The sequence below is a fragment of the Cupriavidus respiraculi genome, from assembly GCF_914271545.1.
GTDB lineage: Bacteria > Pseudomonadota > Gammaproteobacteria > Burkholderiales > Burkholderiaceae > Cupriavidus > Cupriavidus respiraculi.
Map to the genome: position 1 here is coordinate 170,997 of NZ_CAJZAH010000006.1, position 50,137 is coordinate 221,133.

Annotated in this window: 37 protein-coding genes, 5 tRNA genes and 1 other RNA gene (1 of these 43 running past the window's edge); 28 read left to right on the forward strand and 15 right to left on the reverse strand. The window is 67.3% G+C overall.

Going from position 1 to position 50,137, the window contains the following annotated elements; translation table 11 throughout:
• Positions 1-439, reverse strand: partial view of a YhbY family RNA-binding protein gene (locus LDO27_RS21875; RefSeq protein ID WP_222203769.1) — the 5' portion only. The gene continues 59 nt to the left of window position 1, outside the view; only the first 439 of its 498 coding nucleotides appear in the window; its start codon is at positions 437-439; its stop codon lies beyond the left edge, outside the window.
• Positions 440-687: 248 nt separating this feature from the next.
• Here LDO27_RS21875 and LDO27_RS21880 point away from each other — a divergent pair, with 248 nt between their 5' ends.
• From LDO27_RS21880 to phoR, 11 genes are all read left to right on the forward strand, one after another.
• Positions 688-1,353 (forward strand): RlmE family RNA methyltransferase, encoded by a 666-nt coding sequence (locus LDO27_RS21880; RefSeq protein WP_222203768.1) that lies wholly within the window; start codon positions 688-690, stop codon positions 1,351-1,353.
• A gap of 121 nt (positions 1,354-1,474) precedes the next feature.
• Positions 1,475-3,358 (forward strand): ATP-dependent zinc metalloprotease FtsH, encoded by a 1,884-nt coding sequence (gene ftsH / locus LDO27_RS21885; RefSeq protein WP_222203766.1) that lies wholly within the window; start codon positions 1,475-1,477, stop codon positions 3,356-3,358.
• Between the two features lie 150 nt (positions 3,359-3,508).
• On the forward strand, positions 3,509-4,366 hold the full coding sequence (gene folP / locus LDO27_RS21890; protein ID WP_224043971.1) for a dihydropteroate synthase: 858 nt from the start codon (positions 3,509-3,511) through the stop codon (positions 4,364-4,366).
• A 122-nt stretch (positions 4,367-4,488) separates the two neighbouring features.
• On the forward strand, positions 4,489-5,835 hold the full coding sequence (gene glmM, locus LDO27_RS21895) for a phosphoglucosamine mutase (protein WP_222203763.1): 1,347 nt from the start codon (positions 4,489-4,491) through the stop codon (positions 5,833-5,835).
• 198 nt (positions 5,836-6,033) lie between these two features.
• Positions 6,034-7,068 carry a phosphate ABC transporter substrate-binding protein PstS gene (gene pstS, locus LDO27_RS21900; protein WP_222203762.1) on the forward strand — a complete coding sequence of 345 codons (1,035 nt, stop codon included), beginning with the start codon at positions 6,034-6,036 and terminating at the stop codon, positions 7,066-7,068.
• A gap of 119 nt (positions 7,069-7,187) precedes the next feature.
• Complete coding sequence (gene pstC, locus LDO27_RS21905) at positions 7,188-8,153, forward strand: phosphate ABC transporter permease PstC (RefSeq protein WP_222203761.1); 966 nt, start codon at positions 7,188-7,190, stop codon at positions 8,151-8,153.
• Positions 8,150-9,061 (forward strand): phosphate ABC transporter permease PstA, encoded by a 912-nt coding sequence (gene pstA, locus LDO27_RS21910; RefSeq protein WP_224043974.1) that lies wholly within the window; start codon positions 8,150-8,152, stop codon positions 9,059-9,061. Before pstC ends, pstA begins: the two co-directional genes overlap by 4 nt.
• A 79-nt stretch (positions 9,062-9,140) precedes the next feature.
• Positions 9,141-9,929, forward strand: coding sequence for a phosphate ABC transporter ATP-binding protein PstB (gene pstB / locus LDO27_RS21915; protein ID WP_222203757.1), 789 nt, complete (start codon positions 9,141-9,143; stop codon positions 9,927-9,929).
• A gap of 54 nt (positions 9,930-9,983) precedes the next feature.
• Complete coding sequence (gene phoU, locus LDO27_RS21920; RefSeq protein ID WP_222203755.1) at positions 9,984-10,688, forward strand: phosphate signaling complex protein PhoU; 705 nt, start codon at positions 9,984-9,986, stop codon at positions 10,686-10,688.
• Between the two features lie 28 nt (positions 10,689-10,716).
• Positions 10,717-11,424, forward strand: a complete 708-nt coding sequence (gene phoB, locus LDO27_RS21925; RefSeq protein ID WP_222203753.1) for a phosphate regulon transcriptional regulator PhoB — start codon at positions 10,717-10,719, stop codon at positions 11,422-11,424.
• A gap of 175 nt (positions 11,425-11,599) precedes the next feature.
• Positions 11,600-12,946: a phosphate regulon sensor histidine kinase PhoR gene (gene phoR, locus LDO27_RS21930; protein WP_222203751.1), complete on the forward strand. Its 1,347-nt coding sequence runs from the start codon at positions 11,600-11,602 to the stop codon at positions 12,944-12,946.
• 103 nt (positions 12,947-13,049) lie between these two features.
• On the opposite strand, the gene ppk1 is transcribed toward phoR, so the two are convergent.
• Positions 13,050-15,134, reverse strand: a complete 2,085-nt coding sequence (ppk1, locus tag LDO27_RS21935) for a polyphosphate kinase 1 (protein WP_224043976.1) — start codon at positions 15,132-15,134, stop codon at positions 13,050-13,052.
• Positions 15,135-15,329: 195 nt separating this feature from the next.
• On the opposite strand from ppk1, the gene ppx reads away from it, so the two are divergent.
• A complete protein-coding gene (gene ppx / locus LDO27_RS21940; RefSeq protein ID WP_222203747.1) occupies positions 15,330-16,862 on the forward strand; it encodes an exopolyphosphatase in 1,533 nt (510 codons plus the stop codon).
• An 81-nt stretch (positions 16,863-16,943) separates the two neighbouring features.
• Here the strand turns inward: ppx and LDO27_RS21945 are convergent, their stop codons facing one another.
• The 3 genes from LDO27_RS21945 to infA form a co-directional block, all read right to left on the reverse strand.
• Positions 16,944-17,783 (reverse strand): GNAT family N-acetyltransferase, encoded by an 840-nt coding sequence (locus LDO27_RS21945; protein ID WP_222203745.1) that lies wholly within the window; start codon positions 17,781-17,783, stop codon positions 16,944-16,946.
• 126 nt (positions 17,784-17,909) lie between these two features.
• The gene (locus LDO27_RS21950; RefSeq protein WP_222203743.1) at positions 17,910-18,386 is read right to left on the reverse strand and encodes a SixA phosphatase family protein; all 477 of its coding nucleotides are present in this window, start codon (positions 18,384-18,386) and stop codon (positions 17,910-17,912) included.
• 247 nt (positions 18,387-18,633) lie between these two features.
• Positions 18,634-18,855, reverse strand: a complete 222-nt coding sequence (gene infA, locus LDO27_RS21955; protein ID WP_222204243.1) for a translation initiation factor IF-1 — start codon at positions 18,853-18,855, stop codon at positions 18,634-18,636.
• 567 nt (positions 18,856-19,422) lie between these two features.
• On the opposite strand from infA, the gene LDO27_RS21960 reads away from it, so the two are divergent.
• On the forward strand, positions 19,423-19,929 hold the full coding sequence (locus LDO27_RS21960) for a host attachment protein (RefSeq protein ID WP_222203741.1): 507 nt from the start codon (positions 19,423-19,425) through the stop codon (positions 19,927-19,929).
• A 228-nt stretch (positions 19,930-20,157) separates the two neighbouring features.
• Here LDO27_RS21960 and LDO27_RS21965 read toward each other — a convergent pair.
• A tRNA-Pro gene (locus tag LDO27_RS21965) sits at positions 20,158-20,234 on the reverse strand.
• Positions 20,235-20,413: 179 nt separating this feature from the next.
• Between LDO27_RS21965 and LDO27_RS21970 the strand changes: the two genes are divergently transcribed.
• Positions 20,414-20,490: transfer RNA gene (locus LDO27_RS21970), tRNA-Arg, on the forward strand.
• A gap of 30 nt (positions 20,491-20,520) precedes the next feature.
• On the opposite strand, the gene fabI is transcribed toward LDO27_RS21970, so the two are convergent.
• Positions 20,521-21,309 (reverse strand): enoyl-ACP reductase FabI, encoded by a 789-nt coding sequence (gene fabI, locus LDO27_RS21975; protein WP_222203738.1) that lies wholly within the window; start codon positions 21,307-21,309, stop codon positions 20,521-20,523.
• Positions 21,310-21,527: 218 nt separating this feature from the next.
• Here fabI and LDO27_RS21980 point away from each other — a divergent pair, with 218 nt between their 5' ends.
• The 5 genes from LDO27_RS21980 (at position 21,528) to LDO27_RS22000 (ending at position 28,338) form a co-directional block, all read left to right on the forward strand.
• Complete coding sequence (locus LDO27_RS21980; RefSeq protein ID WP_224043978.1) at positions 21,528-23,438, forward strand: extracellular solute-binding protein; 1,911 nt, start codon at positions 21,528-21,530, stop codon at positions 23,436-23,438.
• A gap of 58 nt (positions 23,439-23,496) precedes the next feature.
• Positions 23,497-24,546, forward strand: coding sequence for a microcin C ABC transporter permease YejB (locus tag LDO27_RS21985; protein WP_222203732.1), 1,050 nt, complete (start codon positions 23,497-23,499; stop codon positions 24,544-24,546).
• On the forward strand, positions 24,543-25,667 hold the full coding sequence (locus LDO27_RS21990; protein WP_222203730.1) for an ABC transporter permease: 1,125 nt from the start codon (positions 24,543-24,545) through the stop codon (positions 25,665-25,667). The genes LDO27_RS21985 and LDO27_RS21990 overlap by 4 nt, the downstream gene beginning before the upstream one ends.
• A gap of 74 nt (positions 25,668-25,741) precedes the next feature.
• On the forward strand, positions 25,742-27,361 hold the full coding sequence (locus tag LDO27_RS21995; RefSeq protein WP_377747763.1) for an ABC transporter ATP-binding protein: 1,620 nt from the start codon (positions 25,742-25,744) through the stop codon (positions 27,359-27,361).
• 293 nt (positions 27,362-27,654) lie between these two features.
• Positions 27,655-28,338: a C40 family peptidase gene (locus LDO27_RS22000; protein WP_224043980.1), complete on the forward strand. Its 684-nt coding sequence runs from the start codon at positions 27,655-27,657 to the stop codon at positions 28,336-28,338.
• 68 nt (positions 28,339-28,406) lie between these two features.
• Here the strand turns inward: LDO27_RS22000 and LDO27_RS22005 are convergent, their stop codons facing one another.
• Positions 28,407-29,339, reverse strand: coding sequence for a patatin-like phospholipase family protein (locus tag LDO27_RS22005; RefSeq protein WP_224043981.1), 933 nt, complete (start codon positions 29,337-29,339; stop codon positions 28,407-28,409).
• Between the two features lie 195 nt (positions 29,340-29,534).
• Here LDO27_RS22005 and gltX point away from each other — a divergent pair, with 195 nt between their 5' ends.
• From gltX to LDO27_RS22025, 4 genes are all read left to right on the forward strand, one after another.
• Positions 29,535-30,941, forward strand: a complete 1,407-nt coding sequence (gene gltX, locus LDO27_RS22010; RefSeq protein WP_224043983.1) for a glutamate--tRNA ligase — start codon at positions 29,535-29,537, stop codon at positions 30,939-30,941.
• Positions 30,942-31,210: 269 nt separating this feature from the next.
• A tRNA-Ala gene (locus LDO27_RS22015) sits at positions 31,211-31,286 on the forward strand.
• A 69-nt stretch (positions 31,287-31,355) separates the two neighbouring features.
• Positions 31,356-31,431: transfer RNA gene (locus LDO27_RS22020), tRNA-Glu, on the forward strand.
• A 65-nt stretch (positions 31,432-31,496) separates the two neighbouring features.
• A tRNA-Asp gene (locus LDO27_RS22025) sits at positions 31,497-31,573 on the forward strand.
• A gap of 132 nt (positions 31,574-31,705) precedes the next feature.
• On the opposite strand, the gene LDO27_RS22030 is transcribed toward LDO27_RS22025, so the two are convergent.
• The 6 genes from LDO27_RS22030 to trxA form a co-directional block, all read right to left on the reverse strand.
• Positions 31,706-33,058, reverse strand: coding sequence for an MATE family efflux transporter (locus LDO27_RS22030; RefSeq protein ID WP_224043985.1), 1,353 nt, complete (start codon positions 33,056-33,058; stop codon positions 31,706-31,708).
• Positions 33,059-33,122: 64 nt separating this feature from the next.
• Entirely contained in the window at positions 33,123-34,910 is a 1,788-nt protein-coding gene (locus LDO27_RS22035; RefSeq protein ID WP_222203719.1) for an ArnT family glycosyltransferase, read from the reverse strand.
• Positions 34,911-35,113: 203 nt separating this feature from the next.
• Positions 35,114-35,377 carry a type B 50S ribosomal protein L31 gene (locus tag LDO27_RS22040; protein ID WP_222203716.1) on the reverse strand — a complete coding sequence of 88 codons (264 nt, stop codon included), beginning with the start codon at positions 35,375-35,377 and terminating at the stop codon, positions 35,114-35,116.
• 228 nt (positions 35,378-35,605) lie between these two features.
• Positions 35,606-36,481 carry a M90 family metallopeptidase gene (locus LDO27_RS22045; protein WP_224043986.1) on the reverse strand — a complete coding sequence of 292 codons (876 nt, stop codon included), beginning with the start codon at positions 36,479-36,481 and terminating at the stop codon, positions 35,606-35,608.
• A 91-nt stretch (positions 36,482-36,572) separates the two neighbouring features.
• Complete coding sequence (gene rho / locus LDO27_RS22050) at positions 36,573-37,835, reverse strand: transcription termination factor Rho (RefSeq protein WP_222203712.1); 1,263 nt, start codon at positions 37,833-37,835, stop codon at positions 36,573-36,575.
• 199 nt (positions 37,836-38,034) lie between these two features.
• Positions 38,035-38,361, reverse strand: a complete 327-nt coding sequence (gene trxA / locus LDO27_RS22055; RefSeq protein WP_010814265.1) for a thioredoxin TrxA — start codon at positions 38,359-38,361, stop codon at positions 38,035-38,037.
• Positions 38,362-38,856: 495 nt separating this feature from the next.
• On the opposite strand from trxA, the gene LDO27_RS22060 reads away from it, so the two are divergent.
• From LDO27_RS22060 to LDO27_RS22070, 3 genes are all read left to right on the forward strand, one after another.
• Positions 38,857-39,120: a hypothetical protein gene (locus LDO27_RS22060; RefSeq protein ID WP_222204240.1), complete on the forward strand. Its 264-nt coding sequence runs from the start codon at positions 38,857-38,859 to the stop codon at positions 39,118-39,120.
• A 210-nt stretch (positions 39,121-39,330) separates the two neighbouring features.
• A complete protein-coding gene (locus LDO27_RS22065) occupies positions 39,331-42,225 on the forward strand; it encodes a PD-(D/E)XK nuclease family protein (RefSeq protein ID WP_224043987.1) in 2,895 nt (964 codons plus the stop codon).
• Positions 42,222-45,857, forward strand: a complete 3,636-nt coding sequence (locus tag LDO27_RS22070; protein WP_224043989.1) for a UvrD-helicase domain-containing protein — start codon at positions 42,222-42,224, stop codon at positions 45,855-45,857. The genes LDO27_RS22065 and LDO27_RS22070 overlap by 4 nt, the downstream gene beginning before the upstream one ends.
• Before the next feature lie 169 nt (positions 45,858-46,026).
• On the opposite strand, the gene ffs is transcribed toward LDO27_RS22070, so the two are convergent.
• Positions 46,027-46,125: signal recognition particle sRNA small type (gene ffs, locus LDO27_RS22075), an RNA gene on the reverse strand.
• Between the two features lie 184 nt (positions 46,126-46,309).
• Between ffs and LDO27_RS22080 the strand changes: the two genes are divergently transcribed.
• Both LDO27_RS22080 and LDO27_RS22085 read left to right on the forward strand, forming a co-directional pair.
• Complete coding sequence (locus LDO27_RS22080) at positions 46,310-48,814, forward strand: adenosylcobalamin-dependent ribonucleoside-diphosphate reductase (RefSeq protein WP_224043991.1); 2,505 nt, start codon at positions 46,310-46,312, stop codon at positions 48,812-48,814.
• Between the two features lie 84 nt (positions 48,815-48,898).
• The coding region (locus tag LDO27_RS22085; protein ID WP_224043993.1) for a DNA polymerase III subunit gamma/tau at positions 48,899-50,137 on the forward strand (1,239 nt) is incomplete at its 3' end.

The following is a 50,137-nucleotide window of genomic DNA, read 5'->3' on the forward strand; positions in this document are numbered from 1 at the left end:
CGCCGGCGGTGACGCGCTCGTTGCCGAGGACGGTGACCGTGGAGCGGGTAGGGCGGCGATTCGGCGCGGCGCTGGGTTTGCGCACGGTGACCGTGCGCGGGGCGGCGCCACCGCGGGGGGCCATCCGGCCCAGGTCCTGCGGCTTGTTCTCCTTCAGGCGGGCCGGCCCGGGGCGCCAGACCACCAGCAGCTTGCCGATATGCTGGATCGGGGCGGCGTCCAGGCGGTCGCAGATTTCTTCATACATCGCGATGCGCGTCTCGCGCTCGTCGCCGAACACGCGGATCTTGATCAGGTCGTGCGAGGCGAGGCTGCGGTCGATCTCGGCCAGGACGGCCGGGGTCAGGCCCTCGGCACCGATCATCACGACGGGGTTCAGGCCATGGGCGCGCGAGCGAAGCTCGGAGCGCTGGGCGGGAATCAATTGAATGGCAGGCATAGTAGGGTAACGGGGCGCGTGAGGCGCGCTGAATATGGGGCTGACCGGCAGGCGCATCCAAACGGGGCGAGCGGGCAGCCAGGCGGCTGGTAAGGCGCAGGGTTTGCGCAACGGCGCGTATTATCCGTCAAACCGGCGCGGCCGGGCGGCAAAATCGGCAGGACAGGGAAAAAGGCGGGGAAAAAATCGCACGGCGCCGCACGGCACGGGCGGGATGGGTACCGCGGATCCCAAGCAGGCATTCTGGAATGGCCAAAAACAAGTTCAATCAGTCGTGGCTGCACGACCATATCAACGACCCCTACGTCAAAATGGCGCAGCGCGAGGGCTATCGCGCCCGCGCCGCCTACAAGCTCAAGGAGATCGACGAGGTCGACAAGCTGATCCAGCCGGGGCAGGTCATCGTGGACCTGGGCGCCGCGCCCGGTAGCTGGAGCCAATATGTGCGCAACAAGCTGGCGGCGTCGTCCCGCGCCCGGGATGGACATATCGACGGGGCGGTGATCGCCATCGACATGCTGCCGATGGAGCCGGTGGCCGACGTGTCCTTCATCCAGGGCGATTTCCGCGAGGAAGAGGTGTTCCGCCAGTTGGAGGCCATCGTGCTGGAGGCCTCGGGCGGCCGCAAGATCGACCTTGTTTTATCCGATATGGCCCCCAACCTATCGGGCGTGGCCTCGGCGGACGCGGCGCGCATGGAATATCTGTGCGACCTGGCGCTCGAATTTGCCCAGGCCCACCTGAAGCCCGACGGAGCATTGCTGGTAAAGTGCTTCCACGGCAGCGGCTACAGCCAGATCGTGGAGAAGTTCAAGCGCCAGTTCAAGACGGTAGCCAAGCGTAAGCCCAAGGCGTCGCGCGACAAGTCGTCCGAAACCTTCATTCTGGGTCGTCAATTGAAGACCGTGGGTTGAACCCGGCACTATCGGGCCGCCTATCGGTCCGATAAAAACGCTATTCGCCCTTCGGGGCGGGCGCTGCATTACAATGCAATGCAGCTATCCGTTGGCAAGGCATTTGCAAAGGAGTTCGGCCTTGAATAACAACCTGTTTCAAAAGGCGGCAATCTGGCTCGTGATCGCGCTGGTGTTGTTTACCGTCTTCAAGCAGTTCGACAAGCCCCGTGCGCAGGAAGGCGTCACCTACTCGCAGTTCATGGAGGACGCCAAGAACGGCAAGGTGAGCCGGGTCGACGTGCAGGGCCGGAATCTGGTGGTCTCCCCGAAGGAAGGGCAGAAGTACACCATCATCTCGCCGGGCGACATCTGGATGGTCGGCGACCTGATGAAGTACGGCGTCCAGGTGACCGGCAAGGCCGATGACGAACCCAATATGCTGGTGCAGGCCCTGTATTACCTCGGGCCGACCCTGCTGATCATCGTCTTCTGGTTCTACATGATGCGGCAGATGCAGGGCGGCGGGAAAGGCGGTGCCTTCTCGTTCGGCAAGTCCCGCGCGCGCCTGATCGACGAGAACCAGAACGCGGTCACCTTCCAGGACGTCGCCGGTTGCGACGAATCCAAGGAAGAAGTGGTCGAACTGGTCGACTTCCTGAAGGACCCTCAGAAATTCCAGAAGCTGGGCGGCCGCATCCCCCGCGGCGTGCTGCTGGTCGGCCCCCCGGGCACCGGCAAGACGCTGCTGGCGCGCGCCATCGCCGGCGAGGCCAAGGTGCCGTTCTTCAGCATCTCGGGTTCGGACTTCGTGGAAATGTTCGTCGGCGTGGGCGCGGCCCGTGTCCGCGACATGTTCGAGAACGCCAAGAAGCAGGCTCCCTGCATCGTGTTCATCGATGAAATCGACGCGGTCGGCCGCCATCGCGGCGCCGGCATGGGCGGCGGCAACGACGAGCGCGAGCAGACCCTGAACCAGATGCTGGTCGAGATGGACGGCTTCGAGGCCAACTCGGGGGTCATCGTGATCGCCGCGACCAACCGCGCCGACGTGCTGGACAAGGCGCTGCTGCGTCCGGGTCGCTTCGACCGCCAGGTCTACGTCGGCCTGCCGGATATCCGCGGCCGCGAACAGATCCTGAAGGTGCATATGCGCAAGGTGCCCATCGGCAACGATGTGGACGCCTCCGTGATCGCCCGCGGTACCCCCGGCTTCTCGGGCGCCGACCTGGCCAACCTGGTCAACGAGGCCGCGCTGTTCGCCGCCCGCCGCAACAAGCGCGTGGTCGACATGCAGGACTTCGAGGACGCAAAGGACAAGATCTACATGGGTCCGGAGCGCAAGTCCACGGTCATGCGCGAAGAGGAACGCAAGGCGACCGCGTACCACGAGTCGGGCCATGCGGTGGTAGCCAAGCTGCTGCCCAAGGCCGACCCGGTGCACAAGGTCACCATCATGCCGCGCGGCTGGGCGCTTGGCGTGACCTGGCAGCTGCCGGAGCACGACAAGTACTCGAAGTACAAGGACAACATGCTGGACGAGATCGCCATCCTGTTCGGCGGCCGGGCAGCCGAGGAAGTCTTCCTCAACGCCATGAGCACCGGCGCGTCCAACGACTTCGAGCGCGCCACCAAGACGGCGCGCGACATGGTGACCCGCTTCGGCATGAGCGATTCGCTGGGCACCATGGTGTACGTGGATACGGAGCAGGACGGCATGTTCGGCAAGATGTCCTCCAAGACCGTGTCCGAGGCGACGCAGCAGAAGGTCGATGCGGAAATTCGCCGGATCGTCGACGAGCAGTACGCGCTGGCCAAGCGCCTGCTCGAGGAAAACCGCGACAAGGTCGAGGCCATGACGGCCGCGCTGATGGAGTGGGAAACGATCGACGCCGAGCAGGTCAACGACATCATGGCCGGCAAGCCGCCGCGTCCCCCGCGCGGAGTGTCGGGTCCGAGCGGTGGCGGCAATACGCCCCCGGGCGGATCGCCGGTCACGCCGTCGAACGCGCCGGCCGCCGCCTGACCGCAATACCGGCAAGCCAGCGCTGATTGCGCCGGCTGCCGACAAGCCGGTGCCTTGCGCACCGGCTTTTTTCGTTCAGCGGCCGCTGATTCGCCTTGCCCGACGGTGGCCCGCCACACGGGCCGCCGTCCCGCCATCACGGGTTCCATCTTGCCGACTTCCTTCTTCCAGTGCGGGCGCTACCGCTTCGCACTCGACCGCCGCCCCCTGGTGATGGGCATCCTGAACGTCACGCCGGACTCCTTTTCGGACGGCGGGCAGCATGCCACGCGCGACACCGCGCTGCGCCATGCCGAGGCGATGATCGCTGAGGGCGTGGACGTCATCGACATCGGTGGCGAGTCCAGCCGGCCCGGCTCCGTGTCCCTGCCGCTCGACGAAGAACTGGCGCGCGTGATACCTGTCGTGGAGGCGCTGCGCGATTGCGGCAAGCCGCTCTCGGTCGACACCTACAAGCCCGAGGTCATGCGCGCCGCGCTGGCTGCGGGGGCAGACCTGATCAACGATATCTGGGGCTTCCGGATGCCGGGCGCCATCGAGGCGGTGGCGGCGGGCGACGCTGGGCTGTGCGTGATGCATATGCAGCGCGATCCCGCCACGATGCAGGAAGACCCCCATTACGACGACGTGGTCGGCGAGGTACAAGCCTTTCTGGCCGAACGGGTCGCCGCGCTGCGGGCTGCCGGCGTGGCCGACGAACGCATCACGCTGGACCCGGGCTTCGGTTTCGGCAAGACGCCGGATCACAACCTGCGCCTGCTCGGACAGTTGCCCCGCCTGGGCGTGGACGGTCTGCCACTGCTGGTGGGGCTGTCGCGCAAGTCCACGCTGGGCCGGATCCTGGGAGGCCGCCCGCCGCAGGGCCGCGTCGCGGCCAGCGTGGCGGCGGCGGTGTGCGCGGCGGAGCGCGGGGCCTATATCGTGCGGGTGCATGACGTACAGCCCACCGTGGACGCGATCCGGACATGGTGGGCGGTGCGCCAGGAAGCCGTGCCGGCCGTGGAGTGACCGCCCTCGAGGCGACGAGAATCGATAACGCAAACGACCCACAACCAAAATCACAGCGGGATCGCGGAAGCCGGGCTGGTCCGGCGCGCGTGACCCGCGCAGAACAATACGGAGAGGAACGTATGACTCGCAAATATTTCGGGACTGATGGCGTGCGGGGCAGGGTAGGCGAGGCGCCGATCACGCCGGACTTCGTGATGCGCCTGGGCTACGCCGCCGGCAAGGTGCTGGCGCTGGGCGCGAAGCAGCAGTCTCAGGGCCGCCCCACCGTGCTGATCGGCAAGGACACGCGCATTTCCGGCTATATGCTCGAAGCGGCGCTGGAGGCCGGCTTCACGTCGGCCGGCGTGCACGTGCTGCTGACCGGGCCGTTGCCCACGCCAGGCGTGGCGTATCTGACCCGGGCGCTGCGCCTGGCGGCCGGCGTGGTGATATCCGCCAGCCACAATCCCTACTACGACAACGGCATCAAGTTCTTCTCGTCCGGCGGCGACAAGCTGCCCGACGAGGTGGAACTGGCGATCGAGGCGGAACTGGAGAAGCCGATGATCTGCGTGCGCTCGGACGACCTGGGCCGGGCGCGGCGCATCGAGGATGCGGCGGGCCGCTATATCGAGTTCTGCAAGAGCACTTTCCCCTACGATCTGGACCTGCATCAGCTCAAGCTGGTGGTGGACTGCGCCCATGGCGCGGCGTACCACATCGCACCGCACGTCTTCCATGAACTGGGCGCGGAGGTCATCACGATCGGCAACCAGCCCGACGGCCGCAATATCAACGCCGGCTACGGCGCGACGGCGCCGGAAAAGCTGATCGAGGCGGTCAAGACCCATGGCGCGGCGTTGGGTCTCGCCTTCGACGGCGATGCCGACCGGCTGCAGATGGTGGACGCGAGCGGGCGCCTGTTCAACGGCGACGAACTGCTCTACGCCATCGTCCAGGACCGTCTTGCGGCCGGCCAGCCCGTGCAGGGCGTGGTGGGCACGCTGATGACCAATATGGCCATCGAACTGGCGCTGCAACGCCAGGGTGTGGAGCTGGTGCGCGCCAAGGTGGGCGACCGCTACGTGCTGGAGGAACTGAACAAGCGCGGCTGGGTGGTGGGGGGCGAGGGCTCGGGCCATCTGCTGTGCCTGGACCGGCATAGCACGGGCGACGGCATCGTGTCCGCGCTGCAGGTGCTGGCGGCGCTGCGGCGCAGCGGCAAGACGCTGGCGCAGATGCTGGAGGGCGTGTCGCTGTTCCCCCAGACGCTGATCAACGTGCGCGTGGAAAAGGGCTTCGACTGGCAGACGCACGCCGGCCTGAGCGCCGCCCGCGCGGCGGTGGAGCCGGAACTGGCCGGCAAGGGCCGCGTCCTGATCCGGGCCTCCGGCACGGAGCCCGTGGTTCGGGTGATGGTGGAAGCCGAGCAGGTAGAGACTGCCGAACGCGCGGCGCAGACGCTCGCGGATGCGTTGCGTGCCTGAAAGAGCACATATTGGTGACAAAAACGCCGGCCGAGCCGGCGTTTTTTTATGGCGCTTTCATAACACCGAAACAGAAAACAAAAATTAAGGCCAGGCTTCAAGAACATTTCGCGATGTCATGGAACTGTCACAGTCAGAGCCTAAAGTTCGGGATGTCAAAAATCTGTCATTCCCCAACCAATGTTCTCTGGAGGACATATGAAGCTGGTCAAGACTGCCGTAGCGGGCATCGTTTCGTTGATGACGGTGGGTTCCGCGTTTGCGGCAGAAATCACCGGTGCAGGCGCGTCTTTCCCCGCGCCCGTCTATTCCAAGTGGGCCGACGCCTACCAAAAGGCAACGGGTAACAAGGTCAACTATCAATCCATCGGTTCGTCGGGCGGCATCAAGCAGATCAATGCCAAGACGGTCGATTTCGGCGCCTCGGACGCTCCCCTGAAGGACGAGCAACTGGCCAAGGACGGTCTGGTCCAGTTCCCGACGGTCATCGGCGGCGTGGTCCCCGTGGTCAACCTGCAAGGCTTCAAGCCGGGCGACCTGACCATCAACGGCGAAGTGCTCGCCAACATCTACCTCGGCAAGATCAAGAAGTGGGACGATCCCGCGATCAAGGCGCTGAACCCCAACGCCAAGCTGCCGAGCCAGGACATCCTGCCGGTGCGCCGCGCCGACGGTTCGGGCACCACCTTCATCTTCACCAACTACCTGTCCAAGGTCAGCGCGGACTGGAAGAACTCGGTGGGCGAAGGCACCACGGTGAACTGGCCGGGTGGCGGCACGGGCGGCAAGGGCAATGAAGGCGTGGCCGCCTTCGTGCAGCGCCTGAACGGTGCGATCGGCTACGTCGAGTACGCCTACGCCAAGCAGAACAAGATGACCCACCTGAACATGAAGAATGCTTCGGGCGCGGTGGTTCAGCCGAGCGACGACTCCTTCAAGGCCGCCGCCGCCGGTGCGGACTGGAGCAAGACGTACTACCAGATCCTGACCGAGCAGCCCGGCAAGGACGCCTGGCCGATCGCGGGCGCCACCTTCGTCCTGGTCCACAAGAGCCAGGCGAAGCCGGAGCAGGGCACCGAAGTGCTGAAGTTCTTCGACTGGGCCTACAAGAACGGCGGCACGATGGCGTCGGACCTGGACTACGTGCCGATGCCCGAGGCCGTGGTCAAGCAGATCCGCGCCACCTGGTCGAACAGCGTCAAGGACGCGTCCGGCAAGGCCGTGTTCAACTAAGCGGCGCCCGAGCCCTGCCTGCCCGTGCGTGTTCCGGGCGGCAGGGCCCACCGTCCCGCCTTATCGCACCATCGCTCGCCCGCTAGGGCGCTTCTCCGAACCGAACGTTCTCGATCACCATGGCGACTCCGACCGATTTTCCAGCCGTGCGCGCACCCAGCCGTACCGGCGACCTGCTGTTCGGTGGCCTGACGCGCGGCGCCGCGATCGTGACGCTGCTCCTGCTCGGGGGCATCATCATTTCTCTGGCCGTCAGCGCCTGGCCCTCGATCCAGGCGTTCGGCATCAGTTTCCTGTGGTCGTCGGAGTGGGATCCGCCGGCCGACGTCTACGGTGCGCTGGTACCCATCTACGGCACCATCGTCACCAGCCTGATCGCGCTGATCATCGCCGTGCCGGTGAGCTTCGGCATCGCGCTGTTCCTCACCGAGCTGTCGCCCGCGTGGCTGCGCCGCCCGCTGGGCACGGCGATCGAACTGCTGGCCGCGGTGCCTTCCATCGTCTACGGCATGTGGGGCCTGCTGGTGTTCGCGCCGCTGTTCGGGGAGTACTTCCAGAAGCCGCTCGCCAACACCGTCGGCCAGCTGCCGCTGATCGGCAAGCTGTTCCAGGGGGCGCCGCTGGGCATCGGCCTGCTGTGCGCGGGCGTGATCCTGGCGATCATGATCATTCCCTACATCGCCGCGGTGATGCGCGACGTGTTCGAGGTCACGCCGGTGCTGCTGAAGGAATCGGCCTACGGCGTGGGCTGCACGACGTGGGAAGTCATGTGGAACGTGGTGCTGCCCTACACGCGCGCCGGTGTGATCGGCGGCATCATGCTCGGCCTGGGCCGGGCGCTGGGCGAGACCATGGCCGTGACCTTCGTGATCGGCAACACCAATCTGCTGGACAACGTCTCGCTGTTTTCCCCCGGCAATAGCATCACCTCGGCGCTCGCCAACGAATTCGCCGAGGCCGGCGCGGGCCTGCATACCGCCGCGCTGATGGAGCTGGGCCTGATCCTGTTCTTCATCACCTTCGTGGTGCTGGCGCTGTCGAAGGTCCTGCTGATGCGCCTTGCCAAGAATGAGGGCACGAAATGAACCAAGCCACCGCTACCGCGTCGCCGGCAACGGCCTCGTCCATTCCCGCCGTGCGGGCCGATGCGGACGCCGTGCGCACCCGCCTGCAGGCGCGCCGCCGCCGCATCAATGTCTACGCGCTGACCGCTTCGCTGGCCGCGATGGCCTTCGGCCTGTTCTGGCTGGCGTGGATCCTGTGGACCACGGTGAGCCTGGGCATCGGCGGCCTGTCGTGGGAGCTGTTCACCGAGATGACGCCGGCGCCGAATACCGCCGGCGGTGGCCTGGCCAACGCCATCTACGGCAGCTTCGTGATGGTCGGCATGGCCACGCTGCTGGGCACGCCGCTGGGCATCCTGGCCGGCATCTACCTGGCCGAATACGGCCAGAAGTCGGCGCTCGCCAGCCTGATCCGCTTCATCAACGACATCCTGCTGTCGGCGCCGTCCATCGTGATCGGCCTGTTCGTGTACGCGCTGGTGGTGACCCGCATGGGCCATTTCTCGGCGTGGGCGGGCATCTGCGCGCTGGCGCTGCTGCAGATTCCGATCGTGGTGCGCACCACCGAAAACATGCTGAACCTGGTGCCCAACGCGCTGCGCGAGGCCGCCTTCGCGCTGGGCACGCCGAAGTGGAAGATGGTCCTGTCGATCACGGTGAAGTCGTCCTACGCGGGCATCATCACCGGCGTGCTGCTGGCGGTGGCGCGCATCGCCGGCGAAACGGCGCCGCTGCTGTTCACCGCGCTGTCGAACCAGTTCTGGACGACGGACCTGAACAAGCCGATGGCCAACCTGCCGGTGACGATCTTCCGCTTCGCCATGAGTCCCTTCACCGAATGGCAGCAGCTTGCCTGGGCGGGGGTGTTCCTGATTACCCTGGGCGTGCTGGCCCTGAACATCCTGGCACGCGTGCTGTTCAAGAAGTAAGACGGGAAGCGCCGGGCGCCACCATGCGGCGGCGTCCGCCACCGGTCCGACTCCAACAGATTCCAAGCGAGACACAAGCATGACCTCCACCGTCATCGATATTCCCGACAGCGTCCGCGCCAAGATCGACGTGCGCAACCTGAACTTCTACTACGGCCAGTTCCATGCGCTGAAGAACATCAACATGTCGATCCCCGACCGCAAGGTGACGGCCTTCATCGGCCCGTCCGGTTGCGGCAAATCGACCCTGCTGCGCACGCTGAACAAGATGTACGCGCTCTATCCGGAGCAGCGCGCCGAGGGCGAGATCAACATGGATGGCGAGAACCTGCTGACCTCGCGCCAGGACATCGCGCTGCTGCGCGCCAAGGTGGGCATGGTGTTCCAGAAGCCGACGCCGTTCCCGATGTCCATCTACGACAACATCGCCTTCGGCGTGCGCCTGTTCGAGAAGCTGTCGCGCTCCGAGATGGACGACCGCGTGGAATGGGCGCTGACCAAGGCGGCGCTGTGGAACGAGGCCAAGGACAAGCTGCACCAGTCGGGCTATGGCCTCTCCGGCGGCCAGCAGCAGCGCCTGTGCATCGCGCGCGGCATCGCCATCCGCCCCGAAGTGCTGCTGCTGGACGAGCCGTGCTCCGCGCTGGACCCGATCTCGACGGGCCGCATCGAGGAACTGATCGCGGAACTGAAGGACGAGTACACCGTGGTGATCGTCACTCATAATATGCAACAGGCGGCGCGCTGCTCGGACTTCACCGCCTACATGTATCTGGGCGAGATGATCGAGTTCGGCGAGACGGAAAAGATCTTCATCAAGCCGCACCGCAAGGAAACGGAAGACTACATCACCGGCCGTTTCGGCTGATCGCAAGCGACAGGCCAAGGCATCGATCCAACCCTTGGCGGCCAGGAGAACATCATGACGGACAAGCATTTGTCGACCCAGTTCGACGCCGACCTCAACGCCATCAGCACCAAGCTGTTGCAGATGGGCGGTCTGGTGGAATCGCAGATCGAGGTCGCCATGAAGGCGCTCGCCGACTTCGACGGCGCGCTGGCCGACCAGGTGATCGCGCGCGAGCACAGCCTCAATGCGCTGGAGCTGGAGATCGACGCGGACTGCGGCAATATCATCGCGCGGCGCCAGCCCACCGCGCGCGACCTGCGCCTGGTGATGGCGATCTCCAAGACCATCACCAACCTGGAGCGCGCCGGCGACGAGGCCGAGAAGGTGGCCAAGCGCACCAAGCACATGATGGAAGATCCGGCCGCGCACGCCATCAACTACTCCGAGGTCAAGGTCTCGGGCGCGATGGCGGTGGCGCTGCTGCGTCAGGCGCTGGACGCGTTCGCCCGCCTGGATACCGTGGCCGCGGCCCGCATCGTGCAGGAAGACAAGGCCATCGACGAGGAATTCCGTGCCTTCGTGCGCAAGCTGATCACGTACATGATGGAAGACCCGCGCACCATCTCCGTGGCGCTGGATTTTCTCTTCATCGCCAAGGCGATCGAGCGCATTGGCGACCATGCCAAGAACATCGCCGAATTCATCATCTACATCGTCAAGGGCACCGATGTCCGCCATTCCTCGCGCGAGGACATGGAGCGGGAAGCGTTGAGCTGACCGGCGCCCATCGCGGAGAAACATGCACATGCCAAGCAGCATCCTGGTAGTCGAAGACGAACCGGCCATCGCGGAACTGATCGCGGTGAACCTGCAGCACGCGGGCCATTATCCGATCCGTGCCTACAACGCCGAGCAGGCACTGTCGCTGATGAGCGATGTGCTGCCCGACCTCGTATTGCTGGACTGGATGCTGCCCGGCAAGTCGGGCGCCGTCTTCGCGAAGGAATTGCGCAACAACGAGCGCACGCGGCAGATTCCCATCATCATGCTGACCGCCCGCAGCGAGGAGCAGGACAAGGTGATGGGTCTGGAGGCTGGCGCCGACGACTACGTGACCAAGCCGTTCTCGCCCAAGGAACTGCTGGCGCGCATCAAGGCGGTGCTGCGCCGCCGCGCGCCCCAGCTCACCGACGACGTGGTCGCCATCAACGGCCTGCGGCTGGACCCGGCCACGCACCGCGTGACCGGCCAGGACGAAAGCGGTCCGATCAAGCTGGATCTCGGCCCGACCGAATTCCGCCTGCTGCATTTCCTGATGACGCATCCCGAGCGCGTGCACAGCCGCTCGCAGCTGCTCGACCAGGTCTGGGGCGACCATGTGTTCGTCGAAGAGCGTACCGTCGACGTGCATATCAAGCGGCTGCGCGCGGCGCTCACGCCCGGGGGCTACAGCAACATGATCGAGACGGTGCGCGGCAGCGGCTACCGGCTGGCGAAGGCGCCCAACCACTGAGGCAGCCGTCCGGCTTCATCCCGAAGTCATCTGGACGTCTCCAGCACGGGCCCCGCCGCGAGCGGGGCAACGCGGCGGCGGACGCGGCGGCCCCGGCCGTCGCGCTCCGCCGGTTTCGTGGCACACTGCTGCGCATCGCGCGCCGCGGTGCGGCCTGCCAGCCATCCCTGTCTTCATGAACGTCATCTGGGCCCGGTCCGCGGCCATTCTCGTCATCCTCACCGTCGTCACCGCCGGTCTCTACCTGTGGGTCGGGCCGGTGCCGGCGCTGGCCTTGCTCGGCGCCGTGCTGATCGCGCTGCTGGTCTACTACCTGTACCAGATCAACCGGCTGTGGAAGGTGCTCGACGCCCCGGCCTACGGCGAGATCCCCAGCGCGCTGGGCATCTGGGGCGAGGTCTACTACCGGCTGCACCGGCTGGTCAAACGCTGGCGCACGCAGGTACTCCAGGTGGAACAGCAACACACCCGCTTCATCCAGGCCATCCAGGCCTCGCCCAACGGCGTGCTGATGCTCGACGACGCCGACCAGATCGAATGGTGCAACGAGGTCGCGGAGCTGCATTTCGGGCTGAATGCGCGGCGCGACGTGCGCCAGCGCATCACGCACCTGATCCGCCGCCCCGAGTTCGTGCAGTACCTGATGCTGGAGCACTTCGACGAACCGCTGACCATGCGCGACATGGGCGAGCACAAGCAGAGCGTGCTGTCGGTGCAGATCCTGCCCTATGGCGACAACCGCAAGCTGGTGCTGACGCAGGACATCACCAAGCTGGAGAACACGGAATCGATGCGCCGCGACTTCGTCGCCAACGTCTCGCACGAGCTGAAGACGCCGCTGACGGTGCTCGCCGGCTTCCTGGAGACGGTGCGCGACCTGCCGGTCAGCGACGAGGACCGCCGGCGCTACGTCGACATGATGCTGGTGCAGTCGATGCGCATGCAGCATATCGTCGAGGACCTGCTGGCCCTGGCCAAGCTCGAGAGCGACATGCAGCCGCCGCACAGGGAGCCGGTCAACGTGGGCGCCATCGTCGCGCACCTGCGCCACGATGCCGAGGGCCTGTCGCAGGGCCGGCACGAGATCGCCATCGAGGTCGATCCGACGGTGGGCATCCGCGGCGCCGAGACCGAACTGCTGTCGGCCTTCGGCAATCTGGTCTCCAACGCCGTGCGCTATACGCCCGAGGGCGGGCGCATCGGCATCAATCTCGCCTGGCAAAGCGGCCACGCGGTGTTCTCGGTCAGCGACACCGGCCTGGGCATCGCCTCCGAACACATTCCGCGGCTGACCGAGCGCTTCTACCGCGTGGACCGCAGCCGTTCGCGCGATACCGGCGGCACGGGCCTGGGGCTTGCCATCGTCAAGCACGTGCTGTCGCGCCACCATGCGGACCTGCGCGTCAGCAGCGAGGTCGGCAAGGGCAGCGTGTTCCGCGTGGTGTTTCCGGAGGAGCGCAGCTACCGCGCCGCGGCGGCGCCGCAGTCGGCCGGCGGCAATGGCGGGCAGCGCGCGGCATGAGCGAAAGAGCGGGCGGGGAAAGCGGGCAGCGAAATGCGCGGCGAGATAGGGCAGCGAAATAGGGCCGGGCAGGGCACGCCGCCGTGCCCGCCGGCCGCTGCGCTCAGGCGCCGCCGAAGCGCTTGAGCAGGTCCTGCTGGCTGATGTGCGGGTGCTTGGACTTGCTGCGCCGCTGCACATAGGTGCCGTCCGCCTGCATTTCCCACGCGGAGGCGTTGTCCCGCAGATGGACCATCAGGCTTTCCTTGATCACGCGCGCCTTCAGCGCCTTGTCCAGCACGGGGAAGGCCACTTCCACGCGGCGGAAGAGATTGCGGTCCATCCAGTCGGCGCTCGACAGGTAGATCAGCTCGGCGCCGTCGGCGTAGAAGTAGTTGACGCGGTGATGCTCCAGGAAGCGCCCGACGATCGATCGCACCGTGATGTTCTCGGACAGGCCGGGCACTCCGGGCTTGAGCGCGCAGACGCCGCGCACGATCAGGTCGATCTTCACCCCGGCGCGCGAGGCCTTGTACAGCTCGTCGATGATCGACGGCTCCAGCAGCGCGTTCATCTTCGCCATGATGCGTGCCGGCTTGCCCGCCCGCGCATTGCGCGCCTCGGCGCGGATATGCTCGACCAGGTTGTTGTGCATGGTGAAGGGCGACTGCCACAGATGCTGCAGGCGGATCGACCCCGCGGTGCCGGTCAGCAGCTGGAAGACCCGATGCACGTCCTCGCAGATCTGCTCGTTGGTGGTCAGCAGGCCGAAGTCCGTGTACAGGCGCGCCGTGCGAGGATGGTAGTTGCCCGTGCCCAGATGCACGTAGCGGCGCAGCTTGAAATGCTTGTTCTTCGGCCCCGCCAGTTCGCGCCGCACGATCAGCAGCATCTTGGCGTGGCACTTGTGGCCCACTACGCCGTACACCACGTGCGCGCCGGCCGATTCCAGCCGCTCCGCCCAGTTGATATTGGTTTCCTCGTCGAAGCGCGCCAGCAGCTCCACCACCACCGTCACTTCCTTGCCGTTGCGCGCCGCCGTCATCAGCGCTTCCATCACTAGCGAATCGTTGCCGGTGCGGTAGACGGTCTGCTTGATCGCCACCACGTTCGGATCGGTGGCCGCCGTCTGCAGCAGATCGAGCACCGACGTGAAGCTCTCGTATGGATGGTGCAGCAGCACGTCGCGCTGGCGCAGCACGTCGAAGATCGGCATGCCGGCGACGAACTCCTTGACTGGCGCGGGCACATGCGGCGGGTACTTCAGCGCGGGGCGGTCGATCATGTCGCCGATGGACAGCAGGCGCACCAGGTTCACCGGCCCGCTGACGCGGTACACATCCTGCTCGGCCAGGCCGAATTCCAGCAGCAGCCGGCGCGTCAGCGGCGCCGGCGTTTCGGACGCGACCTCCAGCCGCACCGTATCGCCGAAATGCCGCGTCGACAGCTCGCCCTGCAGCGCCTCGCGCAGGTCGGTGATGTCGTCCTCCGACACGAACAGGTCGGAGTTGCGCGTGACCCGGAACTGGTAGCAGCCGCGCACATCGATCGAGGGAAACAGCTCGTGCACGAAGCCCTGCATGAACGAGGACAGCAGCACGAAGCCGTACGGGTAGCCCGACAGTTCCTCCGGCATGCGCACCACGCGGGGCAGGGCCCGCGGCGCCTGCACGATGGCCAGGTCCGCGTCGCGGCCGAAGGCGTCCTTGCCGGACAGCTCCACCACGAAGTTCAGGCTCTTGTTGAGCACGCGCGGGAAGGGATGGGCGGGATCGAGCGCGATCGGCGTCAGCACCGGCCCCAGCTCGCGCACGAAGAAGTCCCGCGCCCAGGCGCGCTGGGCCTCGTTCCAGTTGGTGGTCAGGTGGAAGAAGACCCCTTCCTTTTCGAGCAGGGGGAAAATGACGTTCTGCAGCATGTCATACTGCGCGGCAACGAGCTGCTGCGTGCGCTCGCTGGCCAGCTGATACGTCTGCTGGTAGGAAAGGCCGTCGGGCGTGAGCCCGGACGGATTGTCGCGCATCGTTTCCTTCAGGCCCGCCATGCGGATTTCGAAGAATTCGTCCAGGTTGCTGGACACGATGCAGATGAATTTGAGGCGCTCCAGCAGCGGGACTTTCGGGTCCGCCGCCTGGGCCAGGACGCGGGAGTTGAATTCCAGAATGCCGAGTTCGCGGTTCAACAGCGTACCGGGCGGGGTCGTCGTCATGGGCATGACCTTCTTTGGGTAATGCGGCGACTTTTTCATAATTCCGTGTCAACTTGATGACACATCGATTTTGTCATGACACCGACATGACCAAGTCATATTTTTAGTGGCTCGATACAGGTTCCAGACGCGCCCGGCGCGCGTCCGACCCATGACCCATCGGCCGCGGTCGCAATTTCCTTTTTCACTACTGCGATGAACGACAATCCACGCCTGCTCGCTGCCGTCGATATGGGCTCCAACAGTTTCCGGCTGATGATCGGCCGGGTCGACGAAGCCAATACGGCCAGCGGGCCGGCCAGCCAGATCTTCCAGGTCGATGCGCTGCGCGAGCCGGTGCGGCTCGCCGCGGGGCTGACGGCGGACAAGTACCTCGACCAGCCGGCGCGCCGGCGCGGCATCGACGCGCTGCGCCGCTTCGGCGACCGGCTGCGCGAGTTCTCGCCGGACCATGTGCGCGCCGTCGCCACCAACACCCTGCGGGTAGCCAAGAATGCCGCCGAATTCCTGATCGAGGCCGAGCACGCGCTCGGGTTTCCGATCGAGATCATCGCCGGGCGCGAAGAGGCGCGACTGATCTATCTCGGCGCCTCGCACGATGCGCCGCCGTGCGCCGGCAACCGGCTGGTGGTGGATATCGGCGGCGGCTCGACCGAATTCATCATCGGCAGCGGCTACGGCGCCAAGCTGATGGAGAGTCTGTATATCGGCTGCGTGTCGCACAGCCGGCAGTTCTTTCCCAGCGGCAATGTCGACGAATACGCGATGAAGCAGGCCGAGCTGGCCGCGCGGCGCGAGATCCAGGTGCTGGTGCGGCAGTATCGCGCCGCCGGGTGGCAGCAGGCGGTGGGCTCCTCAGGCACGGCACGCGCACTGGCCGAGCTGATCGAGCTGAACGGCATGAACGACAGCCCGCACGAGCATGGCATTTCGCGTGAAGGGCTGGAGCGGCTCAAGCGTGCGCTGATCAAGGCGGAGAACACCAACCGCGTGAAGCTGATCGGCCTGAAGCCGGACCGCATCCCGGTGCTGCCGGGCGGGCTGTCCATCATGCTGGGCGTGTTCGCGGAGCTCGATGTCGACCGCATGGACGTGACCGACGGCGCCCTGCGCCTGGGCGTGCTGTACGACCTGCTGGGGCGCTCCCACCACGAGGACATGCGCACCGTGACGGTCGACCAGTTCATGCGCCGCTACGCGGTGGACCGGGCCCAGGCCACGCGCGTGCGGCTGACCGCGCAGGCGCTGCTGGCGCAGTTTCCGGAGCCGGTGCACGAGCGGCGCGAGGACAATCTGGCGCTGCTCGGCTGGGCGGCCAGCCTGCACGAGATCGGCATGACCATCTCCCACAGTGGCTATCACAAGCACTCGGCGTATATCGCGACGCATGCCGACATGCCGGGCTTCTCCAAGACGGATCAGGCGCGGCTCGCCACGCTGCTGCTCGGCCATGCCGGCAAGCTGGGCAAGCTCTCGGGCAGCGGCAAGTTTCTCGACTGGCGCATGCTGTTCAGCCTGCGCCTGGCCTTCGTGCTGTGCCGGCGCCGTTCTGACGAGCCGCTGCCGGAGATCACCGTGCGGGAGCGCACCGAGGCGCTGGACGAGGGCTTCGAGGTGTCGCTGCCCAAGCGCTGGGTCGAGACCAATCCCCTGGTGGAGTACAGCCTGGCCAAGGAAGCCGACGAGTGGGAGCGCATCGGCAAGCGGTACAAGGTGGTGTACGTCTGAGGGGCCGGCGCAACGCCCGGTCGCCACGAAGAAAAAAGCGGCCTTGATGGCCGCTTTGCCGTCGTTCGGCGCCGAAGCCGTTCAGCCCCGGTTCAAGCCGAGGAAGTGGCGCGCGTAGCGGGGGTTCATGTCGTTCACGCGCAGCAGGGTCAGGAAGTCCGCCACGTTGAAGTCAGGATCCCATGCCGGCATGCCGCAGATGCGCGCGCCCAGGCGCAGATAGCCCTTGATCAGCGCCGGGGGCTCGACCTCGAGCGTCTGGTTCAGCTCGTGCACCGGCAGCGGCAGCCGCGGGAAGGCGTGGTACTCGATGGGCGCCAGCGCGGTCTCCGAGAACAGCCGGCTCAGGCTGGCCGCCATATGGCCGCCGTCGCTCATCGGCACGCTGGCGCAGCCGAGCATGGTCTCGATGCCCCAGCGCTGCAGGTACTCGCCCAGGCCGCCCCACAGCGCCATGATGACGCTGCCGGAGCGGTAGTCGCGATGCACGCAGGAGCGGCCCAGCTCGATCATCTTCGGCTTCAGATGCGCGAGGCGCACCAGATCGAATTCGGACTCCGCGTACAGGCAGCCGATGCGCTTGGCCTGGTGCGGCGGCAGCACGCGGTAGGTGCCCACGACCTTTAGCGTCGTCATGTCGCGCACGATCAGGTGATCGCAGTAGGCGTCGAACATGTCGACGTCCAGCTCGGGCGTGGCGGGATTCAGGCGGGCGCCCATCTCCTCGGCGAAGACCTTGTAGCGCAGGCGCTGCGCCTCGATTACTTCGTCCTGGTGGCGCGCCCACGCCACGCTGAGAGCAGGCGGTTCATTTGCCTGTGTATCCGGTTGGCGATGAAGACGCCTCCGCGCCGAATGGCCGGCCAGGCCATTGGGCAAGGAATCGAAGAGCGGCTGGGTCGGCGTGGGGAGGTCTCGCATCAGCATGTCCTTTTGGTGACGAAACTGCTGCGAAACAATGTAGAGAGGGCGGATGACAGCGCCGTGAAGCGACCATGACGGTTGCGTGAAGTGCAACGGCGGCAGCGAGCCCGGCGGGAAAGCGGCTTACAGGAAGTCCGGGTTGACCACGGCGCGCAGCACGACCTGTGCTTCGCTTTCGCGCGTGCGGCTGGACAACCACCAGATGCCGGCCTTGCGCATGCTCCAGTTCATCTCGTTGCCGGCCAGCAACAGGCTGGCGACACGCCCGATCCACGGCTGATGTCCGACCACGACGGTGGTCTGCTCGCCCTGCGGCCAGTCGATCGCGGCGAGCACCGCGGTGACATCGGCGTCCGGGGCCAGCGCATCGGCGATCTCGGGCGTTGGCGTCAGCATGGCCGCGGTCTCGCGCGCCCGGACCGCCGGGCTCGAAACGATGCGCGCATCCTCGGGCAGATGCTCGCGCAGCCAGGCCGCGGCGGCCTCGGCCTGCTTGCGGCCGCGCTTGGTCAGCGCGCGCTTCATGTCCGCATTGCGGCTTGCACTGAGCGTCTCGGGCAATTCCTCGGCTTCGGCGTGGCGCCACAGGATCAGGTTCATGGCTGACGGCTTGGTGAAATCGAAGGTGGGGAAGTGGTCATCGCTGACCCGCCGAGTATGGCCGAGCGCCCAGGACGGTGCAAGGCACCTGCCACCGCGAGGTGGGGGCCGGCTCGGAACAGCATGATACGGAGCGAAGGATGCGGCAGTGTGGCCGACGGGGATGTCAGCCATATGACCGCCTGCCGGCGACGAACGTCGCCAGCGGGATGCGCCAGAGGTGCCGCGTGGTCGCGGCCGTCAGGCGTTAGTTCTTGTGGCGGAAATTGATGCGACCCTTGGTCAGGTCGTAGGGCGACATTTCCAGGGTGACGCGGTCACCGGCCAGAATACGGATGCGGTGCTTCTGCATCTTGCCCGAGGCGTATGCCCAGATTTCCACGCCGTTTTCCAGCAGTACCCGATAGCGGTTGTCGGGCAGGGCTTCCGAAACGACGCCGCCAAATTCAATCAGTTCTTCCTTAGCCAATCTTTCTTCCTTTGTAGCAGCCGGGTTTGGCTGCATGCGTTGATACGGGTCCGCGGTCGCGGTCACGGCGAGCGCCACGGGGGCGCATCGCAAAAAAGCACGTCGATGGAGGGATCCAGGACCGCGACCACGGAGTCCACACGTGAGTCGCGAAGCCAACCCGGTGGGCGCAGGAGCGGCCAATTGGCGCCGGAGTCCTCGCTGGTAGCGGATTGCGATGCTGCCGTGATGCGCGGTTGGTTGCGGATGGATCGCGGAAACTGCCGCGGTACCGCAGCGCAATGGACTGCGCGTTGTTCCTGAATCTGCTGCGTCGGGGCGGGGCGGGCGTCAAACGGCGGGCACGCTGCGCCTTCGGCGGATGCGCGATTGTAGCACGATCGCACTTGCAACATTTGACGCAAAAATGCAAGTGGCCACTGCCTCATCGCCGAGATTACTGAGCTCCGGGCGAGCCATCAGGCACATATGGGTGGCTCCGGGCAGGCGGTCCACACTTGCCGCCGCGGCATGCCGGTGGCACGCGCTTTGCTGCTAGGTGGCGACCAACCGTAACCGGAGCATCCTATGAAAACGACCTGGGTGGTCGTGGCCGACGAGGCCATTGCCCGTATCCTGCAGTGGAACAAGGATGACAAGGAACTGGAACCGGTCGAGGAACTGACCGACCCCGCGGCCCACGCGGACGGTGCCGACCTGCGGCGCGACGCCTATGGGCGGCGTTCCGGGGCAAGCCTGCAGGCCGCCAACAGCAATACGTCGAGCCGGCAGAGCAGCCCGGCCAACGTCACCTCGTCGGCGGGACAGGCGGAGCAGCACCAGGAGGCGGAGGAATTCGCCCGCCGTGTGGCCGCGCGCCTGGGCGAGGCCTTCCAGCAGAACCGCTTCGAGGAACTGCGCATCGTCGCGGCGCCGCGTTTCCTGGGTCTGCTGCGCAAGTCGCTTGGCACGCAGGTCACCAACGTCGTCACGGACGAACTGAACAAGGACCTCATCCACATGGACAACCGCGATATCTCGCAGCGGCTGTTTCCGGAGCGCATGGCCGGCCGCAACAACGGCGCGGGGCAGTGAGGCGCGCATCGGACCCGGCGGACGTCAGGAAAAGAATGCAAACTGACACGATTTTTCCGGCCGGCGTCGTCCGCGCGCCCGGGGTGCGCCGGACGTCATTCCATCAGCGGACGGCATAAGCAAACGGCATAAGCAAAAACGGCCCGGACATCGCTGTCCAGGCCGTTTCCCGCTGAAGCTCTCGAAGCCTGCGCAAGGCAGGACTTCGGGGTAAAACCAAACCAAAACTGGTCGGAGCGATAGGATTCGAACCTACGACCCTCTGATCCCAAATCAGATGCGCTACCAGGCTGCGCTACGCTCCGAAGCCGCGCATTGTAGCCGGGGCAGGGGATGGGGTCAAACAACTTCCCGATCTTTCTACCTGCGCCGGTAGCCGGCATAACGCCGCGTACGGTGGCTTCAGCAATTCCAAACAGCGGTGAAGCGGGACGTCGCGAAGCGCGTAGAGCGGCATCGCGGCTGAGGTAGAATGCTGCCCTTCGCGTCCTTAGCTCAGTTGGATAGAGCACTCGCCTTCTAAGCGAGCGGTCAGAGGTTCGAATCCTCTAGGACGCGCCAGCCTCCCACCCTTCGCTTCTCCCCCGCTCCTTACTCCTCCGCCGGCAGGCTCGCGCCCACGATATTGAAGCCGGCATCGACGTAGGTGATCTCGCCGGTCACGCCGCTTGCCAGATCCGACAGCAGGAACGCGGCCACATTGCCCACTTCGTCGATGGTGACGTTGCGGCGCAGCGGTGCGGCTTCCTCGAAGTGTCCCAGCAGCTTGCCGAAGCCCTTGATGCCCGATGCCGCGAGCGTCTTGATCGGGCCAGCCGAAATGCCGTTGGCGCGGATGCCGCGCGGCCCCACCGAGGTGGCCAGATAGCGCACGCTCGCTTCGAGCGACGCCTTGGCCAGGCCCATGGTGTTGTAGTTCGGAATCACGCGCTCGGCGCCCAGATAGGTCAGCGTCAGCAGCGAGGCCTTGTCGGACAGCATCGGCAGCGCGGCCTTGGCCAGCGCCGGGAAGCTGTAGGCGGAGATATCGTGCGCGACGCGGAAAGCTTCGCGCGACAGGCCGTCGAGAAAGTCGCCGGCGATGGCTTCGCGCGGCGCAAAACCGATCGAATGCACCAGCCCGTCGAATTTTTCCCAGCGCTGGCCCAAGGCGGCGAAAGTCGCCTCGATCTGTTCGTCGCTGGAAACGTCGCAGTCGAAAATCAGGTCGCTGCCGAATTCCTTGGCGAAGTCCTGGATGCGGTCCTTGAAACGTTCGCCGACATAGGTGAACGCCAGTTCGGCGCCTTCGCGCTTGCAGGCCGAGGCAATGCCGTAGGCGATCGAGCGGTTCGAAAGCAAGCCGGTGATCAGGATCCGCTTACCTGCCAGAAATCCCATAAATTCTCCATCGTGGTCTTGTGAGGCTCGGGCACAATTCGTGCTCTGCCGATCGGCGGCGGCGCGGGCGCGGCGGCGAGGCCGGCACGGCGTGCCGTGTACTGGAATGTCCGGATGGCTGGAGAGCCGCCGAACGAATGTAAAATTGTCTCACAACTTGGCGGCCGCTCGAGCGGCCTGGGCGCCATTCCGGAATCAGTTGGAGGACTTCGACCCCGATGTATATTCGCGCACGTGGGCCGCTTCTGGCGGCATGGTACCGCTTCCGCTCGCAAGCGGTGCTACGGTGCGGGGCAGTGCTCTTGCTGGCGGCGGCGCTACCGTCCGCGGCATTCGCCGCGCATGGATTCGCGCTGCATGGCGACCTGAAATACCCTCCCGATTTTCCTCATTTCGAATACGTTAATCCGAATGCCCCGCGAGGTGGCACATTGACGCTGGCCAATCCGGACCGGCGCACCAGTTTCGATAAATTCAATCCTTTTACCCTGAAGGGCACGGCCGCGCCGGGCCTGAACGCGCTCATGTTCGAGTCGCTGCTGATCGGCAGCGCCGACGAGACCGCCAGCGCCTATGGCCTGCTGGCCGAGGATGTGACCGTCGCCCCGGACGAGTTGTCGGTGACCTTCCGGATCCGCCCGCAGGCGCGCTTCTACAACGGCGACCCGGTACTGGCGACCGACGTCAAGTATTCCTACGACATGCTGATGAGCAAGGCGTCCAGCCCCGGCTATCGCAGCATGTGCGCGGATGTGAAGACGGTGGTGGTGGTGGACGCGCGCACCGTGCGGTTCGACTTCAAGCAGCGCAACGGGGAGCTGCCGCTGATCGTCGGCTCGCTGCCGGTGTTCTCGAAGAAATGGACCGAGAAGGTGCCGTTCGAGAAGCTGACCTTCGAGCATCCGATCACCAGCGGCCCCTACCTGATCGAGCGCTACGACGCCGGCCGCGGCATCGTGTTCAAGCGCGACCCGAAGTACTGGGGCAAGGACCTCGCGGTGCGGCGCGGCACCTTCAATTTCGACCGCGTGGCGTACCGGCTGTACAAGGACGACACCGCCAAGCTCGAAGCCTTCAAGGCCGGCGAGTTCGATGCCATCGTCGAGTACAAGGCCAAGAGCTGGGCCAAGAGCTATGTAGGCAAGCGCTTTGCCAACGGCGAACTGCTCAAGAGCGATTTCCCCCATCGCAACGGCGCCGGCATGCAGGGCTTCGTGATGAACATGCGCAAGCCGCTGTTCAGCGACGTGCGCGTGCGCCAGGCGCTGATCCTCGCGCTCGACTTCGAATGGCTCAATCGCCAGCTGTTCTACGGTGCCTACAAGCGGCTGGACAGCTGGTTCTCCAACAGCGAGCTGGCCGCCAGCGGCACCTTCGACGGCCGGCCCGGACCCGGGGAACTCGCGCTGCTGGAGCCGCTGCGCGAGCAGCTGGCGCCGGAGGTGTTCGGCCCCATCGTGACGCAGCCCAACACCAACCCGCCGCGCTCGCTGCGCGACAATCTGCGCGCCGCGCGCCGGCTGCTGGCGCAGGCGGGATGGACCTACACGGATGGCGCGCTGCGCAACGCCAAGGGCGAGGCCTTCCAGTTCGAATTCCTCGACGATGGCGGCGCGATGAGCCGCGTGATCACCACCTATGTGCGCAACCTGGAGAAGCTCGGCATCCAGGTGCACCAGCGCACCACGGACTTCGCGCTGTACCAGAAGCGGCTGGAAGACTTCGACTTCGACATGGTGTCGATCCGCTTCCCCGATTCGCAGAGCCCGGGCAACGAGTTGCGCGACCGCTTCACCGCCGAGGCCGCGGCCATGCCGGGCTCCGACAATCTGTTCGGCCTGAAGTCGCCGGCCATCGACAAGCTGGTGGACAACGTGCTGCGCGCGCAGACGCGGCCCGAACTGGTCAACGCGGGCAGGGCGCTGGACCGGGTGCTGATGCACGGCTACTACATCGTGCCGAACTGGTACAGCGCATCCCACCGGATCGCCTACCGGCGGGAGCTGGTCTATCCGGAGCGGCTGCCGATGTACTACACGGCGGAGGGCTGGGTGCTGAGCGGCTGGTGGCGCAGCGATGCGAAGCCCGCCGTGGCGGCGGCGCCGGCCACGCAGGCCAAGGCGCCATGACGGGCACCACCATGCGCGCGACCATGCGCACCACCGCGCCGCGCCACAAGGAACGGGCATGCTGACTTATCTGCTGAAACGCATCCTGCTGATGATCCCGACGCTGATCGGCGTCATCACGCTGACCTTCGTCGTGATCCAGTTCGTGCCGGGCGGCCCGGTCGAGCAGATGATGATGGAGCTCAAGGGCCGGGGCGGGGCCGGCGAGGCCAGCGGCGGCGGCGCCGAGTACCGCGGCCGGCGCGGCGTCGATCCGGAGAAGATCAAGGAGATCCAGGCGCTCTACGGCTTCGACAAGCCGCCGCTGGAGCGCTACCTGATGATGCTGGAGCGCTTCGCCCGCTTCGACCTGGGGCAGAGCTACTTCCAGCATCGCAGCGTGTGGGAACTGGTCAAGTCCAAGCTGCCGGTCTCGGTCAGCCTCGGGCTGTGGACGTTTTTCCTGACCTACCTGATATCGGTCCCGCTCGGCATCGCCAAGGCGATCCGGGCGGGCAGCCGCTTCGATGTGGTGACCAGCATGATCGTGCTGGTCGGCTACGCCATTCCCGGTTTCGTGCTGGGCGTGCTGCTGCTGGTGCTGTTCGGCGGGGGCACCTTCGTGCAATGGTTCCCGCTGCGCGGCCTGACCTCGGACGACTGGGACCAGTTGTCGCTGATGGGCAAGATCATGGATTACCTGTGGCATCTGGTGCTGCCGATCACTGCCTCGGTGGTGGGCAGCTTCGCCGTGGTGACCATGCTCACCAAGAACGCGTTCCTGGAAGAGATCCGCAAGCAGTATGTGCTGACCGCCCGCGCCAAGGGCCTGGCGGAGCGGCGCGTGCTGTGGAAGCACGTGTTCCGCAACGCGCTGATCCCGCTGGTCACGGGCTTTCCTGCCGCCTTCATCGGCGCCTTCTTCACCGGCTCGCTGCTGATCGAGACGCTGTTCTCGCTGGACGGCCTCGGCCTGCTGTCCTACGAGGCCGTGCTGCGGCGCGACTATCCCGTGGTGCTCGGCACGCTCTACCTGTTCACGCTGATCGGTCTGGTGACGCGCCTGATCTCGGACGTCTGCTACGTGCTGGTCGACCCCCGCATCCATTTCGAGGCGATGCATCGATGAAATTCTTCCCGCGTCCCGTGCCCAACGGCCTGCCGCATTCCCTGTCGCCGCGGCAGCGCGCGTGGCAGCGTTTCCGCCGCAACCGGCTCGGCTACTGGAGCCTGATCCTCTTCGTCGCCATCTTTGTCCTCAGCATGTTCGCCGAGGTGCTGTCGAGCGACCGGCCGCTGGTGGTCAAGTACAAGGGCGAATGGTATTTCCCCATCGTCAAGACCTATGCGGAGACAACCTTCGACGGCGACTTTCCGACCAAGGCGGACTACCTGGACCCGTTCATCCACGATCGCATCACCCGCAATGGCAACTTCGCGATCTATCCGCCCAACCGCTATTCCTACGACACCCTGAACTACTTCTCGCGCGAGCCGAACCCCGCGCCGCCGTCCTCGGAAAACCTGCTGGGCACCGACGACCGCGGGCGCGACGTGCTGGCGCGCCTGCTCTACGGCTTCCGCGTCTCCGTGCTGTTCAGCCTCGCGCTCACGGTGATCGGCGTGCTGATCGGCACGCTGACCGGCGCGCTGATGGGCTTTTTCGGCGGCCGCTTCGACCTGGTGTCGCAGCGCGCGATCGAGATCTGGAGCTCGATGCCGGAGCTGTACCTGCTGATCATCTTCGCCTCCATCTTCGAGCCGAGCCTGGCGCTGCTGATCATCCTGCTGTCGCTGTTCGGCTGGATGGGTTTGTCCGACTACGTGCGCGCCGAGTTCTACCGCAACCGCTCGCTGGACTACGTCAAGGCGGCACGCGCTCTCGGCCTGTCCAACCTGCAGATCATGTGGCGCCATATCCTGCCCAACAGCCTGACCCCCGTGATTACCTTCCTGCCGTTCCGCATGAGCGCGGCCATCCTGGCGCTGACCAGTCTCGACTTCCTTGGCCTGGGGGTGCCGCCGACCACGCCGAGCCTGGGCGAACTGCTGGCGCAGGGCAAGGCCAATCTCGATGCGTGGTGGATCTCGCTGTCCACCTTCGCGGTGCTGGTGATGACCTTGCTGCTGCTCACGTTCATGGGGGACGCGCTGCGCGATGCCTTCGACACGCGCCTCGGGCTGGCCGCGCTGCGCGGCCGGGTCGAACCGAAGGCGCCCGCCGATGTGCCGGCAGGGGTGACGCCATGACCATGCCCGCACAGATGCCGCTCGAGCGGCCGCAGACGCCCGCCGCGCCGCGACCCGAGGCGGGCTCCACGCTGATGTGCGTGGACCGGCTGTCGGTCACCTTCGGCCACGGCGAGCAGGCCACGCGGGCGGTGTGCGACGTCAGCTTCGACCTGCGCGCGGGCGAGCGCTTCGCGCTGGTCGGCGAGTCCGGCTCCGGCAAGACCGTGACCGCGCTGGCCATGCTGCGGCTGGTGGAGGACGCGCAGTACCGCGGCTCGGTGCGCTTCGAAGGGCGCGACCTGATGCAGGCCTCCGACCGCGAGATCCGTGCGATCCGCGGCAGCGAGATCGCGATGATCTTCCAGGAGCCGATGACCGCGCTCAATCCGCTCTACACGATCGGCAACCAGATCGTCGAGACGCTGACGCTGCACGAAGGGCTGGACCGGCGCAGCGCCCGCGAGCGCGCCATCGCGCTGCTCGCGCGCACCGGCATCAGCGATGCCGCCCATCGCTTCGACAGCTTCCCGCACCAGCTCTCCGGCGGCCAACGCCAGCGCGCCATGATCGCCATGGCGCTGGCCTGCCGCCCCAAGCTGCTGCTCGCCGACGAGCCGACCACGGCGCTGGACGTCACCATCCGCGTGCAGATCCTCGAGCTGCTGCGCGACCTGCAGGCCGAGTTCGGCATGGCGGTGATGCTGATCACCCACGACCTGAACATGGTGCGCGCCTTCGCCGAACGCGTGGGCGTGATGGAAAAGGGCGTGCTGGTGGAGACAGGCGAGACCGCGGAGGTATTCGCGGCGCCCAAGCATCCCTATACGCAGCGGCTGATCGACAGCCACCCGCGCCGCGCGGTGCTGCCCCTGGTGCCGCTGGCGCCGGTGCTGCTGCAGGTGCGCGCGCTGGGTGTGACCTACAGCCGCAAGCGCAAGGGCATGGCCTCGTGGTTCGGCCGCGACCAGTTCCAGGCCGTCAAGGGCGTGGATTTCGAGCTGCGCGAGGGCGAGACGGTCGGCATCGTGGGCGAGTCCGGCTCCGGCAAGACCACGCTGGCGCATGCCGTGCTGTCCCTGCAGCGCAAGAGCGCCGGCGAGATCCTGTTCCTCGGCCGCAGCCTGGCCGACGTCGACCGCAAGGAGCGCGGCGCGCTGCGCTCGCGGATGCAGGTTGTCTTCCAGGATCCGTTCGGCTCGCTGTCGCCGCGCATGACCATCGAGCAGATCGTCGGCGAGGGCCTGGCGCTGCACCAGCCCGAACTGGGCCGGGAGGCCACGCGGCAGCGCGTGATCGAAGTGCTGCGCGAAGTCGGGCTGGACCGCACCGCGCTGGGCCGCTATCCGCACGAGTTCTCCGGCGGGCAGCGCCAGCGCATTGCAATCGCCCGGGTGCTGATCCTGCGGCCCCAGGTGCTGGTGCTGGACGAGCCCACTTCGGCGCTCGACGTGTCCATCCAGCAGCAGGTGCTGGCACTGCTGTCGCAGCTGCAGCACAAGTACAACCTCAGCTACCTGTTCATCAGCCACGACCTGGCGGTGATCCGCGCCATGGCCCATCGCGTCCTGGTGATGAAGGAGGGCGAGGTGGTCGAGTCCGGGGACACCGAAGCGGTGCTCGGTGCACCCCAGCATCCCTATACCCGCAAACTGATGGCCGCCGCGCTGCTCGGCACGCCGGCTTCGTCCCCTGATGCGGAGATCGCCCCGTAGCACATTCCCGGCTGCTTCAAAGCCAAGAATAAGGGTGCAAGACCCCTGCTAGTTCGTTGATTCGATGCGATATTCGGACGATTTTGTAACGAACTTTGACAGCAAAGGTATTGACCTTATAACATCCCGCGAGAACTTATTTTGGGATGGCCGGTAATCCGCTTTCCGCCTACAAGCGTTGGAATGGTGCACCGGTGATGGTCCGGCTCTTGCGTACCAGCCATCCTGTGCCTATTACGAGACTTCGGTTTGCGTGCCGCGCGAGCGTGCGGGACGGGACCTCAGGAGAACCAATGCAGACAGTGCTTCATTCCCTGGCGCGCGCCGCCGTCGGAATCGCCCTGGCATGCGGAGCCGCGCTATCGAATGGCGCGCTGGCGGATACGGTGTTCAAGGACGCCGACAGCCGCATCGATGCCGTCGAAGCCCATCCGGAAGCCAAGCGGGGCCTGCTTTCGTCGATGATGAATTCCACCTCGCAGGTCGCCAACAAGGCTGGCGATCTGGTGATGAACGCGCTCGGCCTGATCGGCGTGCGCTACCGCTTCGGCGGCAACAGCCCGGAATCGGGCCTGGACTGCAGCGGCTTCGTCCGCTACGTCTTCAACGACACCTTCGGCTTCATGCTGCCGCGCCGCTCGGTCGAGATCAGCCGCGTGGGCACCACGGTGGCGTCGGAAGACCTGCGTCCCGGCGACCTGGTGTTCTTCAACACCATGCGCCACACCTTCTCGCACGTCGGCATCTATATCGGCGACAACAAGTTCGTGCATGCTCCCTCGACCGGCGCCAAGATCCGTGTCGACGACATGCGTGCCTCGTACTGGGTGAGCCGCTATAACGGCGCGCGCCGTATCGACGACGTGCAGCAGGCGGGCGGCGGCTCCGGCGGTCTGGGCAACGTGGTGGAGACGCTCAAGCGCTTCGACCCGAACACCGGCGGCGGCCGCGCGATGTACACCGGCTACGGCGGCTGAGCGTCTCGCGCATCGGCCCGCGGTAACGAGAGAGGACTGCCCCGGCAGTCCTCTTTTGCATTGGGCGTCTATTGACCGGCCAGCGTGCCGGTAGGGCGCTGGCGCGCCGCCGCGAGCTTTTCCCGCAGCGAGGCGAGCACCGCCGCGGTGGCCTGCTCGCCGGCCAGGATCGCGCGGTTGCGCGAGCCGAAGTCGCTGCCGCTCATGTCGGCCAGTTCCGGGCGGATCACCACGTCGGCGCGTGCCAGCGCGAGGTTGTTGATCGACTGGCCCATGATCGCCGTGGTCTGCAGCAGCACGCCGCTCTGCCCGGCATTCTTCTGGCTGGCCGGATCGGCCGAGATATTGACCGCGATCACGAAGTCCGCGCCCATCGCTCGCGCCGAATCCACCGGCACCGGTTCCACGAGCCCGCCATCGACGTAGTCGTGCCCGGCGATCGAGACCGGCTGGAACACGCCCGGGACGCTGCTGGAGGCGCGCACCGCCTGCCCGGTATTGCCGCGCCGGAACAGGATGGCCTTGCCGCTCTGCAGGTCGGTGGCGACGATGCCCAGGGGCAGCTTCATGGCCTCGATGGGGCGGTTGTTGACCAGCCGGTTCACATAGTTTTGCAGCGCCTCGCCCTTGAGCCAGCCGCCGAAGCGCGTGCCGAACGGCAGCGCCCAGTCGGCGATGGTGGCTTCGTCCATGGTCAGGGCCAGCTTGTTCAACTCGAAGCCGTTCATGCCGGTGGCGTACAGCGCGGCCACCACGGCGCCGGCGCTGGTGCCGCTGACCAGGTCCGGGCGGATGCCCTGCGCTTCCAGCGCCTTGATTACGCCGATATGGGCGAAGCCTCGCGCGGCGCCGCCGCCCAGGGCGAGGCCGATCTTCAGCGGCCGCGGGGGCGGGGCGGCCACGGCCGGCTGGGTTGGCACGGTCGGGGCGGGCTTGGGACCGAAGCTGCAGGCGGACAGCAGGGCGGCCGCGGTGGCGCCCAGGAAAACACGTCGTTGCATGGATGCGAGGGTAAGGCGGTGAAGAACAGGCGCCGCGGGTTGCGGCGGGCCGGGGTCGCGGACCGGCGACAGCATAATGGATTCCGGGCGGCATGCGCGCGGAGCGGGGTAGAGGATACCCCCTTGCTATAATGCCTCGCTCCGACATATCGGCCTGCGCGCATCCGTGCGCGGGCTTTTTTGTTTCCTACGGCAATGACACAACGCGTCCGCACCCGCTTCGCTCCCAGCCCGACCGGCTTTATCCATCTGGGCAATATCCGCTCGGCGCTCTATCCCTGGGCCTACGCCCGGCGCATGGGCGGCGACTTTATCCTGCGCATCGAGGATACCGACGTCGAGCGCTCGTCCCAGGAAGCGGTGGACGTCATTCTGGAAAGCATGGCCTGGCTCGAGATGGATATCGACGAGGGCCCCTTCTACCAGATGCAGCGCATGGACCGCTATCGCGAAGTCGTGGCGCAGATGCTGGACACCGGGCTGGCCTACCACTGCTACATGAGCACCGAGGAACTCGATGCCCTGCGCGAGCAGCAGCGCCAACGCGGCGAAAAGCCGCGCTACAACGGCTTCTGGCGGCCCGAGCCGGGCAAGGTGCTGCCCGACCCGCCGGCCGGCGTGCAGCCGGTGGTGCGCTTCAAGAATCCGATCGGCGACAGCGTGGTGTGGGACGACGCCGTCAAGGGCCGCATCGAGATTTCCAACGACGAACTCGACGACCTGGTCATCGCCCGTCCCGACGGCACGCCGACCTACAACTTCTGCGTGGTGGTGGACGATCTGGACATGCAGATCACGCACGTCATCCGCGGTGACGACCATGTCAACAATACCCCGCGCCAGATCAACATCATCCGCGCGCTCGGCGGCACGCCGCCCGTCTATGCGCACCTGCCGACCGTGCTGAACGAGCAGGGCGAGAAAATGAGCAAGCGGCACGGCGCCATGGCGGTGACCGGTTATCGCGACGAAGGCTATCTGCCGGAGGCGGTGCTCAACTACCTCGCCCGCCTGGGCTGGGCGCATGGCGACGCCGAAATCTTCTCGCGCGAGCAGTTCATCGAGTGGTTCGACCTGGAGCACCTGGGCAAGTCGCCGGCGCAGTACAACCCGGAGAAACTCGCCTGGCTGAACAACCATTACATCAAGGTGGGCGACAACGCCCGCCTCGCCGGCCTGACGCAGCCTTTCATCGAGGCGCTGGGCGGCAAGGTGGAAGGCGCCGATCTGGTCGGCGTGGTCGCGCTGGTTAAAGACCGCGCCAATACGCTGAAGGAGGTCGCGCAAGCGGCCCTGCTGTTCTACCGCGGCGAGCCGCAGCCGGATGCCGCGCTGCGCGCCGAACATCTGACCGCCGAGATCATGCCGGCGCTGCGCGCGCTGGCCGACCGCCTCGCCGCGCTGCCCCACTGGAAGCGCGAGGACATCGGCGCGGCCTTCAAGGCGGTGCTCGGCGAGTTCGGCCTGAAGATGCCCAAGCTCGCCATGCCGGTGCGCCTGCTTGTGGCCGGGCAGTTGCAGACGCCGAGCATCGATGCCGTGCTCGAGCTGTTCGGCCGCGAAACGGTGCTGCGCCGGATCGAAGGCGGGCTGTCGGCATAGTTGTTGTCAAAATCCTGGCGAGAGGGGCTTGCGCTTTCGCCGGGACTTCAGCATAATCTCGTTCTCCCTGCAGCGCGGTGCAAACCAAGCGGGCTTCACGAAAGCGGTGGCGGTCCCGGCAAATAGCCAGGCACCGGCAGCGAAAAAAAGGTGAAAAAAGGGGCTTGCAAAGGAATCAAGGTTGTTTATATAATCTTGGCTTCGCTGGAAACGACGAGATAATCGAAGATTCAAGCGAGGCAGCAAGTGCAGTAAATAGCAGTGAATATGGGGCTATAGCTCAGCTGGGAGAGCGCTTGCATGGCATGCAAGAGGTCAGCGGTTCGATCCCGCTTAGCTCCACCAAAATGCCGGCGGTATCTGGTTGCAGTTTCAGATGCTGCCTCGACGGAACGAGTTGAAAGACAAGTTTCTGTCCCCTTCGTCTAGAGGCCTAGGACATCACCCTTTCACGGTGAGTACAGGGGTTCGAATCCCCTAGGGGACGCCAGTTCATGGGCGTAATCAAACGTCCAGTTGGTTGTCAGGAGTTCGCTCCGGGCAATATACCGACAAGGAGTGGTAGTTCAGTTGGTTAGAATACCGGCCTGTCACGCCGGGGGTCGCGGGTTCGAGCCCCGTCCACTCCGCCAATACTAAACCCGCATGGTTATGCCATGCGGGTTTTTCTTTTTCCGCTCCCCATTCCGTTGCTCTGCCGACCTATATTCGCCGGCCGGCCATTCCGATTATCGCGCCGCCGATAATGCGGCCGCGATAATCGGTCAGCCGCGGCCTTCCCGGCTGACGACGATGAAGTAACGCACCAGCAGGGTGGCAGCCACGGCGAGGCTGACGCTGTTGGCCAGCCAGAAACCGGACGCTCCCCGCGTCCAGGCCGGCAGCTCCCCCAGCAGCCCGAAGCCGAGCACATAACCGCCTCCCACACCGATCCCCCACAGTGCAAGCGCGTAGATCGCCGTGGGCACCACCGCGATCTTGTAGGCGCGCAGCACGAAGCCGGTGGTGACCTGCACGGCGTCGAAGACCTGGTAGAAGGCGACGAAGACCATCAGCGGCAGGGCGGCCGCGATCACTGCGGGATCCGTCGCATACGCGCCCAGCAGCGGCGCGCGCAGCAGCCAGCACGAGGCACCGACCAGCACGGCCAGCCCGCCCGCCAGGCCGATGCCACGCCGGGCCACGCGCCGCGCGCCCTCGCGGTCGCGCGCGCCCAGCGCCTGGGCAACCAGCGTGGAGGTGGCGATCGATAGGGACAGGGGCAGCATATAGGCCACCGCGCTGAGGTTCGCGATGATCTGGTGGCCCGCCAGCGTCACGGTGCCCATGCGCGTGATGAACACCGACATCAGCGTGAACGAGGTGATCTCGATCAGGTAAGTCAGGCCCATCGGCACGCCAAGGCGCAGCAGCGCGCGCTGGTGCGTGCGCCGCGGCCAGCTCCAGGCGTCGAAGATGCCCAGCGCGGCATAGGTCGCGCCCCGGCGCAGGATGGCGATGCCGGCCAGGCACCAGATCCAGCTGATGATGGCGGACGCCAGCGCGCAGCCGGGCCCGCCCATCGCCGCCAGCCCGAAGCCGCCGTGGATGAACCAGGCGTTCAGCGGGATCTTGACGCACAGCCCCACCAGCTGCAGCACGGTGACCATGATGGGCCGCGACATGGCGTTGTTCAGCGCCGAATAGATCCGGAAGCCCAGCGCGGCCGGCAGTCCGAAGGCCTGGAAATGCAGGTATTGCGTGGCCTTGTCCACCAGCTCCGGCGGCGCCTTGGCAAAAGCCAGCAGCGGCCCGGGAAACGCCAGCAGCAGCATGCCGGGAATCGCCAGCGCGACGCCCAGCCACGCGGCCTGGCGCACCTCGACGCCGATCTCCGGGTGGCGCCCCGCGCCGTAGAGCTGTCCGGCAATGGGCGAGAGCGCCTGAAGGACGCCCATCAGGCTGATATAGACGGTGATATAGAGCGAGCCGCCGAGGCCCACGGCGGCCAGGTCGGTGGCCGATGTCCGTCCGGCCATGATGGTATCGATGACGCCGAAGGCGATCACCGCGAGCTGGCCCACCAGCACGGGGCCGGCGAGCGCGGCGATGCGACGGATATCCTGGAGCGGACTCATGGCTCGTGGTTGCGCCGGCGCCCGCATGGGCGCGGCAACGCGGCCGGCAAGCCGGCCGCGGTGATCAGGGCTGGCGCGGCAGCCGCCTGGACGGCTTGGCCGGCTTGACGGGGGCGGGCGCCGGTTTTTCGATCAGCTGGTACATGCGGAAGCGCTCCTCGCGATCCGAAGGGCGGCGGCCTTCCCAGATCAGTCGCCATTCGTAGCGCGAGATGCTGCCCGGCGCGCCGAAGTCGGTTGGATCGTGGCGCAGCAGGATGTCGCAGCCATCGTCGGGTCCGCCGAAACGGAAGTGACCGAAGAAGGCGAACGACGCGAGCTGGGCATCGCCCATGCGGATCGGCTGCACGCACTCGTAGGTCGGCGGCAGGGCCATCGAGGCGGCCTGCACGACGTCGCGATAGGTCTTGCCGTAGTTGATCGACGGCAGCCACAGCGTCATCGCCATGACCCACATCAGCGTGGTGCCGGCCGCCGAAATCACCACCGGGCGCCAGATCTGCTTGGGCGCGCGCGACAGCCGCCAGCGCACGATCATGATCCACGCGACGGTGGCGGCCAGCGCGAAGACCACCGCGCTGGCGGAGAACGCGTGCTGGTAGCCCGGCAGCTGGCGGAAGATGTTGTTCGCCACGCGCGGCGGCCAGCCCGTGGTCTTGGCGATCCACATGAACCAGACGAAACCGCCGAAGATGGTGAAGAACAGCAGCGCGAACCAGTCCACGGCGTTGATGGTGGCGCGCGTCAGTGTCGGCAGTCCGAACGCGGCGAGCACGGCCATCGGCGGCAGCAGCAGGATGAAATGCACATCGCCCGGCTGACGCAGCAGGAACAGCAGGATCAGCAGCGGCAACATCAGCGCCAGGGGCAGCGCCACATGGGGCGCGCGCCGCATGCCCGACCAGCTGATCCACGACCAGATCGCGATCGGCCATACCGGCCAGGCGAACAGCAGCAGGTTGCGGGCGACGAAGCCCAGCGCGAGCCGGTTCGGCGGACCATAGGTGCGGCGATCGTAGCGGGACCATTCGCGGATGAAGCTCACCGCGTCGTTGCGGTCGTTGGCGCCGAAGTAGGTTGCGCCCAGCCACAGGGCCACGATGGCCAGCGCCAGCGGGGTGCCGACCGTCAACAGATGGCGCAGGGGCAGGGCGGGACAGACGAGGGCGCACAGCAGCGTGGCTGCCAGCAGCACCAGCGGCAGGATCGGTCCGCTGGCCAGCGTCAGCGCGCCAAGGCCGAAGCCGAACCACAGGCTGCCCTCGACCGGTTTGTCGAGGCTGCGCACCATGCCGTACAGGGTGATCGCGACGAAGCAGACCTGGCCCACCTGCGGCGTGGTCTCGTGGCTGCGCAGCGCCAGGCCCACGCAGGCCAGGAAGATCAGCAGCGCGCCATCGGCGAGCGTGCGGCCGTAGTCGCGCGCGTTGGGCTGGCCGCCGAAGGCGAAGGCGAAGGGCTGGACCTCGGCGCGCCGCCCGAGCAGATAGGTGGCGTACCAGATAAAGCCGCAGGTCAGGAAATAGAACAGGGCGGTGGCGACGCGCGCGGCATCGGGCGCGCCCAGCCAGCCGCCGAACAGCCGGATCGCCGCGGCGCCGACCCAGAACACCAGCGGACCGTCCTGCCCATAGGGCCGGCCGGCGATATTGGGCATCAGCCAGTCCTGCAGGCCGCCGATGGCCACCTGCCACATCACGCCAAAACCCGCGGCGTCCTCGTTCTTCCACGGATCGCGGCCGAACAGGCCGGCCAGTCCGTAGATGATGCAGATGGCCAGCAGCAGCGCGCGGGGCAGCGCACCGGTCGCCGCGGCGGTCAGGTGAACGGGGGAGGTCTTGACGGAACTCATCGGTGGCTCAGGTGGGGTCCGGTCGACTGGGGGCCTGGCCCGCGCCGGTCAGCGGGGGCGCTACGCGGTACGGCGGTACCGCGGTACAAAAGCAAAGAGGCAGCCTTTGCTGCCTCTTTGCCAAATCGTGCCATCGTGCAAGACGGGATCGAGCGAGCGGTGCCTGGCATCCGTATCCGCGCACCCCGTCTTCGCTGGCGTTCTTACTTCGCCGCAGCCTTGCCCAGCTTGCTGCCGAACTTCTGGCGGAACTTCTCGACGCGGCCGGCCGTGTCCATGATCTTCTGGGTGCCGGTGTAGAACGGGTGCGATTCCGACGACACTTCGATCTTGGCCAGGGGATATTCCTTGCCGTTGTATTCCATCGTTTCGCGCGTCTGGATGGTCGAGCGGGTCACGAACTTGAAGTCGCACGACACGTCGACGAACAGCACTTCGCGGTAATTCGGGTGGATGTTTTCTTTCATGATGTTTCCTTACAGGTTTGGTAGCCAGTCCGCTCCATGAAGCCACCCGCGCTTTGCCTTGCAGCCGTCATCGCCCGGTGTTCGGGGATGCGCGGAAAACCTGTTGCAGGGACGGCGGGCGAGCGAACCACTTGCCGGTGACGGACAAACGCGGATTATGGCAGAAAAACAAAGGGTTGGGCAAGGCTTCGTTGACGCCGCAAGGCGTGTGGCGAGCCGCCTCCAGCGTCACTTTCCGCCTGCGGCCAGCGCTGCGGGGTCCTGCCGGTAGAAGTCGGCGAGGCAGCGATATACCTCGGGCCAGTGCCGCCGCAGGCCGGCCGGATCGGTGAAGAACGACTCGGAAGCCACCGCGAAGAATTCCCCGGCGGCTTCGGCGCCATAGGGGTCGATCACCCGCAGCGCAGGCGGCAGCCGCTGCGCGTCGTCCCAGTCGCTTTCGTCGCAGCGGTCGCACGCTTCGGCGAAGCGCTCGTATTCGTCCAGAAAGGACTCGGCCCACGCTTCCCGGTCCAGGCCCGCGTGCAGCGAGCGCGAGAAGGGCGGCACGCCGTCCGGCTCGCCGTCGAGCATGTCCAGCTTGTGGGCGAACTCGTGGATCACCACGTTGTACGTATCCTCGACCTGGCCGGCGCCGTGCGTGCCGCCGTCCGGGCCCGCGCCCGGCGTATCCACGTCCGGCCACGACAGGATCACCGGCCCGCGCTCCCAGGCCTCGCCGCTGGCCTCCTCGACCACGCCGTGCACCAGCCCGATCTCGTCCTCCACGGTACGGCGGATGATGAATTCGCCGGGATAGAGCACGATGCCGTGCCAGCCGCGGTACCACTCGATGCCCAGTTTCAGGATCGGCACGCACGCCTGCACCGCCACGCTCGCGACCATCTCGTCGGTCAGCGGCAGGTCGTGCGCGGTGCTGTATTCCTTGTCCGCGATGAACAGCGTGGCCAGTTCGCGCAGCGCGGCCCGCTCGTCCGGGCCATAGCGCTGCACGAAAGGCAGCGCCGCCACAGTGGCGGCCCACAGTGCATCGGGAATGGCATAGCGCTCCAGCTTGCGAGAGCGCGAGCGCGTGCGCAGGAATCGGGTCAGGCGTTCCAGCATGGCGGGCGGCGGAGAAGCGATGGCGTCGCGGCGGGCGGAAAAAAGGCGCGCCGTGGCGCGCCTTCCCTTGGCATGGCGGGGCGGGGCGGTATCAGCCGCCGCGGCGCATCATGTCGAAGAACTCGGCGTTGTTCTTGGTGGCCTTCATCTTGTCGAGGATGAATTCCATCGCCTGCACTTCGTCCATGTCCGAGATGAACTTGCGCAGCACCCAGATCTTTTGCAGGATTTCCGGCTTGATCAGCAGCTCCTCGCGGCGCGTGCCGGACTTGTTCAGATTGATCGAGGGGTAGACGCGCTTCTCGGCCAGTCGGCGTTCCAGGTGCACTTCCATGTTGCCGGTGCCCTTGAACTCTTCGAAGATCACGTCGTCCATGCGGCTGCCCGTTTCGATCAGCGCCGTGGCGATGATCGTCAGCGAGCCGCCTTCTTCCAGATTGCGCGCGGCGCCGAAGAAACGCTTCGGGCGCTGCAGCGCGTTGGCGTCGACACCGCCGGTCAGCACCTTGCCCGAGGCCGGCACCACCGTGTTGTAGGCGCGCGCCAGACGCGTGATCGAGTCCAGCAGGATCACCACGTCGCGCTTCAGCTCGACCAGGCGCTTGGCCTTCTCGATGACCATTTCGGCCACCTGCACGTGGCGGATCGCCGGTTCGTCGAACGTGGAAGCCACCACCTCGCCGCGCACCGAGCGCATCATCTCGGTCACTTCCTCCGGCCGCTCGTCGATCAGCAGCACGAACAGGTCGGCTTCGGGATGGTTGTTGGCGATGGCATGCGCGATATGCTGCAGCATCACGGTCTTGCCCGACTTGGGGGAGGCCACCAGCAGCGCGCGCTGGCCGCGGCCGATCGGGGCGATCATGTCGATCACGCGGCCGGTGATGTTTTCCTCGGCGCGGATGTCGCGTTCGAGCGTGAGCGGCCGGTTCGGATGCAGCGGCGTCAGGTTCTCGAACATGATGCGGTTCTTGACCGCTTCGGGCGGCTGCCCGTTGACCTTGTCGACCTTCACCAGCGCGAAATAGCGCTCGCCGTCCTTGGGGGTCCTGACCTCGCCCTCGATCGTGTCGCCGGTATGCAGGTTGAACCGGCGGATCTGGGAGGGGCTGATGTAGATGTCGTCCGTGCTTGCCAGGTAAGACGTCTCGGGCGAGCGGAGAAACCCGAAACCGTCGGGCAATACTTCCAGCGTGCCGTCGCCGTAGATGGTTTCGCCCAGCTTGGCGCGCTTCTTCAGGATCGCAAACATCAGTTCTTGTTTGCGCATCCGCTGTGCGTTGTCGATCTCGAGGGTCGCGGCCATTTCGAGAAGGGCAGACACGTGAAGCGATTTGAGTTCTGTCAGGTGCATAGACGAGGGGTACAGAAGGGCCCGAACGGGCAGGAACCTAAGGAGGGGAAAGAAATGAGCGAACGCTCGGGGAAGTTGTTGGGAGGCATCTTAGCACAATCCAACCGGCGCACCAGGGCTGGTGCGCGCGCGTTGGATCGGTACTTCTCCGGAGTGCCGATGCCGGGCCCGAGGGCCCTGCACCCCGTCTCGCTGCGTCTTACAGATTGCCGTCGAGGAAGGCGGTCAGCTGCGACTTCGACAGGGCGCCGACCTTCTGGGCGGCGACCGCGCCGTTCTTGAACAGGATCAGCGTGGGAATGCCGCGGATGCCGAATTTGGCGGGCACCTGCTGGTTCTCGTCGACGTTGATCTTGGCGATCTGCAGCTTGTCGCCATAATCCTTGGCCACTTCGTCCAGGATCGGGGCAATCATCTTGCAGGGACCGCACCATTCGGCCCAGAAGTCGAGCAGCACGGGTTTGTCGGACTGGAGCACGTCGGCGTCGAAGGAGGCGTCGCTCACATACTTGATTTGTTCGCTCATGGCGGAAAACCTCAGGAATCGCTCGGTTTATGTGGAGGGCTGGTTTTGCCGAACCGCTACATTACACGACTTTGCGCGGGCTCGTCCGGGCTCGCGCCGCGCCGTGCAGCGGATGGGCCGATGCTGACGATATGGGCCTGGCGGTGTCGGATTCAATAGCGCCCGAACAGCGCTCGGCCCGGCGGACCAGAATCCGATCCCTCCGAATGGCGGTCATCGCGACTGCAATGGACCTTTGGCAAGGAACGTCCCGCTATTCTGCCCGCGCCGGCGCCGTCCTGCCAAATGATTGTCTAAATGGCGGCCAGAGCTTTTGCCAATGGGCCGACATGGCGCCGCCGCCGGCCCGGCATGCCGGAGCGCACACTTTTGGCCATGCCGGCGGACCCGCGTAGAATGGTCCCGACGTCGCCGCATGCGCGGCCGCCGCCCGCCCGGGCGGTCCAGGCCGCGGCCATTGCGCAGACCTTCCAGCATTTCGACGAGGCCACCACCATGACGCCCGATCCCACCAAGCCAGATGCCGACAACCGCCCCGATGTGGAGCACCTGAGCGATGCGCTCGACCATATCAACAGCGCGGTCCAGCAGGACAGCATCGCCGTGGGCGCCGCGCGCGGGCTGGTCTACAGCGTGATCGAGACACTCGGCACGCTGGTCGGCGACCCCGATCTGCCCGAGCATGCCCGGTCCGGCTACGAAGGGCTGCTCGAGACCGCGCGCGAGATCCGTGCCCGGCTGGATAGCGGCAAGCACTGAGGCCTCGCTCCCGATCCGCCCGGCAGAGCGGGCGACACTGCGCCGTCGCCGGCCGCGGCCCGCGGCCGCCGCGGCTTGCCCGTCACGAATGCCATCCTTGATGCAGCGCCCATTGCCCGATCCATCCCCATCGCACGCCCGGCCCGTGGCCGTCTCCCTGCTCCCCGGAATTCCCTTGCGTCAACTTTCGCCTGCCGACGCCATCGCTTCATGACGACGTTGCGTTTCCGTCCCGGCCCCGATTTCCTGCCCAGCGCCGCCGCGGCCGCCTGGTATTTTCTCGACCGTTGCGCCGAAGGCGGGCGCGCGCCCGTGGCCCATGTGGTGGTGCCCACCGCCGCGCAGATCCCGGGCGTGCGGCAGGCGCTCGATGCCGCCGCGCGCGCGGCCGGCGCGCCGCGCCTGCTGCCGCGCGTGCTGACGCTGGGACACTGGCTGCTCGACTTCCCGCCCGAGCTGCTGGCCGGCGGCGGCCCCGTGCGCAGTCACGCGGCGCGCCTGCTGGCCGTGCAGCAGGCCATTCGCGGCCAGGACTGGTTGCGCCGCGCATTCGGCGCGCAGACCGAGCCGGCGGCGTGGGGGCTGGCGCAGACGCTGCTGACGGTGTGCGACGAACTGAGTGCGCGCTGGCTGGAAGACGCCGCCATCCGGGACGACGATGACGTGCTGGGCGACGACCGCGCGGCGTTGCTGCAAGGGGCGCTGGAGCGCACCTACGCCCGGCTGTCCGAGCGCTTTCTCGGCGAGGAGGCCCGCATCGTGCTGGCCTTCTGGCAGTCGCTGTCGGGCCCCGACGATCCGCTGCCCGCGCGGCGCCGCGCCCTGCATGCGCTCGCACAGCATCTGGGCGGCCCGGTGATCTGGCTGGGGCCCACGCCGCCCGAACCGATCGAGGCCGCCTTCCTGCGCGCGGCGGGCGAACTGGTGCCGGTGCTGGAGATCGGCTACGACTGGTCGGGCGACACCGACGCGCCAAAGGCAAGCGCCGACTGGTACGACACGCTGCTGGCGCTGTGGCCGGAATGCCGCCAGCCGTCGGCGCCGTCCCGGCCCGTGGACCTCGCGCCGGTGCTTCCGGACGCGCGGCCGCGGATCCGCGTGATCGGCAGTGCCCGCTTCGAGGACGAGGCCATCGCGGCCGCCGATCAACTGGTGCAGTGGCTCAACGAGGGCCGCCGCAATCTCGCGCTGATCGCCCATGACCGCGTGGTCGCGCGCCGCGCGCGCGCCCTGCTGGCGCGGGCCGGCGCGCCGGTGCGCGACGAGACCGGCTGGAAGCTGTCCACCACGCGCGCCGCCGCGGCGCTGATGCGCTGGTTCGATGTGGTGGCGCAGGACGGCGACACCGCCGCGCTGCTCGATCTGCTCAAGAGCCCATTCTGCTTGCCGGCGCATCCGTTGCGCGGCGCTGCCATCGCGGCGATCGAGCGGCAGGTGCGCCGCGACGGCATCACCGGTGGCTGGCAGCGGCTGCAGCAGCGCTTCGCCCCGGTGCGCGCGGTGCAGGCCGCCCATGAAGCGCGCGACGCCGGCACCGACGAGGACCAGCGCCAGGCCGCGCACGCGGCGGCCTGCGAGCTGATAGGACAACTGGCGCAGCAGGCGCGGGCATGGCCACGGGGCCTCGCGCAGCGGCCGGTGGCCTTCTGGCTCGAGCGGCTCGACCAGAGCCTCGATGCGCTGGGCATGCGCGCGGCGCTGGCCGCCGACGATGCCGGCCAGCAACTGCTCGATGCGCTGGCCGGGTTGGCCGAGCTGCCGCGCGACGAGGCCGGGGCCACGCTGGGTCTGGCCGAATTTCGCGCGATGCTGTCCGCCATGCTGGAGTCCGTCGCCTACAAGGAGCCGGCCGCGCAGAGCGCGGCGCGCATTACCATCCTGCCGCTGAACGGCGCGCGCATGCGCCGTTTCGATGGCGTGGTCGTCGTGGGTTGCGACGACGCGCAACTGCCGTCGACCGCCGCGGAGCTGATGTTCTTCTCCAACCAGATGCGGCGCGAACTGGGGCTGGAGGACCGCGAGGCGCGCTTCGCGCAGCAGGCGCGCGATCTCGCGGAGGTGCTGCTCAACAACGACGACGTGGTGCTGACCTGGCAGCGCTTCGGCGGCCGTGGCGAGCCCAAGCATGTCTCCGGATGGCTGGAGCGGCTGTCGGCCCACGCGCAGCGCGCGGGCGAGACGATCGAGGCGAGCGTCGCCCCGGCGTGCCACGAGACGCAGGCCCATCCGGGCGGCATGCCGGCGCCCGCGGCCCCGGAACTGGTGCCCGAGCGCTGGTCGGCGCAGGCGTACAACATGCTGCGGCGCTGCCCCTACCAGTTCTTCGCCGGGCGCATGCTGGGCCTGTCGGGACTGGAGGAGGTCAACGACGATCTGGAAAAGCGCGATATCGGCGAACTGCTGCACCAGATCCTGATGCGCTACCACCGCGAGGCCGAGCAGCAGGGCCTGCGCGACGATACCGCCCGCGCGGCGCGGCTGGCGCAGATCTCCGACGAAGTGTTCGGCGCGCTGACGGCGCAGGACGGCAATGCCATCGGCTATCACCGCCGCTGGCGCGAGGTGATCCCGTCCTATATCGCCTGGCAGGCCGCGCGCGAGGCGCAGGGCTGGTTCTTCCGCGCCGGCGAACTGGATGCCGGCGTCGATCTGGCCATGCCGGACGGCCAGCCGATCCGGCTGCATGGGCGCATCGACCGCCTGGATCAGGGCCGCGACGGCAGCCATGCCGTGCTCGACTACAAGACGCAGAGCGCGACGCGCCTGAAGCGCAAGGCGCGCGAGATCGAGGAGGACTGTCAGCTGCCGTTCTACGGCCTGCTGCGTGCCGATGCCCATGTGGGCAGCTGGGTCGCGCTCGAAGGCGCGGGGAACGACGGCGGCGCGGCCGCGCAGCGCGAAGTGTCCCTGCCCGAATTCGACGATGCGGTGGCATGGCTGGAGCGCCAGTTGCGCGATGACGTGATGCGCCTGCGCGGCGGCGCGAAACTGGCGGCGTTCGGCGATGCCGGCGCCTGTACCTATTGCAACGCCCGCGGCCTGTGCCGCAAGGGCTTTTGGGAGTCGACCGCCTTGCCGGACGATCTGGGAGGGCCAGCCGCATGACGGTGCATGCCTATCTGCGCGATGGCGCACCGGTGGCCGAGGCCGATTTCACCCGCGCGGCCTGCGACCCGGCCAGTTCGGTGGTGGTCGAGGCGTGCGCGGGCAGCGGCAAGACATGGCTGCTGGTGGCACGGCTGGTGCGGCTGCTGCTGGCGGGCGCCGATCCCGGCCAGATCCTGGCCATCACTTTCACGCGCAAGGCCGCCGAGGAAATGCGCGAACGCCTGCTCGAGGTGCTGGCGCAGCTGGCGAATGACGACGAGGCCGCGGTGGTGGCCGCGCTGATGCAGCGGGGCATGAGCGCCGAGGCGGCGCAGGCCGCGCTGCCGCGCGCCCGCGCGCTGCATGCGCGCGTGCTGGCGTCGCCGGGCCGCATGGCCATCGATACCTTCCACGGCTGGTTCGGCACCCTGCTGCGCGGCGCGCCGCTGGCCTCGGGCATCGTGCCGGGCGCCGCGCTGCGCGAGGACGCGCTGCGCATGAAGCGCGAGGCGTGGGCGCCGTTCTGGCGCGCGCTGGCGCTGCCCCAGCATGCGGAATTGCGCGCCGCCTACGAACGGCTGGTCGATGCCATCGGCGAATTTTCCGCGCGCGGCCTGCTCGACGCGATGTTTCATGCGCGCAGCGAATGGCTGGCCTTCCGCGAGGTGGCGGACCCCGCCGCGGCGCTGGCCGCCGATCTCGGCGAGGACGCCACCATCGACGTACTGGCGGTCGCGCTGGCCGACGAGGCGTGGCTGGAAAGCCTGCAAGGCATGGCCACGCGGCTGGGCGCGGGCGGCAAGACGGAGCAGAACCATGCCGCGCGCATCGCCGACGGGCTCGCCGCCGTGCGCGCGTGGCGCGAGGCGGGCTCGCAGTCCGGCAAGCCCGCCGAGCGCGCCTTCGCGGCGCTGTGGTCGGCGTTCTGCACGGCCACCGGGGAAGCGCGTTCGATCCGGCGCACCGCGGGCCTGGCCAAGGCCGCCGGCGGCGACGCGATGGTGGACGCGCTGGTGGCCGAGCACGGCGACATTTGCGCGGCGCTGCGCGAGCTGTCCGAACGCCGCTGCGAAGCCGCCGTGCTGGCGGTGAACCGCGACCTGTACGTGCTGGGCGACGCGCTGCTGTCGCGCTACCAGCACCACAAGTCCGAACAGCGCGCGATGGACTTCGCCGATCTCGAATGGCTGGCCGCGCGGCTGATGGCGGACGAGGACACCGCCACCTATCTGCAGGTGCGCCTCGATGCGCGCTACCGCCATCTGCTGCTGGACGAATTCCAGGACACCAACCCGCTGCAATGGCGCATCCTGCAGGGCTGGCTGGCCGGCTACCAGGACCAGAGCGAACGCCCCACGGTGTTTCTGGTGGGCGATCCCAAGCAGTCCATCTATCGCTTCCGCCGCGCCGATGCGCGCCTGTTCGATACGGCGCGCGAAATGCTGCAGGAGCAGTTCGGCGCCACCGTGCTGCGCACCAATCGCACGCGCCGCAACAGCCCCGAGGTGCTGGCCTGGGTCAACGCGGTGTTCGATGGCGCGCGCGCCGAGGGCCGCTATCCGCTCTACGACACGCAGACCACGGCGCTGACCGCGCCCGGCGGCCCGGTGTGGATACTGCCGCTGGTGGCGCCGGCCACCGAGCTGGAGTCGGCGGGGAACGCCGAGGGGGGCGAAGACAGCGCGAAGGCCGACGCGGGCGCCGCGGCCGCCGAGGCGGCGTCTTCCCGCGACACGCTGACGCAGCCGCGCGCGCAGCTCGGGGACTCGTTGCGCTTCGAGGAGGGGCGTCGCGTGGCGGCATGGCTGCGCCATCTGCGCGAGACGGTGGCGGTGCCCGAGGGCGACGCCTCGCGGCCGGCGCGCTGGAGCGATTTCTACCTGCTGGTGCGCCGCAAGACCCATCTGGCCGACTACGAGCGCGCGTTCCGCGAGGCCGGCGTGCCGTGCCTGAGCCCGCGCCGCGGCGGGCTGCTGGCGACCCTCGAGGCGTTGGACTTGTCCGCGCTGCTGGCCTTCCTGATGACGCCCGAATCGGACCTGGATCTGGCCCACGTGCTCAAGAGCCCACTGGTGGGCGCCACCGACGAGGACCTGCGGCTCGTCGCGCGCCTCGAAGGCGAGGGCGGCTGGTGGGCAAGGCTGACGTCGACGCCGCTGCCGGCGCACGCGTCCATCGCGCTGCGCGACGGCATCGCGCGGCTGGCCCACTGGCTGCGCATCGCGCCGCACCGGCCGGTGCACGATCTGATCGACCACATCTATCACGGCGGCGAGGTGCGCCGCCGCTATGCCGAGGCCGCGCCGGCGGAGATCCGCGAGCAGGTGCTGGCCAATCTCGATGCGTTTCTGAAGCTGTCGCTCGACCTGGACGGCGGCCGCTATCCGAGCCTGCCGAAGTTCATCGACGAGCTGCAGGCGATCCGCCGCGGCGACGAAGCGGAAAGCCCGGACGAGGGCGGCATGGGAGACCAGGGCGACAGTATCGACGAGGCGGTGGAGGACCAGGCCGCCGACGATGCGGCGGGGTCCCTCGACGCCGTGCATATCCTGACCGTGCATGCGGCCAAGGGGCTGGAGGCGCCGTTCGTGGTACTGCTCGACGCCAACCATAGCGAGCCGGCGCCGGACCGTGCCGGCATCCTGATCGACTGGCCGCCGTCGTCGCCGGCGCCCGTGCACTTCTCCGCCTACGGCAAGCGCAGCGAGCGCGGACGCGCTCGCTGCGCGCGCTTCGAGGCCGAGGCGGCGCTGGCCGAGCGCGAGAATTGGAACCTGCTGTACGTGGCGATGACGCGCGCGCGCCAGGGTCTGCTGGTCAGCGGCGTGCAGCGCGGCAAGGCCAATGGCCGCGCGTCGGGCGACGAGCCCGGCGCCGAGGTGGCCGGCAGCTGGTATGTGCGGCTGCAGGCGGCGGGCACGGGGGAGACGATCGAGGCCTACCCGCCGCGCTCCGCGCAGTGGCGCGTGGACGCCGGGCGCGACGACGGCCGCGTGCGCTACACCGACTTCCGCGTGCGTTTCCACGATGCCGGCGACGCGCTCGCGCCCGTGCCCATGCGCGGCGACGCGGACGAGCAGGCGGATGGCGACGCGGTCCTGGAAGAGGAAATCGTGTTCGACGCCGCGGCGGCCAGGCACGGCGAACTGGTGCACGCACTGCTGGAGCGGATCACGCGCTATCCCGGCGCGTTCGACGCGGTGCCCGATACCGATACGGTGATGCGCTGGTTCCCGCTGGCCGGCGTCGCGACCGCCGAGGCGCGCGCCCAGTGGCGCGAGCAGGTGCATGCCGCCGTGCAGGCCGCGCAGACCATGCTGGCTGCGCCCGCGCTGCGGCCCATGCTGTTCCCGGGTCCGGAGGCGGATGCACGCAACGAGGTCGAACTCTATGACGCGCGCGGCCGGCTGCTGCGCATCGATCGCCTGATCCACTATCCGGACCGCATCGTCATCGTCGACTACAAGCTGCGGCTGCTGCCGCAGGAGCACGCCAGCTACGCAGCGCAACTGCGGCGGTACGAGGCCGCGGTGCGGCCGATGTTCCCGGGCAAGCGCGTCGAGTCCGGCGTGGCGACGGCCGATGGGGCATGGATAGCGGTGGAGAATCTGGTGGCCACGCCGCTGGCGCGGCAGGCTTCGCTGTTCTGAGGGAAGGCGGGCGCGGGACGGGGCGGCATGTTGGGACTAACATGTCGCTCAAGGCGCCGGTTCGCGACGCGTGAAGCCACCGCGCGGCCGTTGGGCGGCCAATGGGCGGCCAATGCGCGTGCGCGGGATGCAAAGGCAAAGCGGGGGATGAACGGACGAACGGAAGAAGGGGGACGAGCCTGACCCTCGGCACTGATGGAAAACGGCTATGGCTGCTTCGTTCCCGACCTGACCAGGTTGACCGCGCCACCATGCGAGGAGGCCCGTCCGGTGCGCATTGTAACCCAGAGCGTAAGAGTCGCGCCAGAAATGCTTGGCATTGCGCGATTCGGGCAAGGAAATGGCGCGACGAAGCGGGCGGGATGAAGCGGGCGCGACGAAGCGGACATGCGGGCCGGCGTCCGCGGCCGGTCAGCACGGCCCGCGTTCCACGTGATGGAGAACGGTAAGCGATGAATGCCAACGACCAGATGATCCATGCCGGCATGCCGGCGCAGGAAATCTCCACCGAGGTACTGCTGGAGAAGTACGCCAAGGACGGCGAGACCAGCATCGCGCAGGTCCGCGCGCGCGTCGCGCGGGCATTGGCCGAGGCCGAGGCGCCGGACCAGCGCGAAGCCTGGACCCAGCGCTTTCTCGAAGCGCAGCAGAACGGCTTCGTGCCCGCGGGGCGGATCGCGTCGGCCGCGGGTACGGGCATCCAGGCCACGCTGATCAACTGCTTCGTGCAGCCGGTCGGCGATTCGGTGTCGGAGCCGCGGGACGGCAAGCCCAGCATCTACAGCGCGGTGGCGCAGGCCGCCGAGACCATGCGGCGCGGCGGCGGCGTGGGCTACGACTTCTCCGCCATCCGCCCCGCGGGTGCGCTGGTGCGCGGCACCCATTCGCGCGCGTCGGGACCGGTCTCGTTCATGAAGGTGTTCGACGCCTCGTGCGCGACCGTCGAGTCGGCCGGCTCGCGGCGCGGCGCGCAGATGGGCGTGCTGCGCGCGGACCATCCCGATATCGAAACCTTCATCCATGCCAAGGACAATGGCGAGCTGACCAACTTCAATATCTCGATCGGCGTCAGCGATGCCTTCATGCAGGCAGTCGAGGCGGACGGCGAGGTTGAGCTGGTGCACGAAGCCGAGCCCGGCGCCGACGCCATCGCGGCCGGGGCCACGCGCCGCGCCGACGGCATGTGGGTCTACCGGCGCGTGCCCGCGCGGCAACTGTGGGACCAGGTCATGCAGGCCACCTACGATCATGCCGAGCCGGGCATCCTGTTCCTGTCCCATATCAACGACGACAACAACCTGTACTACTGCGAACGCATCGAGGCCACCAATCCGTGCGCGGAGCAGCCGCTGCCCTCGTATGGCTGCTGCGACCTGGGCTCGATCGACCTGACGCGCTTCGTGCGCCAGCCGTTTGCCGCCGACGCGGAATTCGACTTCGACGCCTTTGCGCAGGTGGTGCGCGTGGCGGTGCGCATGCTCGACAACGTGCTCGACATCACGTTCTGGCCGCTGCCGGAGCAGCGTGCCGAGGCGATGGCCAAGCGCCGCATCGGGCTCGGCTTTCTCGGCCTGGGCAGCGCGCTGGTGATGCTGGGCATCCGCTACGACAGCGAGGCGGGACGCGAACTGGCCGCGCGCATCGCGCAGACCATGCGCGACACCGCCTATCTGGCCTCGACCGGACTGGCGCGCGAAAAGGGCGCGTTCCCGCTGTACGACGCCGACGCCTATCTGCGCGGCGGTTTCGTGGCCCGCCTGCCGGAGGCGGTGCGCGCCGCGATCCGCCGCGATGGCATCCGCAATTCGCACCTGCTGTCCATCGCGCCCACCGGCACCATCACGCTGGCGTTCGCCGACAACGCCTCGAACGGCATCGAGCCCGCGTTCTCGTGGACCTACAGCCGCCGCAAGCGCATGGCCGACGACAGCTACAAGGTGTTCGAGGTGGCCGACCACGCGTGGCGCCTGTACCGGCATCTGGGCGGCGACGTCGCGCAGTTGCCCGACAGCTTCGTGACCGCGCTGCAGATGTCCGCGCTGGACCATATGAAGATGCTGGAGGCCGTGCAGCCCTATGTCGACACCAGCATCAGCAAGACCGTCAACGTGCCCGAGGACTATCCGTACGAAGCCTTCCGCAACCTGTACTTCGAGGCGTGGAAGGCGGGACTGAAGGGGCTGGCGACCTACCGGCCCAACAGCGTGCTGGGCGCGGTGCTGTCGGTGCCCGCGCCCGCCGGTTCGTCCGCCGGCCCGGGCGCGCCCGCCGACGATCCGCTGCGCCGGCCCTTCGAAAGCCGGCCGCTGGGCGACCTGGAGGGTGTCACGTCCAAGGTCGAGTACCTGACGTACGAGGGGCACAAGACGGTCTACCTGACCGTCAACTTCATGCGCGTGAGCGGCTTCCACGACGGCCAGCCGGTCACCATCGAACGCCCGGTCGAGTTCTTCATGCCGGCCGGGCAGCGCAGCGAAGGGCAGCAGTGGATCACCTCCACCATGCGGCTGCTGTCGATGGTGGCGCGCTCGGGCGGCTCGATCGCCAAGGCCGTGGCCGACATGCGCAGCGTGGTGTGGGACAAGGGCACGGTGCGCTACGGCGTGCTGACGCGGCAGGACGGCAGCGAGGTGCCGCGCTTTCACGACTCCGAGGTGGCCGCGATCGGCTACGCCCTGCAGCGCATCCTGATCAAGCGCGGCTTCCTGGACCCGGAAGGCGCGCAGGTGCCCGTGCCCACGCTGGCGGCCCGGCTCGCGCTGCGCGACGATGGCGGGACCGTGGACGACTTGGCGGCCGCGGCGCCGGGGCTGGCTACCGGCTCGTCGGCGCGCGCGATCGCCTCGCCCGGCGTGGGCTCCGGCAAGCCGTGCCCGGACTGCGGCGCGCATGCCCTGCACAAGGTCGACGGCTGCGCCAAGTGCGCCAACTGCGGGTATGTGGGGGAGTGCGGCTAGGCCGCGGGCGGGCGCGGGTCCGGCCGGGCCGGCATCGGCCCGAATCTCGCCGGGGCGGGGGCGCCCTTTGCTACAATCGCCGCCATGAGTTATCAAGTTCTAGCGCGCAAATGGCGCCCCAGGGATTTCACCACGCTGGTCGGCCAGGAGCACGTGGTCCGCGCCCTCACGCACGCGCTGGAACAGCAGCGGCTCCATCACGCCTATCTGTTTACCGGCACCCGCGGCGTCGGCAAGACGACCCTGTCGCGGATTCTCGCCAAGGCGCTGAACTGCACCGGCCCTGACGGCAACGGCGACATCACCGCCCAGCCCTGCGGCGTGTGCCGCGCCTGCACCGAGATCGACGCGGGCCGCTTCGTCGACTATATCGAGATGGACGCCGCCTCCAACCGCGGCGTGGACGAGATGGCGCAGCTGCTGGACAAGGCGGTGTATGCGCCGGCCAGCGGCCGCTTCAAGGTCTACATGATCGACGAAGTCCATATGCTGACCAACCACGCCTTCAACGCCATGTTGAAGACGCTGGAGGAGCCACCCGGACACGTCAAGTTCATCCTCGCCACCACCGATCCGCAGAAGATTCCCGTCACGGTGCTGTCGCGCTGCCTGCAGTTCAATCTGAAGCAGATGCCCCCGGGCCATATCGTCGGCCATCTCGAACGCATCCTGGGCGAGGAGGGCATCGGCCACGACGGCAATGCGCTGCGCCTGCTCGCACAGGCCGCGCACGGTTCAATGCGCGATGCGCTGTCGCTGACGGACCAGGCCATCGCCTACAGCGCGGGCCAGGTCTCGGAGGAGGCGGTGCGCGGCATGCTGGGCGCCATCGACCAGAGCTTCCTGATCCAGCTGCTGGACGCGCTGCTGGCCGAGGACGGGGCCGCGATGCTGGCCGTGGCCGACGGCATGGCCGATCGCAGCCTGTCGTTCGCCGGCGCGCTGCAGGACTTGGGTTCGCTGCTGCACAAGATCGCGCTGGCGCAGGCCGTGCCGAGCGCGGTGCAGGACGAATGGCCCGAAGCGGGCGACGTGCGCCGGCTGGCCGCCGCCTTCGATGCGCAGGAAGTGCAGCTGTTCTACCAGATCGCCAATCTCGGCCGCAACGAACTGGCCCTGGCACCGGACGAATACGCCGGCTTCACCATGACGCTGCTGCGGATGCTGGCCTTCCGGCCGTCGGGCGATCCGGCGCCGGCGGCTGGTGCGGGCGGCAGCGGCGGGGCCGGGGCGCAGGCACCGCGCGCCCGTCCCGCCGGCGCGGCACCGGCGGCCGCCGTCCGCGAGGTTGCCGCGGCGGCACCCGTGGCCGCACGCGCGCCC

Coding starts and splice junctions, on each gene's coding strand:
- ppk1 (WP_224043976.1), bottom strand. CDS start 15,134: ATGACGACGACCCCGCCCGGTACGCTGTTGAACCGCGAACTCGGCATT.
- LDO27_RS21945 (WP_222203745.1), bottom strand. CDS start 17,783: ATGCGAGACCTCCCCACGCCGACCCAGCCGCTCTTCGATTCCTTGCCC.
- phoR (WP_222203751.1), top strand. CDS start 11,600: ATGAACGTCATCTGGGCCCGGTCCGCGGCCATTCTCGTCATCCTCACC.
- LDO27_RS21980 (WP_224043978.1), top strand. CDS start 21,528: ATGTATATTCGCGCACGTGGGCCGCTTCTGGCGGCATGGTACCGCTTC.
- LDO27_RS21880 (WP_222203768.1), top strand. CDS start 688: ATGGCCAAAAACAAGTTCAATCAGTCGTGGCTGCACGACCATATCAAC.
- phoU (WP_222203755.1), top strand. CDS start 9,984: ATGACGGACAAGCATTTGTCGACCCAGTTCGACGCCGACCTCAACGCC.
- LDO27_RS21995 (WP_377747763.1), top strand. CDS start 25,742: ATGTGCGTGGACCGGCTGTCGGTCACCTTCGGCCACGGCGAGCAGGCC.
- LDO27_RS22005 (WP_224043981.1), bottom strand. CDS start 29,339: ATGCAACGACGTGTTTTCCTGGGCGCCACCGCGGCCGCCCTGCTGTCC.
- fabI (WP_222203738.1), bottom strand. CDS start 21,309: ATGGGATTTCTGGCAGGTAAGCGGATCCTGATCACCGGCTTGCTTTCG.
- LDO27_RS21990 (WP_222203730.1), top strand. CDS start 24,543: ATGAAATTCTTCCCGCGTCCCGTGCCCAACGGCCTGCCGCATTCCCTG.
- ppx (WP_222203747.1), top strand. CDS start 15,330: ATGAACGACAATCCACGCCTGCTCGCTGCCGTCGATATGGGCTCCAAC.
- gltX (WP_224043983.1), top strand. CDS start 29,535: ATGACACAACGCGTCCGCACCCGCTTCGCTCCCAGCCCGACCGGCTTT.
- LDO27_RS21960 (WP_222203741.1), top strand. CDS start 19,423: ATGAAAACGACCTGGGTGGTCGTGGCCGACGAGGCCATTGCCCGTATC.
- rho (WP_222203712.1), bottom strand. CDS start 37,835: ATGCACCTGACAGAACTCAAATCGCTTCACGTGTCTGCCCTTCTCGAA.
- LDO27_RS22040 (WP_222203716.1), bottom strand. CDS start 35,377: ATGAAAGAAAACATCCACCCGAATTACCGCGAAGTGCTGTTCGTCGAC.
- LDO27_RS22065 (WP_224043987.1), top strand. CDS start 39,331: ATGACGACGTTGCGTTTCCGTCCCGGCCCCGATTTCCTGCCCAGCGCC.
- pstA (WP_224043974.1), top strand. CDS start 8,150: ATGAACCAAGCCACCGCTACCGCGTCGCCGGCAACGGCCTCGTCCATT.
- pstB (WP_222203757.1), top strand. CDS start 9,141: ATGACCTCCACCGTCATCGATATTCCCGACAGCGTCCGCGCCAAGATC.
- LDO27_RS22000 (WP_224043980.1), top strand. CDS start 27,655: ATGCAGACAGTGCTTCATTCCCTGGCGCGCGCCGCCGTCGGAATCGCC.
- LDO27_RS22060 (WP_222204240.1), top strand. CDS start 38,857: ATGACGCCCGATCCCACCAAGCCAGATGCCGACAACCGCCCCGATGTG.
- LDO27_RS22035 (WP_222203719.1), bottom strand. CDS start 34,910: ATGAGTTCCGTCAAGACCTCCCCCGTTCACCTGACCGCCGCGGCGACC.
- glmM (WP_222203763.1), top strand. CDS start 4,489: ATGACTCGCAAATATTTCGGGACTGATGGCGTGCGGGGCAGGGTAGGC.
- LDO27_RS21985 (WP_222203732.1), top strand. CDS start 23,497: ATGCTGACTTATCTGCTGAAACGCATCCTGCTGATGATCCCGACGCTG.
- pstS (WP_222203762.1), top strand. CDS start 6,034: ATGAAGCTGGTCAAGACTGCCGTAGCGGGCATCGTTTCGTTGATGACG.
- LDO27_RS21950 (WP_222203743.1), bottom strand. CDS start 18,386: ATGAACCTGATCCTGTGGCGCCACGCCGAAGCCGAGGAATTGCCCGAG.
- LDO27_RS22070 (WP_224043989.1), top strand. CDS start 42,222: ATGACGGTGCATGCCTATCTGCGCGATGGCGCACCGGTGGCCGAGGCC.
- LDO27_RS22045 (WP_224043986.1), bottom strand. CDS start 36,481: ATGCTGGAACGCCTGACCCGATTCCTGCGCACGCGCTCGCGCTCTCGC.
- pstC (WP_222203761.1), top strand. CDS start 7,188: ATGGCGACTCCGACCGATTTTCCAGCCGTGCGCGCACCCAGCCGTACC.
- LDO27_RS22080 (WP_224043991.1), top strand. CDS start 46,310: ATGAATGCCAACGACCAGATGATCCATGCCGGCATGCCGGCGCAGGAA.
- LDO27_RS22030 (WP_224043985.1), bottom strand. CDS start 33,058: ATGAGTCCGCTCCAGGATATCCGTCGCATCGCCGCGCTCGCCGGCCCC.
- phoB (WP_222203753.1), top strand. CDS start 10,717: ATGCCAAGCAGCATCCTGGTAGTCGAAGACGAACCGGCCATCGCGGAA.
- trxA (WP_010814265.1), bottom strand. CDS start 38,361: ATGAGCGAACAAATCAAGTATGTGAGCGACGCCTCCTTCGACGCCGAC.